56 protein-coding genes and 1 tRNA gene (1 of these 57 only partly in view) are annotated in these 55,824 nt (G+C 69.2%); 31 read left to right on the top strand and 26 right to left on the bottom strand.

The annotated features are described in order from the left end of the window. Positions 1-327 carry the final stretch of a 30S ribosomal protein S1 gene (gene rpsA / locus QZX79_RS00970; RefSeq protein ID WP_294563430.1) on the top strand. It extends 1,146 nt beyond the left edge of the window, so 327 of the gene's 1,473 nt are visible here — the last part of the coding sequence; its start codon lies beyond the left edge, outside the window; it ends in the stop codon at positions 325-327. A gap of 180 nt (positions 328-507) precedes the next feature. Here the strand turns inward: rpsA and QZX79_RS00965 are convergent, their stop codons facing one another. The 5 genes from QZX79_RS00965 to QZX79_RS00945 all read right to left on the bottom strand — a co-directional run bounded on the left by QZX79_RS00965 (position 508) and on the right by QZX79_RS00945 (position 3,898). After that, positions 508-1,635: a class I SAM-dependent methyltransferase gene (locus QZX79_RS00965; RefSeq protein ID WP_294563427.1), complete on the bottom strand. Its 1,128-nt coding sequence runs from the start codon at positions 1,633-1,635 to the stop codon at positions 508-510. Beyond that, the gene (locus tag QZX79_RS00960) at positions 1,628-2,293 is read right to left on the bottom strand and encodes a YigZ family protein (protein WP_294563425.1); all 666 of its coding nucleotides are present in this window, start codon (positions 2,291-2,293) and stop codon (positions 1,628-1,630) included. Before QZX79_RS00960 ends, QZX79_RS00965 begins: the two co-directional genes overlap by 8 nt. A 70-nt stretch (positions 2,294-2,363) precedes the next feature. Then, a complete protein-coding gene (locus tag QZX79_RS18520; RefSeq protein WP_366484645.1) occupies positions 2,364-2,855 on the bottom strand; it encodes a hypothetical protein in 492 nt (163 codons plus the stop codon). A gap of 9 nt (positions 2,856-2,864) precedes the next feature. After that, positions 2,865-3,578 (bottom strand): GAF and ANTAR domain-containing protein, encoded by a 714-nt coding sequence (locus QZX79_RS00950; RefSeq protein ID WP_294563423.1) that lies wholly within the window; start codon positions 3,576-3,578, stop codon positions 2,865-2,867. Between the two features lie 92 nt (positions 3,579-3,670). Continuing rightward, positions 3,671-3,898 (bottom strand): hypothetical protein, encoded by a 228-nt coding sequence (locus QZX79_RS00945; RefSeq protein ID WP_294563419.1) that lies wholly within the window; start codon positions 3,896-3,898, stop codon positions 3,671-3,673. Positions 3,899-4,311: 413 nt separating this feature from the next. Here QZX79_RS00945 and QZX79_RS00940 point away from each other — a divergent pair, with 413 nt between their 5' ends. After that, positions 4,312-4,650: a hypothetical protein gene (locus tag QZX79_RS00940; RefSeq protein WP_294563417.1), complete on the top strand. Its 339-nt coding sequence runs from the start codon at positions 4,312-4,314 to the stop codon at positions 4,648-4,650. Between the two features lie 112 nt (positions 4,651-4,762). Here QZX79_RS00940 and QZX79_RS00935 read toward each other — a convergent pair whose 3' ends face one another. Continuing rightward, a complete protein-coding gene (locus QZX79_RS00935) occupies positions 4,763-6,400 on the bottom strand; it encodes an ATP-dependent DNA helicase RecQ (RefSeq protein WP_294563414.1) in 1,638 nt (545 codons plus the stop codon). 111 nt (positions 6,401-6,511) lie between these two features. On the opposite strand from QZX79_RS00935, the gene coaE reads away from it, so the two are divergent. The 4 genes from coaE to QZX79_RS00915 all read left to right on the top strand — a co-directional run bounded on the left by coaE (position 6,512) and on the right by QZX79_RS00915 (position 12,676). Beyond that, complete coding sequence (coaE, locus tag QZX79_RS00930) at positions 6,512-7,510, top strand: dephospho-CoA kinase (RefSeq protein ID WP_294563411.1); 999 nt, start codon at positions 6,512-6,514, stop codon at positions 7,508-7,510. 91 nt (positions 7,511-7,601) lie between these two features. Continuing rightward, positions 7,602-9,680, top strand: a complete 2,079-nt coding sequence (gene uvrB, locus QZX79_RS00925) for an excinuclease ABC subunit UvrB (protein ID WP_294563410.1) — start codon at positions 7,602-7,604, stop codon at positions 9,678-9,680. A gap of 4 nt (positions 9,681-9,684) precedes the next feature. Further along, positions 9,685-11,508 carry a hypothetical protein gene (locus tag QZX79_RS00920; protein WP_294563409.1) on the top strand — a complete coding sequence of 608 codons (1,824 nt, stop codon included), beginning with the start codon at positions 9,685-9,687 and terminating at the stop codon, positions 11,506-11,508. 130 nt (positions 11,509-11,638) lie between these two features. Beyond that, positions 11,639-12,676, top strand: coding sequence for a TerC family protein (locus QZX79_RS00915; RefSeq protein ID WP_294563406.1), 1,038 nt, complete (start codon positions 11,639-11,641; stop codon positions 12,674-12,676). A gap of 92 nt (positions 12,677-12,768) precedes the next feature. On the opposite strand, the gene QZX79_RS00910 is transcribed toward QZX79_RS00915, so the two are convergent. From QZX79_RS00910 to QZX79_RS00900, 3 genes are all read right to left on the bottom strand, one after another. Then, positions 12,769-13,737, bottom strand: coding sequence for an SDR family NAD(P)-dependent oxidoreductase (locus QZX79_RS00910; RefSeq protein ID WP_294563404.1), 969 nt, complete (start codon positions 13,735-13,737; stop codon positions 12,769-12,771). Between the two features lie 293 nt (positions 13,738-14,030). Further along, positions 14,031-14,279, bottom strand: coding sequence for a DUF2630 family protein (locus QZX79_RS00905; RefSeq protein ID WP_294563442.1), 249 nt, complete (start codon positions 14,277-14,279; stop codon positions 14,031-14,033). Positions 14,280-14,378: 99 nt separating this feature from the next. Beyond that, positions 14,379-14,654, bottom strand: coding sequence for a hypothetical protein (locus QZX79_RS00900; protein ID WP_120168307.1), 276 nt, complete (start codon positions 14,652-14,654; stop codon positions 14,379-14,381). Positions 14,655-15,011: 357 nt separating this feature from the next. On the opposite strand from QZX79_RS00900, the gene QZX79_RS00895 reads away from it, so the two are divergent. Beyond that, positions 15,012-15,551 (top strand): PaaI family thioesterase, encoded by a 540-nt coding sequence (locus tag QZX79_RS00895; protein WP_294563402.1) that lies wholly within the window; start codon positions 15,012-15,014, stop codon positions 15,549-15,551. A 74-nt stretch (positions 15,552-15,625) separates the two neighbouring features. Here the strand turns inward: QZX79_RS00895 and QZX79_RS00890 are convergent, their stop codons facing one another. From QZX79_RS00890 to QZX79_RS00880, 3 genes are read right to left on the bottom strand one after another with little or no spacing between them, the layout of a single operon-like run. Next, on the bottom strand, positions 15,626-16,894 hold the full coding sequence (locus QZX79_RS00890) for an alpha/beta fold hydrolase (protein ID WP_294563440.1): 1,269 nt from the start codon (positions 16,892-16,894) through the stop codon (positions 15,626-15,628). A 44-nt stretch (positions 16,895-16,938) separates the two neighbouring features. Further along, complete coding sequence (locus QZX79_RS00885; protein ID WP_294563399.1) at positions 16,939-17,424, bottom strand: GNAT family N-acetyltransferase; 486 nt, start codon at positions 17,422-17,424, stop codon at positions 16,939-16,941. A 44-nt stretch (positions 17,425-17,468) separates the two neighbouring features. Beyond that, positions 17,469-20,006, bottom strand: a complete 2,538-nt coding sequence (locus tag QZX79_RS00880) for an RNA helicase (protein ID WP_294563397.1) — start codon at positions 20,004-20,006, stop codon at positions 17,469-17,471. Between the two features lie 39 nt (positions 20,007-20,045). On the opposite strand from QZX79_RS00880, the gene QZX79_RS00875 reads away from it, so the two are divergent. Continuing rightward, a complete protein-coding gene (locus QZX79_RS00875; protein WP_294563396.1) occupies positions 20,046-20,852 on the top strand; it encodes a trans-aconitate 2-methyltransferase in 807 nt (268 codons plus the stop codon). Here the strand turns inward: QZX79_RS00875 and QZX79_RS00870 are convergent. From QZX79_RS00870 to QZX79_RS00850, 5 genes are all read right to left on the bottom strand, one after another. Next, complete coding sequence (locus tag QZX79_RS00870; RefSeq protein WP_294563392.1) at positions 20,836-21,231, bottom strand: DUF1801 domain-containing protein; 396 nt, start codon at positions 21,229-21,231, stop codon at positions 20,836-20,838. The genes QZX79_RS00875 and QZX79_RS00870 overlap by 17 nt on opposite strands. Before the next feature lie 71 nt (positions 21,232-21,302). After that, complete coding sequence (locus QZX79_RS00865) at positions 21,303-22,001, bottom strand: SRPBCC domain-containing protein (RefSeq protein ID WP_294563389.1); 699 nt, start codon at positions 21,999-22,001, stop codon at positions 21,303-21,305. Beyond that, the gene (locus QZX79_RS00860; RefSeq protein ID WP_294563387.1) at positions 21,991-22,608 is read right to left on the bottom strand and encodes a helix-turn-helix domain-containing protein; all 618 of its coding nucleotides are present in this window, start codon (positions 22,606-22,608) and stop codon (positions 21,991-21,993) included. The genes QZX79_RS00865 and QZX79_RS00860 overlap by 11 nt, the downstream gene beginning before the upstream one ends. 139 nt (positions 22,609-22,747) lie before the next feature. Then, complete coding sequence (locus QZX79_RS00855) at positions 22,748-23,143, bottom strand: VOC family protein (RefSeq protein ID WP_294563385.1); 396 nt, start codon at positions 23,141-23,143, stop codon at positions 22,748-22,750. Positions 23,144-23,197: 54 nt separating this feature from the next. Next, a complete protein-coding gene (locus tag QZX79_RS00850) occupies positions 23,198-23,413 on the bottom strand; it encodes a hypothetical protein (protein ID WP_294563383.1) in 216 nt (71 codons plus the stop codon). A 242-nt stretch (positions 23,414-23,655) separates the two neighbouring features. On the opposite strand from QZX79_RS00850, the gene QZX79_RS00845 reads away from it, so the two are divergent. Beyond that, the gene (locus QZX79_RS00845) at positions 23,656-24,306 is read left to right on the top strand and encodes an SGNH/GDSL hydrolase family protein (protein WP_294563380.1); all 651 of its coding nucleotides are present in this window, start codon (positions 23,656-23,658) and stop codon (positions 24,304-24,306) included. Between the two features lie 37 nt (positions 24,307-24,343). Here the strand turns inward: QZX79_RS00845 and QZX79_RS00840 are convergent, their stop codons facing one another. From QZX79_RS00840 to QZX79_RS00820, 5 genes are all read right to left on the bottom strand, one after another. Continuing rightward, on the bottom strand, positions 24,344-24,775 hold the full coding sequence (locus tag QZX79_RS00840; protein WP_294563378.1) for a DUF1801 domain-containing protein: 432 nt from the start codon (positions 24,773-24,775) through the stop codon (positions 24,344-24,346). Positions 24,776-24,908: 133 nt separating this feature from the next. Beyond that, a complete protein-coding gene (locus QZX79_RS00835) occupies positions 24,909-25,832 on the bottom strand; it encodes an SRPBCC family protein (protein ID WP_294563375.1) in 924 nt (307 codons plus the stop codon). Positions 25,833-25,974: 142 nt separating this feature from the next. Next, on the bottom strand, positions 25,975-26,562 hold the full coding sequence (locus tag QZX79_RS00830) for a TetR/AcrR family transcriptional regulator (RefSeq protein ID WP_120168281.1): 588 nt from the start codon (positions 26,560-26,562) through the stop codon (positions 25,975-25,977). Between the two features lie 139 nt (positions 26,563-26,701). Then, on the bottom strand, positions 26,702-29,101 hold the full coding sequence (locus QZX79_RS00825; protein ID WP_294563370.1) for a glycoside hydrolase family 65 protein: 2,400 nt from the start codon (positions 29,099-29,101) through the stop codon (positions 26,702-26,704). Between the two features lie 42 nt (positions 29,102-29,143). Continuing rightward, positions 29,144-29,866, bottom strand: a complete 723-nt coding sequence (locus QZX79_RS00820) for an HAD family phosphatase (RefSeq protein ID WP_294563366.1) — start codon at positions 29,864-29,866, stop codon at positions 29,144-29,146. Between the two features lie 357 nt (positions 29,867-30,223). Between QZX79_RS00820 and QZX79_RS00815 the strand changes: the two genes are divergently transcribed. The 7 genes from QZX79_RS00815 (at position 30,224) to QZX79_RS00785 (ending at position 35,255) form a co-directional block, all read left to right on the top strand. Next, positions 30,224-31,024 (top strand): hypothetical protein, encoded by an 801-nt coding sequence (locus QZX79_RS00815; RefSeq protein ID WP_294563363.1) that lies wholly within the window; start codon positions 30,224-30,226, stop codon positions 31,022-31,024. 78 nt (positions 31,025-31,102) lie between these two features. Next, entirely contained in the window at positions 31,103-31,600 is a 498-nt protein-coding gene (locus QZX79_RS00810; RefSeq protein ID WP_294563360.1) for a DUF2975 domain-containing protein, read from the top strand. Beyond that, the gene (locus tag QZX79_RS00805; RefSeq protein ID WP_294563357.1) at positions 31,600-31,878 is read left to right on the top strand and encodes a helix-turn-helix transcriptional regulator; all 279 of its coding nucleotides are present in this window, start codon (positions 31,600-31,602) and stop codon (positions 31,876-31,878) included. Before QZX79_RS00810 ends, QZX79_RS00805 begins: the two co-directional genes overlap by 1 nt. A 54-nt stretch (positions 31,879-31,932) precedes the next feature. Further along, positions 31,933-32,796 (top strand): oxygenase MpaB family protein, encoded by an 864-nt coding sequence (locus QZX79_RS00800; RefSeq protein WP_294563354.1) that lies wholly within the window; start codon positions 31,933-31,935, stop codon positions 32,794-32,796. A gap of 283 nt (positions 32,797-33,079) precedes the next feature. Next, the gene (locus QZX79_RS00795; RefSeq protein WP_294563352.1) at positions 33,080-33,661 is read left to right on the top strand and encodes a protoglobin domain-containing protein; all 582 of its coding nucleotides are present in this window, start codon (positions 33,080-33,082) and stop codon (positions 33,659-33,661) included. Positions 33,662-33,703: 42 nt separating this feature from the next. Continuing rightward, complete coding sequence (locus QZX79_RS00790) at positions 33,704-34,702, top strand: NAD-dependent epimerase/dehydratase family protein (protein ID WP_294563349.1); 999 nt, start codon at positions 33,704-33,706, stop codon at positions 34,700-34,702. Between the two features lie 211 nt (positions 34,703-34,913). Continuing rightward, positions 34,914-35,255, top strand: coding sequence for a hypothetical protein (locus tag QZX79_RS00785; protein WP_294563347.1), 342 nt, complete (start codon positions 34,914-34,916; stop codon positions 35,253-35,255). Between the two features lie 54 nt (positions 35,256-35,309). Here QZX79_RS00785 and QZX79_RS00780 read toward each other — a convergent pair whose 3' ends face one another. Both QZX79_RS00780 and QZX79_RS00775 read right to left on the bottom strand, forming a co-directional pair. Further along, positions 35,310-36,347 carry a YeiH family protein gene (locus tag QZX79_RS00780; RefSeq protein WP_294563345.1) on the bottom strand — a complete coding sequence of 346 codons (1,038 nt, stop codon included), beginning with the start codon at positions 36,345-36,347 and terminating at the stop codon, positions 35,310-35,312. 26 nt (positions 36,348-36,373) lie between these two features. Then, the gene (locus QZX79_RS00775; RefSeq protein WP_294563343.1) at positions 36,374-37,093 is read right to left on the bottom strand and encodes a GAF and ANTAR domain-containing protein; all 720 of its coding nucleotides are present in this window, start codon (positions 37,091-37,093) and stop codon (positions 36,374-36,376) included. A 231-nt stretch (positions 37,094-37,324) separates the two neighbouring features. On the opposite strand from QZX79_RS00775, the gene QZX79_RS00770 reads away from it, so the two are divergent. Beyond that, entirely contained in the window at positions 37,325-38,128 is an 804-nt protein-coding gene (locus QZX79_RS00770) for a GAF domain-containing protein (protein ID WP_294563341.1), read from the top strand. 21 nt (positions 38,129-38,149) lie between these two features. Here QZX79_RS00770 and QZX79_RS00765 read toward each other — a convergent pair whose 3' ends face one another. Beyond that, positions 38,150-38,647, bottom strand: coding sequence for a hypothetical protein (locus tag QZX79_RS00765; RefSeq protein WP_294563339.1), 498 nt, complete (start codon positions 38,645-38,647; stop codon positions 38,150-38,152). A 200-nt stretch (positions 38,648-38,847) separates the two neighbouring features. Here QZX79_RS00765 and QZX79_RS00760 point away from each other — a divergent pair, with 200 nt between their 5' ends. From QZX79_RS00760 to QZX79_RS00745, 4 genes are all read left to right on the top strand, one after another. Then, a complete protein-coding gene (locus QZX79_RS00760; RefSeq protein ID WP_294563337.1) occupies positions 38,848-40,764 on the top strand; it encodes an alpha-amylase family protein in 1,917 nt (638 codons plus the stop codon). 234 nt (positions 40,765-40,998) lie between these two features. Beyond that, positions 40,999-42,042 carry a CapA family protein gene (locus tag QZX79_RS00755; protein ID WP_294563437.1) on the top strand — a complete coding sequence of 348 codons (1,044 nt, stop codon included), beginning with the start codon at positions 40,999-41,001 and terminating at the stop codon, positions 42,040-42,042. Positions 42,043-42,127: 85 nt separating this feature from the next. Beyond that, positions 42,128-42,201 (top strand) — tRNA-Met (locus QZX79_RS00750). A gap of 240 nt (positions 42,202-42,441) precedes the next feature. Then, positions 42,442-43,356 (top strand): NAD(P)-dependent oxidoreductase, encoded by a 915-nt coding sequence (locus QZX79_RS00745; protein ID WP_294563335.1) that lies wholly within the window; start codon positions 42,442-42,444, stop codon positions 43,354-43,356. A 73-nt stretch (positions 43,357-43,429) separates the two neighbouring features. On the opposite strand, the gene QZX79_RS00740 is transcribed toward QZX79_RS00745, so the two are convergent. Then, positions 43,430-44,074, bottom strand: coding sequence for an MBL fold metallo-hydrolase (locus QZX79_RS00740; RefSeq protein ID WP_294563333.1), 645 nt, complete (start codon positions 44,072-44,074; stop codon positions 43,430-43,432). Positions 44,075-44,262: 188 nt separating this feature from the next. Between QZX79_RS00740 and QZX79_RS00735 the strand changes: the two genes are divergently transcribed. From QZX79_RS00735 to QZX79_RS00690, 10 genes are all read left to right on the top strand, one after another. Beyond that, positions 44,263-44,640, top strand: coding sequence for a GntR family transcriptional regulator (locus QZX79_RS00735; RefSeq protein ID WP_294563331.1), 378 nt, complete (start codon positions 44,263-44,265; stop codon positions 44,638-44,640). Positions 44,641-44,726: 86 nt separating this feature from the next. Continuing rightward, positions 44,727-47,636 carry an excinuclease ABC subunit UvrA gene (gene uvrA, locus QZX79_RS00730; RefSeq protein ID WP_294563329.1) on the top strand — a complete coding sequence of 970 codons (2,910 nt, stop codon included), beginning with the start codon at positions 44,727-44,729 and terminating at the stop codon, positions 47,634-47,636. Between the two features lie 59 nt (positions 47,637-47,695). After that, entirely contained in the window at positions 47,696-48,367 is a 672-nt protein-coding gene (locus QZX79_RS00725) for an HAD hydrolase-like protein (RefSeq protein ID WP_294563327.1), read from the top strand. Then, entirely contained in the window at positions 48,354-49,022 is a 669-nt protein-coding gene (locus tag QZX79_RS00720) for a 1-acyl-sn-glycerol-3-phosphate acyltransferase (RefSeq protein ID WP_294563326.1), read from the top strand. The genes QZX79_RS00725 and QZX79_RS00720 overlap by 14 nt, the downstream gene beginning before the upstream one ends. 101 nt (positions 49,023-49,123) lie before the next feature. Next, positions 49,124-51,163 (top strand): excinuclease ABC subunit UvrC, encoded by a 2,040-nt coding sequence (uvrC, locus tag QZX79_RS00715; protein WP_294563324.1) that lies wholly within the window; start codon positions 49,124-49,126, stop codon positions 51,161-51,163. 72 nt (positions 51,164-51,235) lie between these two features. Beyond that, positions 51,236-52,135: an RNase adapter RapZ gene (rapZ, locus tag QZX79_RS00710; RefSeq protein ID WP_294563322.1), complete on the top strand. Its 900-nt coding sequence runs from the start codon at positions 51,236-51,238 to the stop codon at positions 52,133-52,135. Then, a complete protein-coding gene (yvcK, locus tag QZX79_RS00705; RefSeq protein ID WP_294563320.1) occupies positions 52,135-53,166 on the top strand; it encodes a uridine diphosphate-N-acetylglucosamine-binding protein YvcK in 1,032 nt (343 codons plus the stop codon). Before rapZ ends, yvcK begins: the two co-directional genes overlap by 1 nt. A gap of 10 nt (positions 53,167-53,176) precedes the next feature. Continuing rightward, complete coding sequence (gene whiA / locus QZX79_RS00700) at positions 53,177-54,157, top strand: DNA-binding protein WhiA (protein WP_120168237.1); 981 nt, start codon at positions 53,177-53,179, stop codon at positions 54,155-54,157. A 123-nt stretch (positions 54,158-54,280) separates the two neighbouring features. Next, a complete protein-coding gene (locus tag QZX79_RS00695) occupies positions 54,281-54,910 on the top strand; it encodes a superoxide dismutase (RefSeq protein WP_159616354.1) in 630 nt (209 codons plus the stop codon). A 204-nt stretch (positions 54,911-55,114) separates the two neighbouring features. Beyond that, a partial coding sequence (locus QZX79_RS00690) for a type I glyceraldehyde-3-phosphate dehydrogenase (RefSeq protein WP_294563313.1) occupies positions 55,115-55,824 on the top strand: 710 nt, incomplete at its 3' end.

Below are 55,824 nucleotides of genomic sequence, written 5' to 3'. Positions count from 1 at the left end.
CTGTACGGTATGGCTGCCGAGTACGACGAAGAGGGCAACTACAAGTACCCCGAGGGCTTCGACCCCGAGTCGAACGAATGGCTCGAAGGGTACGAGACCCAGCGCGCCGCTTGGGAAGCTCAGTACGCGGAGGCCCAGTCACGCTGGGAGTCCCACAAGAAGCAGGTTGTGCAGCACGCGTCCGACGACGCCGCTGCCGCCAACGAGCCCGTCGAGTCGAACGCAACGAGCTACTCTTCGGAGCCCGTCGCCGCCGAGACCGGTTCAGGCACCCTTGCTTCGGACGAGGCGCTTGCGGCTCTCCGCGAGAAGCTGACCGGAGCCTAAACCCTCCGGCTTACGCCGAACACTGAGAAGGACCCCCGCCGTTCGGCGGGGGTCCTTCTTTTTGCCGCCGGACGGCCGGGCGGTGGTGGAGGCGGTCTTCGTTGAGGGTGCCGGAATAACCGCTCGAGGGGACCTTGGACCTGAGTGCTGCGTCCTCGATGGGCCGCGGTGCCGGGTGAGTCAGCGGCGCACCGAACAGGTGATCGTGAACCGCTGGTTGCGGTCGATCTGGCGGGTCGGGCCGACAATCCGGGACAGGGCAGGCCGGTAGGCGAGGTGGCTGTTCCAGACGGTCCAGAGTTCCCCGCCGGGGGCGAGCACCCGGGCGGCATCGGTGAACAGTTTCACCGCGATGCCTGAATGAACGGTGGCGCCGATGTGGAAGGGTGGGTTCAGGACGATCAGGTCCGCCGACCCCTCCGGCTGGGATGACAGCGCGTCGTCGCGCACCACCTCCACCCGGTCCCCGACGGCGTTCGCGTGCGCGGTCTCCCGGGTGGAGGCAACGGCGGAGGCCGACTGGTCCGATGCGATCACCCGCAGCCCTGGCCGGGTCAGCGCCAGGTAGGCGGCGATGGCACCGTTGCCGCAGCCGAGGTCGATGGCCGAATCCGTCGCCGCCGCGGACGCGAGGTGGGGGAGGAGGAACCGGGTTCCGGGGTCGAGGGCCGCCCCGCCGAATGTCTCGCCGAACGCGCGCAGCACCAGGGGGTGGGGGAGTCCGACGTCGTGCCGCTGCGTGAGAGGGAACGCCGGGTCGCCTGCGGGCAGCGCTCCGGAGGCGGTGAGAACCCGGGATTTCTGCCGGGCCAGCCCCGCCGTGACGGATCCAAAGTATTTCTGGAGCACCGCGGACATGGCTCGACTCATGTGCTTGAGCCGCCCGCCGGCGTAGACGGTGACCGAAGGATCGGCATAGGCGGCGATGTTCCAGGCGGCCTCCTCCAGGGCGTCGAGGGAGCGAGGAAGCTGGAGCAGCACCGTGCGGGCATCCCGGAGGAGCTCGGGGCCCAGCCCGCGGCGCTCATACCGGTCGGACGCGCCCACCGCCCCGGCATTGCGGGCCAGCGCCAGTTCGTGCGAGAGCGGATCCTGATAGACGAGCGGGCGGGGGACCGCGTGCAGCAGGGCCGCCCCGAGGGTGAGGGCGCCGTAACGGTCGCCGAGCAGTACGACGCCGGCGGGCTGCGCGGAGAGCCTGGCGGCCGCCGTGTCCAGCAGCAGCCGGTCGGTGGCGTCGTATGCCTGCAGGTTGGGCGCCTCGATGTCCGGCCTGCGGCTCAGGCGGTCGAAGTCGAACTCAGTCAAGGTCCACCCACGCGGTTCCTGCGGGGTGGGACACCGAGGCCCCGGCGGTTGAGGCGGCAAGCCGCCGCTGGAAATCCTCATAGCTGTCTGCGTCGGCTTCGAGGGCCACCTCAATGAGCGCCTCCTCGGGGGTGTAGGAGGTGCCTCGAACCATCGTGGCGGCAGCGCGCAGCTCGTTTTCGACCCGTCCGGCCTCCGCATGCGCAACCGGCACCGTGTGAAGAGTCAGGAGCCGTCGGCGGAGCAGGGGCGCCCCCTCCAGGGCCCGGGTCACCGACTGGGAGTAGGCGCGGATCAACCCGCCCGCGCCGAGCAGGATGCCTCCGAAGTACCGCACTACGACGGCGGCGGTGTCGCTGAGGTCTGCCGCGCCGTGGCGGCTGAGGGCTTCGAGCATCGGGGCGCCGGCGGTGCCGGCGGGTTCGCCGTCGTCGTGGGCCCGCTGGATGGATCGCCCCGCTCCGATCAGGTAGGCGCTGCAGTGGTGCCGTGCCGTGGGAAATTCGGTGCGCAGCTGTGCCAGGAGAGCGTTCGCCTCGGTTTCGGTTCCGACCCTGCGCAGGACGGTGATGAACCGGGACCGCCGGATCTCGAGCTCGTTCCGGTGTTCACCCCGAACCGTTGAGTACGCGGTTGGGTGCCGGTGCGGAGCGATCATTCCTGTAATCCTAGCCGGTGGGCGCAGCCTCCGCCCGGCAGCGGATGGAAGCCCCAGATCGGGGCGTCCTCTACGGGGATTCGCTTCCGTCGCCGCGGGTGCCTTCGTTCCAGACCGACCCCTGCTCGCCGTCCTGGTCTTCCTCAATCCCGGCAAAGCTGTCGCGGCGGCCTCCGGATCCCGCGCTGCGGCGATCGTCGGAGGTGGAAGGGTTGTCCTTGTCGTTTTCGGCATCGTTAGCAAAGGCGATGGCCGGGCCGTACCCGCCCGACCCGGAATCCGGGCTGAGGGTATGCTCCGACTCCGTCACATCCGTGCTGTAGGGTGCGCGTGGTGGCGGCGGTCGATCATCGATCAGTTCATTCGCCGCATGGGCAAGCAGGTCCCGCTGGAGTGGCGGCAGGGTGAAAGAACCGTGCAGGTAGGCCTCCACCTCGTACTCTCCGGCATCACCGCCGATGGCAAAGTAGTGGAGCCACAGCTCGCCCAGGCTGATCTGCGCATGTCGGATCGCCCGAAGGAGCAGCAGCCGCTGGTGCTCGTGGTCTGAGGGATTCTCCACAGGGACTCCTCAGCGGGGAACGTCGGCGGATCCGTCAATCACGCCGGCGGCAGTGGTAAGCAGGTCGGTGCCGCTGCGGACGGACGCATTGAGCAGGCTCCGCATGGCTTCATCGGGGCCGGCACCCCACCGCTCCATCAGGATCCCGCGTGCGGTTTGGATGCTGTCCCTGCTGTGCAGTGCCTCCTGGAGCGTTCTGCTGAGTTCGGCCGGTGTCTGGTCGGGCTGGGCGTTGCCGAGCAGCACGGCCGCCGCGGCCGCCAGCAGCGCGAGGTGTTTCCGGTCCTGGTCCGAGAAGGCTTTGGGCAGCGGCGAATAAACCTTGAGGGCGCCGATGGGGCTCCCGTCGTGGATCAGCGCCGTGCTGAGGGTCGAGCGCAGCGGGAGTTCGGCGACGGCCGCGCACCACTCAGGCCACCGCGTCTCCTTCGAAACGTCGTCGATCTGCTCGGTCGAACCCGCGGCCCAGGCTGTGAGGCATGGCCCCTGCCCGAGGTCGTACTGGAGTTCATCGGCCCGCGCGACGATCTGGTCGGTGTAACCGGTGCTGCGGGCCCGGCCCTGGGCGTCGATCAGGCTGACGCCCGCGCCCAGGGAGCCGGCCACCGACTTCTTAATCGCTTCGGCGAGCGCCTCGACGGCCGAGCCCGCCTTGCTCTCGGTCAGGAGCAGCCCCTTCAGTCGCGCGAAAACCGATGTCAGGTCATCAAGCGGTAGGTTCATGTCGGCGCTCCACGCGGCTCGGATTCGATGTTCGGCAACGGATTCAGCATACACAGCGGCCACCAGCGCCCTCCGCGTTCGGCGGTTGCGGATCAGATCACCAGGAGTCCTTTTGAGGCACCGTCGGCCTGATCGCACAAGGTGAAGACGGTCTCCGGTGAAAGGGCGGCGGCCTCGGCCACCGCGGTGACGCTCCCACCGCTGCTGATGGCCTCAAGGACCGTCATCTGCAACTGGCTGGCCGCCTGATCCCGCGAGAACTCGGCCGACTCCAGCTGGGCTGCGGCGACGGCCAGTGATTTGAGGTAGTCCATGGTCATGGCATGTTCCTTACGGCGTGCAGCGGTCGTGCCGCTGATTCTGGAGGCAGGGCCGGAGCCGCCTGCGGAAGAGGAAGAGGGCCGTGCCCCGGTAATGGAAATATCCGGCGGGAAACGGCGGACGGCCGGTAAGGCCGGGAGGATGGGTGCTGGCGTGCGCGGGCTCGAAGAGAGGTCTCACTGCGGTTGGCCGGCGGTACGCGGGTGGTTCTTCCACCCGGTGGCTGTCAGGCATTGGTCCATGGCTGCTCCACATGAGGTTCCATGGCTGACTGCTCAACCTCTCTCAGGGTATGGGCCGGAGGCGGCGTTGGCAACAGGTAAACCAGCCGCTCCGCGGGTGCCTCTCTAGCTCCTTGCCTCAGCCGTTCGGGCCTTTGTACGCTGACGGAACGGCGAAACGAGGAGGAGAAATGAGCGAGTCCCCTGCACGCAGCGAGCTTCCGCTGGCTGACTACGACCACATCCCTCTGGGCACCCTTCCTTCACGGATCACATCCCTCGACGAAGGCGCTCTGGAGACGCTCCTCGCCTACGAGCGGGAGCATGGGAACCGGCTGCCGGTGACCCAGGTCCTTGAGCGCCGGCTGGAGGCGGTGCGCGGCGGCGCGGAGCTGGCTGAAGGCTCGGCGCAGAGCATGCCCGAGATGGGGCAGGGGCAGACAGGCTCACGGGTGAGCCCTGCGACGTCTGGCCCGCCGATCAATCCACCGTCGCACGGCGACCCGACCAACCCAGCGCAGCCGCGCTGAGGCAGCCGGGCGGAGGCCGCGCGGCCGGGCCCGGCTCACCTCGTCCTGTCCGGACAGTTCGGTAGGTCTCATCAGCCACGATGAACCCGCCGCACGCCGCGCTCCGGCCGCATCAGCCGGCGGCGCGCAGGAGCCCCTTCTCGGCCACGAGGTCAAGGGACAGCGTCCGGTAACCGGTGGTTTCGAAGAGCACCGTCACTGTGCCGTCCTCGTAGCCCATCACGGTGCCCGGACCCCATTCAGTGTGCTCCACCTTCGACTGGACCGCGTAGGGAACGTCCACTTCGGGCTGCTGGTTCTCCGGGGCGGATCCGTCGGCGCAGTTGTCGCAGTGCCCGCAGGGCCCGTCGAACTCCTCGGCGAAGTAGGCGAGCAGGAACTGCCGCCGGCAGCCCCGCGACTCCGCGTACCGGCGGAGCATCTCCACCCGCGTGGTGTCGATGGTCTCGCGGACCTGCGCCTGCTCCACCGCACGCTCCGCGGCCTCTGCCGGAGGAAGTTCCCCCGCGCTGTACCCGTCCGCCCCGGCTCGGACGGCGCCGGCAGCCTCAAGAAGGTTCATCAGGCCGGCCGCCCTGCGCTGGCTCAGGCCGGTCAGGTCGCGCAGCTCCTTCAGGCTGGTGGGGCCCTCCTGCGCCCGAAGCACGGCGCAGAGCTGCTCCAGCCCCTGCCGGTCCGCGGTCTTGGCGGCGAAGAACCGCCGCAGCGAGAGGTCCTCGGGCCGGTAGTGAAGGGTCGCGGCCGCGGGCCCGCCGGCGCGGCCGCCGCGCCCGATCTCCTGGTAGTAGCTGTCGAGGGAGTCGGCCACGGCCTCGTGCACCACGAACCGGACGTCGGGCTTGTTGATGCCCATGCCGAACGCCGTCGTCGCCACCACCACGTCGAGCCGGCCGTCCAGGAAACCCTCGTGGACCTCCTCCCGGTCGCTGCTGCGCCGGCCGGAGTGGTAGGAAGCGGCGTTCATCCCGAGCGCGGACAGCTCCTCCGCGAGCTTGTCGGCGGCCTTCCGGGTGGCGACATAGACGAGCCCGGGCTTCTCCAGCCCCTCCACCTGCTCCACCACCGCCCGGTGCTTGTCGGCCTCCTGCACATGGGGCACCACCTCGAGGTGCAGGTTGGGCCGGTCGAATCCTTCCACCAGGACCACCGGGTCCGCGAGGTGCAGCTGGCGGGTGATCTCCTCCTGCACGGGTGCGGACGCGGTCGCCGTGAGCGCCAGCACGGGGCATGAGAGCGAGTCCGCCAGGGAGCCCAGCTGCAGGTAGTCGGGCCGGAAGTCGTGCCCCCACGCCGAGACGCAGTGCGCCTCGTCGATGACCAGCAGCGACACCTCGAGGGGGCGGAGTCGTTCGACGGCCTCCTCTTTGGCCACCTGCTCCGGGGCGAGGAACAGGAATTTCGCCCGTCGTTCCTCATCGGCTTCCGCCGCCGCGTCCCAGGCCTCGTCGGTCTCGGCCCGGTTCAGCCCCGAGTTCACGACGTACGCACGGCCCGCCCCGGCACTGGCGTTGATGGTCTCGGCCTGGTCGTGCTGGAGGGCGATGAGCGGTGAAATCACGACGACGACGCCTGGGAGCGCCAGCCCCGGCACCTGGTAGATCGCCGACTTCCCGGAACCGGTCGGCATCACGCACAGGACGTTGCTCCCCTCCAGCAGTGCCTGCATCGCCCGCCGCTGCCCGGAGCGGAGATCCTCCCATCCGAAGACCGAGGAGGCCATCTCCTCGAGGTCCGAAAGTACTGGTGCCATGGCCTCCCCTTGAAATGTAGTAAGCCTACTTAGCGTAATAGGCCGGGTGGCCGGTGAGGTGCCGGGATTGGGATTGACAGGCGGGCCACCGCTCCGCGCTACCCTTGGCGGATGCTGAGAGTTGGTTTGACCGGAGGGATCGCCGCCGGCAAGTCCCTGGCCGCCGGGCGGCTGAGGGCGATGGGCGCCGTCGTCATCGACGCGGACGCCCTCGCCCGCGAGGTGGTGGAGCCCGGCACTGAGGGGCTCGCCGAGGTGCTCGCCGCCTTCGGAGGGCACCTGGCCACCGCCGACGGCTCCCTCGACCGCAGGGCCCTCGGGGACATCATCTTCGGCGACCCCCGGGCGCGGGAACGCCTCAACGGCATCCTCCACCCCCGCATCCGGGCGCTCGCCGAGGCCCGCACCGCCGAGGCGCCCGCGGACGCCGTCGTCGTCGAGGATCTGCCGCTGCTCGTCGAGACGGGCCAGGTGGCCCGCTTCCACCTCGTCGTGGTGATCGACGCCCCCGAGGACCAGCGCATCGACAGGATGGTGCGCCTGCGCGGAATGACCCCGGAGGCGGCGCTCAGCCGCCTGCGGGCCCAGCTCGGCCCGGACGAGCGGAACGCCGCGGCCGACGTCGTCATCGACAACGCCGGCAGTGAGGCCGACACGCTCGCGCACCTCGAGGCCCTCTGGCACAGCCGGATCCTGCCCTTCAACGCCAACCTCCTCGCCGGAGTCCCCGCAGTCCGGGACCCGCTTGACCCCGTGGGATCCGATCCGACGTGGCCGGCGCAGGCGGCACGGCTGAGCGCCCGGCTCCGGCGCGTCGATCCGCGGGTGCTGGACGTCGAACACATTGGGCCCGCCGCGGTTCCCGGGCTCCGGGCTCCGGATGTGCTTGAGTTTCGGCTGATGGTGGCCACTCCGGCCGACGCGGCGGCACTGCAGCCGCTGCTCACCACGGCGGGGTTCCCGCCCGCCCTCGGACAGCCGGGCGCGGAACCGGCCGCGGGCCACGGCCGGCTTGGGTTCCACTCCAGCGCCGATCCGGGACGGGCGGCGGAGGTCCACCTTGAGCTGGCCGGCGCGGGGGTTCCCGCCGGTACCCACGACCCTCGGTAGGGGCGGTGCGTGCGGCGCCGGAGCGATACTGCAGTTCCGCCTCCAGCAAAGCGGAAGCTGATTGTCCGCATAACGCGATAACGTACTAGATATGAGTCTTGCCCAGGATATTAAGCGGGTCGTAGCTCCCTTCGAAGTCATCAGCGAATACCAGCCGGCAGGCGACCAGCCGGCGGCCATCGCCGAACTGAGCACCCGGATCAAGGCAGGGGAGAAGGACGTTGTCCTCCTTGGAGCCACCGGTACCGGAAAGAGCGCGACGACGGCGTGGCTGATCGAGCAGGTCCAGCGGCCGACCCTCGTAATGGTCCAGAACAAAACGCTTGCGGCACAGTTGGCCAACGAGTTCCGCGAACTGCTGCCCAATAACGCCGTCGAGTACTTCGTGTCCTACTACGACTACTACCAGCCCGAGGCCTACGTGCCGCAGACGGACACCTTCATCGAGAAGGACTCCTCGATCAACGAGGAGGTCGAACGGCTCCGGCACTCGGCCACCAACGCCCTGCTCACGCGCCGGGACGTCGTCGTCGTCGCCACGGTCTCCTGCATCTACGGCCTGGGCACCCCCGAGGAGTACATCGATAAGATGGTCACCCTCCGCAAGGGCCAGGAGATGAACCGGGACGCCCTGCTGCGCCAGTTCGTGGGCATGCAGTACACGCGCAACGACATGGACTTCCACCGCGGCACCTTCCGGGTGCGCGGGGACACCGTGGAGATCATCCCCATGTACGAGGAGCACGCCCTGCGGATCGAGTTCTTCGGCGACGAGGTGGAAAACATCTACACCCTCAACCCGCTCACCGGCGACGTCATCCGCGAGGAGGAGGAGATGTACGTCTTCCCCGCCTCGCACTATGTCGCCGGGCCGGAACGCATGAACCGTGCGATCAAGGCCATCGAGGACGAGCTGCAGGTGCGCCTTGCCGAGCTCGAGTCGCAGAACAAGCTGGTCGAGGCGCAGCGCCTGCGGATGCGCGTCACCTACGACCTGGAGATGATGCAGCAGATGGGGTTCTGCAACGGCATCGAGAACTACTCCCGGCACATCGACGGCCGGGGGCAGGGCAGCGCCCCGCACTGCCTGCTCGACTACTTCCCCGACGACTTCCTCCTCGTCGTCGACGAATCGCATGTGACCATCCCGCAGATCGGTGCGATGTACGAAGGGGACATGTCGCGCAAGCGCACCCTCGTCGACCATGGGTTCCGCCTACCCTCGGCGATGGACAACCGGCCGCTGAAGTGGGACGAGTTCCTTGAGCGCATCGGCCAGACGGTGTACCTCTCGGCGACGCCGGGCAAGTACGAGCTCGGGAAGTCCGACGGGTTCGTCCAGCAGATCATCCGGCCGACCGGGCTGGTGGACCCGGAAATCGTGGTGAAGCCGAGCAAGGGGCAGATTGACGACCTGCTTCACGAAATCCGGACCCGCGTGGAGCGCGACGAGCGCGTGCTGGTGACGACCCTGACGAAACGGATGTCGGAGGACCTCACGGGATACCTCCTGGAGCACGGGGTGAAGGTGGAGTACCTTCACTCCGACGTCGACACCCTGCGCCGCGTTGAGCTGCTGCGTGAGCTCCGGCTGGGGACCTTCGACGTCCTGGTGGGCATCAACCTGCTGCGCGAGGGCCTCGACCTTCCGGAGGTGTCCCTCGTCAGCATCCTCGACGCCGACAAGGAGGGGTTCCTCCGCAGCTCCACCTCCCTGATCCAGACGATCGGGCGGGCCGCGCGGAACGTGTCCGGGCAGGTGCACATGTACGCCGACCGGATCACCGATTCGATGGAGCGGGCCATCGACGAAACCAACCGGCGCCGGGCCATCCAGGTGGCGCACAACCTCGAGCACGGGATCGACCCGACGCCGCTGCGCAAGCGCATCGCCGACATCACCGACACCATCAACCGCGAGGACGCCGACACCCGGGAGCTCCTGGAGGCCGCCGCGAAGGGGCGGAAGAAGAAGCCCGGCCAGGGCGTGCACCGTGAGGGTCTGGCCGCCGTGCCGGCCGAGGACCTCACCGACCTCATCCAGCAGCTCACCGACCAGATGCACACCGCGGCCGCGGAACTGCAGTTCGAGCTCGCGGCCCGGCTCCGCGATGAGGTGGGGGACCTGAAGAAGGAACTCCGGCAGATGCAGACCGCCGGGCACGCCTAGCACCATGCCGGAGCGGGGGGACGGCTTCGCGGAGATCCGCGTGCACGGAGTGGGGGAGCAGGAGTACCTGAGCAGCATCACCAGTGCCCGGGTGACCCGGCTCAACCCCTGGGCCGAGGCCGTCGACCCTCCGCTGCTTCCGCGGCACCGCCTGAGCCTGATTAACTGGTCGCGGTCTAACCGCAGGAGGACCGGCTTCCTGTGGTACCTGGCCTTCCCGTTCACGCTGGCCAACGTTGCCGGCCGCATGCTCGAGCGCCCCGGGCACTCCACCGCCGCGCCGTCGGCGGTGCTGCTCCAGTCCGGCTCGGTGCTGCTCACCCTCAGCCAGCTGGCCTGGCTGGTGGTCCTCGGCGAGACGGTCCTCGAACACCTGGCCGGTCCCCTCGGCCTGCAGGGCTCAGCCGAGGGTCCCGCCCGGGGAATCCCCGCCGCCGCGGCAGCAGCCCTGGCCGCCTTCATCGCGTACCGCTGGCTCCGGGTCATCCGGGTGCAGCGGGAGGTTCCCCGGCGCAGCCGCGCCGCGGTCCTGCTCCACGCCGGCGCCCTCCTCGCGGCCGGAGCGCTGCTGGCGCTGACGCTCCCGGCGGAGACCGTCTCCCCGGCGTGGCCCTCGACTCCCGGCCCCGACGCCGTCCCGCGCATCGACGCCATGGCGCTGTGGATCGCCCTGAGCCTCGGCGCGCTGATGCTGCCCACCATCGTCAGTTCGCTGCGCCGGCCCGGTGGGGCGGGAGCAACCGGCCGCTTCCCGGCGCCGGAGGGCGCCGCGGCCGGACTGCTGCTGCTCGCCCTGTTCCTCATGCACTCGGTCAACGCCCTGGTCCGGATGCTCCTCGACGGCCTCCTCGGATACGTCGTGCGGCTGTTCGGCGGCCAGGAGTACGACGCGCGCACCGCACGCGTGCTGCTGGCCTGGGACGACCCGCTGGATGCCGGCGACAGCCGGCTCGACCTGTTCCCGCTGCTCGCCCTGATCGCCCTGGCCGGGCCCGTGCTCACCGCCGCCGTGTCGCTGCTGCTCGACCGGCGGCTCGGGCTGCGGCCACTCTTTAGCGCCCGGGAGCAGCGCCTGCGGTGGTGGCACCGCGTCGTCGCCGCGTCCCCAACACTCCTTCCGCGGGTCCTGCCCGCCGGCACGGCACTGGGTGCGGTGGGCATGGGCGCCGCGATGATCCTCGGGGAGGGCCGGCTGGGCGGGCCGTGGCTCGCCCTCGCCGTGCTGCTGCTCCAGCTCGCCGGCGCCGCCGCCGTTCTCACCCTCCTGCTCGGGCAGCTTCGGACGGTACAGGAGGTGCTCGGCAGGGCCGCCGACGCTGCCGGCTTCTGGCCGGTCCGCGACCACCCGCTGGCCGGTGCCTCCTACCGGGAGGCGGTCATCGCCGGCATCGAGCAGGAGGCGGCCCGGCTCGGACCCACCCGGGTGGCACTCGTCGGGTACAGCCAGGGAAGCGTGATCTGCGCCTGGCTGGTCGCGGAGACCCGGGCGCTTTCAGGCTGCCGGGAGCTGCACCTGGTCACCACCGGCTCGCCGCTGGTGTCCCTCTACGCCGCGTTCTTCCCGGCCTACTTCACCCCCGGGTGGTTCGGGCGCGTGGCCGAACGTTCCACCACGTGGGCGAACTTCTGGCGCGCCACCGACCCCGTCGGAAGCCCCGTGCCCGGCGCGGTGAACGTCGAGCTCTCCGACCCCGACGACGCCGGCACCGTCCAGGGCCACGGAGGGTACTGGAACGCCCCCGAGGTCATCAAGCATGTGGTGGCGGTCGCCGCGGGCGGACGCAATTCCCCATATCAGCACCCCGCCGGTAGGATTGACCCCACGTAGGGGAGTATCCCAAGCGCTACGAACGTCAACACGCAGGGCAGTGACGCCCCGCCGGGCGTAGCGGTCGGCTGGCAGAGTGCCACGGCGGAGAGACTTACGGACCTCCGTCGCGATCCCCGAAAGGCGCTCCATGCCCGAATTGCCCCTCGCTTTCCAGATCGGCACGTTTGTCGTTCTCGGACTTGTGCTCCTGTTCGACCTGCTGCTCGTCGTCAAGCGGCCCCACATTCCCTCGATGCGGGAGGCCGGCCTGTGGGTGGGTTTCTATGTGTCCCTGGCGCTGGTCTTCGCGGCGATCATGTTCATCTTCACCGGCCCCGAGTACGGCGGACAGTTCGTCGCCGGCTGGGTGACCGAATACAGCCTGAGCATCGACAACCTGTTTGTCTTCATCATCATCATGGCCCGCTTCTCGGTGCCGCGGAAGTACCAGCAGGAGGTGCTGATGGTGGGTATCATCATCGCGCTGATCCTGCGCGGCATCTTCATCGCCCTGGGCGCCGCCGTGATCGAGAACTTCAGCTGGGTGTTCTACATCTTCGGCGCGTTCCTGCTCTACACCGCCTACAAGCAGGCCAAGGATACGGGCGAGGATGAGGAGGACGCAGGGGACAACAAGCTCGTCGCGAAACTGCGTTCCGTGCTGCCGATGTCCGACCACTACGACGGCGGCAAGGTCCGCACCGTCGTGGACGGCAAGAAGGTGTTCACGCCGATGCTCATCGTCTTCGTCACGATCGGCCTGACCGATCTGCTCTTCGCCGTGGACTCCATTCCTGCGATCTTCGGCCTCACCCAGAGCGCGTTCATCGTCTTCACCGCCAACATCTTCGCGCTGATGGGCCTGCGGCAGCTGTACTTCCTGCTGGGCGGGCTGATGACCCGGCTGGTGTACCTCAAGCACGCGCTGTCGGTCATCCTCGCGTTCATCGGCGTCAAGCTCGTGCTGCACGCCATGCACGTCAACGAGCTCCCGTTCATCAACAACGGAGAGCACATCGAGTGGGCTCCGGAGATTCCGACGTTCGTCTCACTCGGCGTCATTGTGGCGACCATCGTCGTGGCCGTCGTCGCGAGCCTGCTCAGCTCGCGCGGGCGCAGCGAGAAGGTTGACGAGGACCTCGCCGCCGCCGACGCCAAGGCGCGGAACTCCGACCTCGAGAGCTGACCCACAGGACAGGATCGGGCCCGGCACCAGCGCACAGCGCGGGTGCCGGGCCCGTTCGTTTAAGCCCTTCCGGCAGGGAAGCCGGGAGCAGATCAGATGGTGAAGGGACGCCCGAGCAGGCGCTCGCTCAGCTCCCACAGCCGGTCGGCGGCCTGCGGATCGACTGCCCACGCATGGACGCCGGAGGGGCCCTGGTGGTCGTCGGGAACCACGACGGCGATGTCGGCGTCCTCCGTGTACACCCCGCCGTGTCCGTCGAGCTGCGGACTGACAGCAGCCCAGACCATGGTCGCCGCTCCCTGCGGGACGCTCTTGTACGCGGGGTTGTCCACGGGCTGGCCGTGCTCGTCGACCGCGCCCAGGCCCTGGAGGTCCTCGAGGCTCAGGTGCCGCCCGATCCCGGTGGGGATGGTGCCGGGATGGACGGCGAAGGAGCGGACCCGGAAGTTCCTGCCGCGCGCGTCAAGCGCGACGGCGAACAGGGACTTCGCGCTCACCGACTGGGCGTAGGCGGACCACTTCTCGTAGGGGCGGTCTGTGAAGCTGGGGTCCTCGAAGTCGACGCCGGAGAAGCGGTGGGCAAGCGAGGTGAGGCTGATGACGCGGGCGCCGCCCGCCCGCGTCAGGGCGGGCCACAGGCGCTGGGTGAGCTGGAAATGGCCGAGGTGGTTGGTGGCGAAATGGGATTCGATGCCGCGGCCGTCCCGGGCGAAGGGTGCCGCCATGAAGCCGGCGTTGTTGATCAGGACGTGGAGCGGGCGGCCCGTGGCCAGGAAGCGGTCGGCGAAGGCGTCGATGGATGCGGGGTCCGCGAGATCCAGCTGTTCCGTTTCGACGCCGGCGAGCGGTGCGAGGGTTTCGGCTGCCCTCGCCGGGTCCCGGACGGCGGCAACCACGGTCGCGCCGGCGTCGGCGAGGACACGGACCGCCTCGAGGCCCAGCCCGGCGGACCCGCCGGTCACGAGGATGGTGCGGCCGGTGAGGTCCTGTCCCTCGACGATGTCGGCGGCCGTTGTTTCGAAGCCGAAGCCCGAGGGAAGTGGTTCTTGAGGGGTGGTCATGCGGATCCTTCGTTCTGGGCGTTCCCGCTCGAGGGGTCAGTGCCCGTGATATTGGCCTGCCGCAGCAGCGGATGGACACCGGGTGCTCGACAGACGTCGAACTGAAGCTTACGGGGGAACCCTGCCGGGAGAACCCGATTATGACGCTTCGGTGGTCGACATCACCCCCAAAGACTCCGGCGAAAGCTTCCCTGCCGCCGCCGGTGGCATCGGGCAGCGTGGACGCGCAAAAGGCCCCCACCGCCGGAGCGGTAAGGGCCTCTGCGTCTGTCGCCTGGATCCCGGCGCCTCAACTACTTCCGCGGCAGGTATCCCTCAACCTGGGAAATAGGCCGCGCGGCCGCCTTGTCCGGATCGTCGCCGAACTCGCTTCGAGCCCGGCGCTGCCGGAGCAGATCCCAGCACTGGTCAAGGTTCTCCTCAAGCCGCTGCAGCCGGGCCGCGTTCTGCCCGCCGCGGGCGCTGTCGTCCCCTGCGCTGCGGAGGTCGTGTTCCTCCTCCACGAGAGACTTGATGCGTCCGAGAATGTCCTGATCATCCAACATGGTTTCCTCCTCATTAGGCCTGGTTCACAGGGTACTGAGGCCGGGGCGCATTGAACAGAATCCGCGGCTGCGTGACGTGGACGGCCGGGCCGCACCCTAGCTTTCGCCGGTGCGGGTGGTGCCGAACATGAGCGTGCGGCGGCGCACGTCGTAGTAGACCGTCTTGGCGGTGGACAGCAGGTCCTGAAGGTTGTCCGCGTCGTCCGGGTCGAGGGTCAGGACCTCCTCCCAGGCGCCCTGGTCGAGGACAAGCTGGAGGGTGTAGGTGCCGGGCTGCCCGGCTTCTCCGGCGATCCACGAGAACTGGTAGTGGCTGAGCTGGCGTACCTGGATGCTGTCGTCCGTCATCGGCTGTTCTGCGTTTGAAGTCATCGCTTTCGCTCCTTAGCGGCCCGGATGCTGCCCGGGCACTGGTGTCGGGCTGGACGGAGGCCGGCGGTGGCGTCCGATCGGCGGCGGTGCCACCGATCGCACCAACCTAACTTCGGGGCTGTACCAAGTAAACGTGCGGGAAAAGCAATGAAACCCTTGACGAACGAAGCGGGCACTGCCAGAAGGCCGGCCCTGACCTTGCCGGTTCGACGTATCCTTCCTACGGTGGCTTTCACGGTGGCTTTCACGGTGAATCAGCTCGGTGCAACCAGCTCGGGCGGCCCTCCGACGCCGGCTGGAGCATTCCGCGGCTGCTGTACCTCCGCTTTGCTCTCTTTGCTCCACTGAAAGGCGCCCATGGACGACATCCGCACGGTTACCACCTCCTGGACCGATCCCCGCACCGCCCTGCCGAGCCTCACCGCGCTGGGCGGCCTCGAGTACCTGACGCGGGTGATGGAGGGTTCCCTTCCGGCTCCACCGATGGCGGCCGTGCTTGGGTTCGAGATCGCTGAGGTCCAGCCGGGGCTTGCGGTGTTCACCTACCGCCCGCAGGAGGCCCACCTGAATCCGCTGGGGGTGATCCATGGCGGCCTGGCCTGCACCCTGCTGGACACCGCCCTGGGCTGTGCTGCCCACACGACGCTGCCGGCCGGCACCTCGTACACCTCGATCGAGATCGACGTGAAGTACTTCCGTTCGATGGCACCGGGGGATGCTCCGGTCACGGCGACGGCCCGGGTGATGAAGGCCGGTCGGCGCGTGATTTTCGCCCAGGGGGAGATCACGAACAGTGCCGGTGACGCCCTCGCGGCAGCTACAAGCAGTTTCCTTGTCAGCGCCCCCGGGCGGCCGGGCGGGCCGGCAGCCCCGGAGCGCTCAGGCACCACCGGTTGACGGGCGGCGGCCCGGCGTCGGAAGGACCGCCCGGCCGCCAGCCTGCCCGGAGGCGGCCTCCGGACGGCGCGCCCCTAGTGTTCTCCGGTCAGTTCCAGCAGCCGGTTGAAGATCGCCTCGCCGTCATCGGAGATGCCGTCGTGGTGGAAGTCCGCCGTCTCCCAGACCCGCAGGCCCTTGACCGCCGCGGCGGTCCGGAGGGAGAGGCTGCGGTCGACATAGATGTCGTTGCGGTAGACGGCCGCCGCGGCGGGCACCGTGTTGCGCCGCAGCGCCGCGGGGTCGTAGAGCGCCCCCCAGTCCTCCTTCCGGGCGAGCAGCTCGGCGGTCTCCCGCAGGGGAGCGAGGGACGGATCCTCCTCGAAGTACCAGGGGTAGATCATCTCGCCGGTGAGCAGGGGGTCGGCGGCATCGGGCCGGAACTGCGGATAACGCCCGAGCACCCTCTCTGCCGACCACGCCGAGGCACCGCCCTGGCAGTAGATCGACTCGTGCATCACGGCGTAGAGCGGGTTGGAGCTGCGGGAGACGAGGGCGCCCACCTGATCGAGGAAGACCTGCGAGAGCCGCGGCCCGCCGGGGGTCGTAACGAACGCGTCCTCGAGCAGGTAGTGGAGGACATCGACGCGTGTATTGCCGCCGAGGAAGGAGCCGATCATCTGGAGCCGGCGGACGGTCAGCCGCTCCCCGGTCGGCAGGTGCTCCTCGACCTCCTCGAGGTGCCGGGCGATCCGCGTCAGCAGGCCGCGGTCGCCGGGGTACCAGCCGAAGTATTCCCGGTTGCGTTCCTCCACCCGTGCGTAGGTCGCCGTGTACACCTCGTCGGGCGAGCCCGAAAGGGGCGGCAGGCCGCCGGTGATGAGCGCCCGCTCGACGCCCTCCGGGGCGAAGGAGAGGTAGCTCAGCGCGCAGAACCCGCCGTAGCTCTGCCCGAAGATGGTCCAGGGGGCTCCCACCAGGCGCCGGCGGATGAGTTCGGCATCCGCGACGATCGAGTCGGCCCGGAAGTGGGTGAGGTACGCGGCCTGCTCCGCCGGGCCGCCGCGGGCGGCCAGGGTCAGGGCGTCGGCGGGGGTCGACAGGCCGGTGCCGCGCTGGTCGAGCATCAGGATGCGGAAGCGTTCGGCGGCGGCCTTCATCCAGCCGGCCAGCTGCGTCGTGCGGTTCCCGCGCCCGCCCGGGCCGCCCTGCAGGAACAAGAGCCAGGGCAGGGCGCCGACGGCGGCGTCGTCGTGGTCGGTGGAGGTGTATTCCCGGGCGAAGACCGAGATGGACTCGCCGTCGGGCCGGCTGTGGTCGAGCGGAACGGTGAAGGTGTGGCCGGTGGCACGCAGGCCCCGCATCACGAAGGCGGGCCCGCTGGAGAAGCCGCTGCCGGCTGGGGCCCTCACTGTGCCGCCGTTCCGGCGAAGCCGCTGAGGGCGGCACCGGTCAGGCGGAAGGTGGACCAGCCGGACTGCGGGCGGGCACCCAGGCTCTCGTAGAACCGGATGGAGGGCTCGTTCCAGTCGAGCACGGACCACTCGACCCGGGCGTAGCCGCGTTCCGTGGCGATCTGCGCGAGCCGGCGCAGCAGGGCCTTGCCGTGTCCGGCGCCGCGTGCGTCGGGGCGTACGTAGAGGTCCTCGAGGTAGATGCCGTTCACGCCCTCCCAGGTCGAGTAGTTCAGGAACCACAGGGCGAAGCCCTGGATCTCTCCGTGGGCCTCGGCCACGTGGGCGTACACGGAGGGGGTGTCGCCGAAGAGGGCCTCCTGGAGCCGGGGGACCGTGTTCTTCACGGCATCCGGTTCCTTCTCGTAGATGGCCAGGTCGTGGATGAGCTGGAGGATGGTGGGGACGTCGCCGGGACGGGCTTCGCGGACGGTGTTCATCCTCCAAGCCTATCGAGGGCCTGTGCCGCGGCGGGGACCGTACCCTACGGCGCGCCCACCCCGGTGACCTCCACCACGGGCGTGCCGGCCGCGTCGGAGGCGGCGAGGTCGATGACGGCGTTGATGCCCCAGTCATTGTTGCCGGCGGGATCCTTAAAGATCTGCCGGACCTTCCATACCCCCGGCAGCTTCTCGATGATGAGCAGGTTCGGCCCGCGCGCCTCCGGACCGTCGTCGATGTCCTCGTACTCCTCGAAGTACCCGTCCAGAGCCTCGGCCCACCGGTCTGCGGTCCAGCCGGAGTCGGCATCGAGTGCCCCCAGCGCCTCGTCGCGCTCGTCGGCGAACAGCTGCACGCGCTGGAACATCTCGTTGCGCACCATCACCCGGAAGGCGCGCTCGTTCGAGGTCAGCGACGGCGGCTCCTCGGGCAGGTCCACCTCGGGGCCGGTGTCGACTCCCGTCGGTTCGCCGGCGCTCAGCCGCGCCCATTCGTCGAGCAGGCTCGAGTCGACCTGCCGGACGAGTTCGCCCAGCCATTCGATGATGTCGCTGAGGTCCTCCCGCAGCGCGTCCGTCGGCACTGTCTGGCGCAGCGCCTTGTAGCAGTCGGCGAGGTAGCGCAGGAGGATTCCCTCGGAACGGGTGAGGGCGTAGAACGCCACGTACTCCCCGAAGCTCATCGCCCGCTCGTACATGTCCCGCACCACGGACTTCGGGGCGAGCTCGAAGTCCCCAAGCCACGGCGCCGCGGCCCGGTAGACATCGAAGGCCTGCTGCAGCAGCTCGGCGAGGGGCTGCGGGTAGCTGATCTCCTCAAGCCGCGCCATCCGGGCGTCGTAGTCGACGCCGTCGGCCTTCATCGCGGCGACCGCCTCGCCCCGGGCCTTCTTTTCCTGGGCGGAGAGCACCTGCCGGGGCTTCTCCAGCGTCGCCTCGATGACCGAGACGACGTCGAGGGCGTAGGCCGGCGCCTCGGGGTCGAGCAGTTCCAGGCTGGCGAGCGCGAACGGGGACAACGGCTGGTTCAGGGCGAAGTTCGCCTGCAGGTGCACCTTCAGCCGGACCTGGCGCCCGTCGGCGTCCGGCTCGGGCAGCTTCTCCACGATGCCCGCGGCCACCAGTTCCCGGTAGATGCCGATGGCCCGGCGCATCAGCCGCAGCTGCGAGGAGCGGGATTCGTGGTTCTCCCCGAGCAGCCGCTGCGCGGCCTTGAAGGGGTTGCCAGGGCGCTCGAGCAGGTTCAGCAGCATCGAGTGGCTGACCGTGAAGGAGGAGGTCAGCGGCTCCGGCACGCCGTCGACGAGGCGCTCATAGGTCGGCTTGCCCCAGGACACGAAGCCCTGGGGCGGCTTCTTCCGCACCACCTGGCGCAGCTTCTTCTGGTCGTCGCCGAACTTGGAGACGGCCTTGGCCATCGCCTTGGTGTTCTCCACGACGTGTTCCGGGGCCTGGACCACGACGGTGCCCGCGGTGTCGTAGCCGGCCCGGCCGGCCCGGCCGGCGATCTGGTGGAACTCCCGGGCGTTGAGCAGGCGGGTCCGGACGCCGTCGTACTTGCTGAGCGCCGTGAGGAGCACCGTCCGGATGGGGACGTTGATGCCCACGCCGAGGGTGTCCGTGCCGCAGATGACCTTCAGCAGGCCCGCCTGGGCCAGCTGCTCCACGAGCCGCCGGTACTTGGGGAGCATCCCCGCGTGGTGCACGCCGATTCCGTGGCGGACGAACCGGTTGAGGGTCTTGCCGAAGCCCGAGGAGAACCGGAAGGTGCTGATCAGTTCGGCGATGCGGTCCTTTTCCGCCCGGCTGCACACGTTCACGCTCATCAGGCTCTGCGCCCGCTCGATGGCCTCGGCCTGGCTGAAATGCACGACGTAGACCGGGGCCTGGTTGGTCGAGAGCAGTTCCTCGATCGACTCCTGCACCGGGGTTTCGACGTAGTAGAAGTGAAGCGGGATGGGCCGCTCCACCGAGGTCACGGTGGCGGTGGGCCGCCCGGTCCGGGTGGTGAGCTCCTTCTCGAACAGGCTCACGTCGCCGAGGGTGGCGGACATGAGCAGGAACTGGGCCTGCGGCAGTTCGAGCAGCGGCACCTGCCAGGCCCAGCCGCGCTGGGGGTCGGAGTAGAAGTGGAACTCGTCCATGACGACGGTTCCCAGTTCCGCGGCGGCGCCTTCCCGCAGCGCGAGGTTCGCAAGGATTTCCGCGGTGCAGCAGATGATCGGGGCGTCCGAATTGACGCTTGAGTCGCCGGTGACCATGCCGACGTTCTCGGCACCGAAGATTTCGGTCAGGGCGAAGAACTTCTCCGAGACAAGGGCCTTGATCGGCGCGGTGTAGTAGCTGGTCCGGCCTTCGGAGAAGGAGAGCAGGTGCGCGGCGATGGCCACGAGGGACTTCCCGGAGCCGGTGGGGGTGGCCAGGATGACGTTGCTTCCCGAGGCCAGCTCGAGCACCGCCTCGTCCTGCGCGGGGTACAGCGACAGCCCGCGGGAGCCAGCCCAGGCGGTGAAGGCCTCGTACACGGCGTCCGCCTGGAGCTGGCCGGACGGGTGGGCAGGGAGATGCTCTTGGATCCTCATGGTGGTTTCAGCCTACCCGTGGTGCGGTTAGGGTGAGCTATGCGATGGGACCCCCGGAAGTACGCCGAGTTCGCCGACCAGCGCGGACGGCCGTTCTTCGACCTGGTCTCCCGCATCGGCCACCCCGCCCCGCGGCGCGTCGTCGACCTGGGCTGCGGACCGGGCGAGCTTACCGCGGCGCTGGCCCGCCGGTGGCCGGCGGCCGAGGTGGTCGGCCTCGATTCCTCGCCGGAGATGATCGCCCGGGCACGGGACGGCGCGGAGCGGCCCGCCAACCTGACCTTTTCCACCGGCGACGCCGGCACCTGGCTGCCCGGGCCGGAGGACGACGTGATCGTCTCCAATGCGCTGCTGCAGTGGGTGCCCGGGCACCGGGAGCTGCTGCGGAAGTGGGCGGCCGCGATGGGCGGGGGCGCCTGGCTGGCCCTCCAGGTGCCGGGAAACTTCGAGGCGCCCTCGCACGCGCTGATGCGCCGGCATGCGGCCTCCCCGCGCTGGGACTCCGCGCTGCGGGGAGTGCTTCGCCACGCCGACGCGGTGGACCAACCCGGCGGGTACCTGCGCCTGCTCGCCGGCGAAGGGCTGCAGGTCGATGCCTGGGAGACGGTGTACCACCAGGTGCTCCAGGGGGAGGACCCGGTGCTCGAGTGGGTGCGCGGCACGGGGCTGCGCCCGGTCCTGGCGGCCCTGACGGCGGCCGAGGCGGCCGAATTCGAGGAGGGCTACGCCCGGCTGCTGCGGCAGGCCTACCCCGCCGAGCCCTTCGGCACGGTGTTCCCCTTCCGGCGGATCTTCGCCGTGGCCGTGAAACCTCCGGCCGCGGCGGCAGCTATCGGGAGCCCTTGATCCGGCGCCAGCCGCCGGCCCGGTTGTTGGCGATGATCTGGCGGATCATGGCGGTCAGGGCCGGTGCGTTGACCGGTTCGCCCTCCCGGTAGGCCACGGTGCGGGCCGTGGCATTGCCGTGTCCGGCGGTGATGATTCCCTCGGGGTCCGGCACGATCGCCCCGTCGTAGAGGAAGACGTTGACGTGGTCCTTCGCCGCCAGGAAGGCGCAGACATTGCCCTGCAGGACGAAGTACGGCTGGACCCGCCGCTTGATGGTCTCGGTGACCTCCGGGTCGGCCTCATGGATGAGCGCGCGGACCTCGGTGAGGATGTCCCGCTGCCACTGCGGCAGCGCGGCAAGGTAGGCATCGACGCGCGGATCGGTGGGGGAGTCCATGAGGGAACCCTGCCACCGGCGCGGGCGCCGGGCAAGCAGGTGGCAGGGCTTCCGTCGGTGGTTCGGCAGGCTCAGACGTAGGCCTTCTCGAAGAAGGCCTCCCACTCCCGGGGCTGGACCTCGGCCGGCGCGGCCCCGCCGGTGGTGAAGCGGTGGACCGTCAGACCGACCGGTGCGCCCCAGGCGTTGCGCCCGAAGAACCGGTACAGGGTGTCGGCGGAGCGCAGCCCAAGGAAGTGCTCGTTCCGGTAGTCGACCTCGACGTCGGTCGGCCCTTCACCGGGCAGGTTCACCACGGGCCGGTCGCCCTGGGCCGCACCGTCGAGTCCGAGGGCGTCGAGAAGGCGGGTGAAGCCATCCGGGGCCTGCGACCCCGCGGGGGCCTGGATGTCGGTGAACGCGACCTCGAGCCCGTCGAAGTGGCGCAGGTACTGGTCGAGGGTGTGGAGGTAGAAAGCGGTGTGGGCGGAGGCGCCGTCGTACTGCTCATCCCAGTTGTCGACGAAGATCCCGCTGTGCACGTAGTGGAGCCGGGAGCCGTTGTCGCCGAGGGGCGTCAGGACGTGTTCGAGCTGGTTGAACCAGCCGTCCGGGCCCTCCATGCGGCTGATGTGGTGCCGCGGAAACTCGTTGACGATCCGCTCCGCCTCCCAGTCGTCGGTGGGGAACATCCACGCCGGCTCGGCCTCCGTCACGGCCTTCCAGACCCGTTCCGGCGGGGCGCCCAGCGTGATGTCGACGGTGATCTCGAAGGACCGGTCAGTGCTCATTGTGCTTCTCCTTTGAAGGTGTGCTTTCTTTCGGAGTGGGGTGGAGGGCAACGATCAGCCGGTGGCGGCGCCCTCCGGGGGTGTCTGCGGGGGAGCTGTAGGTCTCGACGAGGCGGGCCACGGCGCTGCCGAGCTCCTCGACGAAGGCGGCCCGGTCCGCGGCGGAGCGAAAGGACAGATCGCCGTCGATGCCGAACGTGGGAAGCTTCCGGTCCGCCTTTGCGGCACCGGCAATGAGCTGGCCCAGCTCACCGACCATGCGCGAGGCGAGGGCGAGGAGCCAGAAGGCCGAGAACCGGTCGGAGAACCGGGCGGGGTCCGGAGCCACAGGGTCGAGCACCGAGGGGGAGATCACGTAGGAGGCGGCCGTCGCCTGCACCAGGCGCTCGGTCATATTCCCGCGCCGGCGCTCCTCGACGAGGGAGACGAGCCCGACGGCTTCGAGCGCTCGCAGGTGGTAATTGATTTTCTGCCGGGGAAGCCGCACCTTTGCGGCCAGGGAGGACGCCGAGCCGGGTTCGGCAAGTTCCTCAAGCAGCCGCGACTTGATCGGGTCGAGCGAGGCGACGGCAGCGCCCCGGTTGTCGATGGCGTGGATGGAAAGCATGGCATCAGCCTCCCACCGACAAAATAAATCGTCAAGGAAAAATCTGTTGTCGGTTTGGATCTGCAAAGGGCGAGGGATCCGTCCGCCTTCTAGATGTCATCCGCCCTGCGCCCGCCGGCCGGGCGAGCAGCATGCCGTCCTACCCCTCGCCGGCCTCCGGTCGGCCAAGATCGGCTCCCGCCGGCTGCCAGAGTTGTATTGGGTTCCCCTCGGGGTCATGGAGACCGGCGAAGGTTCCGTTGGGGTATACCTCGGGGTCGCGTTCAACCTGGATGCCGGCCGCTTCAAGCTGGGCGACCATGGCATCGAGGTTCCGCACCCGGAAGTTCACGGCCCAGGCCCGGCCGGGGGCGAGTGCCGGAGAATCGGAATCCATGCCGGCAAACACGGTCGGCCCCTGCTCCTGCCGCCAGGGTGGGGTGTCGTAGGTTTGCGGCGGCGGGGTGACACCGAGGTGCTCCTCGTACCACTGTCCCAACCCCGAAGGATCGGACGATGCGAAAAAGAATCCACCGATACCACTCACTCGTTCCATGGGGGGAACCTATGCCGCTTTGATCGGCGCGGCAAGGGGGGCGGCAGAGCGGCCTCAGGCTTCGGGTGCCCGGTTCACCAGGTAGGTGGACCCATCGGAGTTGCGCACGACCTCCCACTGCTGGAGCTGGCGCTGGCGCTGCTGCTGGGCCGCGTCGTCGCGGTAGACGACGGGTCCGGCCACCGAGCCCTGCTGCGCCGGCCCGAAGAACATCCGCAGTTTCCCCGTGAGCCCCATGAACCGAACGGCAAAACCGTCATTGCGCGCCATCTTCGAATCCTTCCGATCAGCCATCCCGCGGCGGAGCCGCAGCGTCCTGGTTTACTTAGTGTGCTAACTATTCGCGCGAACGCAAAATTCCCGGGCCTTTCGGCCCCCTGGTGACGCAGTCGGACAACGGCTGCCCGGGTACCGCCCGCAGGAGTTCCCGCCGCGCAGTCAAGCGTTGGGGTGCCACCCCGCCCCGCCCGGTTCCCACCGCCTCGGCCTGCACTTCTTGGTAGATTGGCGCCATGCCGGCAAGGAATACGGGTGGTGCGGCGGGTCATGCCGTACTGCTCGGTGACTCGATCTTCGACAACGCCGCCTATGTCCCGGGCGGACCGGATGTGGTGCGGCAGCTGCGCGGCGCCCTCCCGGCGGACTGGCGGGCTTCGCTGCTGGCGGTCGATGGAGACGTGATCGCCGGCGTCGAACGCCAGCTCCGGTCCCTGCCTTCCGATGCCACGCACCTGGTGGTCAGTGTTGGAGGCAACGACGCCCTTCAATCCGCGTACCTGCTCGACGAGAAGGTGGCCACCGTTGCCGCCGCGCTGGTGCGGCTGAGCGCTGCCCAGCGGCAGTTCGCCGCGGCCTACGACGCGATGCTGGAGGCAGTGACGGCGGTGGGCCTTCCCGTGGCGGTGTGCACGATCTATGACACGCCTCCGGGTGAGCCCAACCAGCCGGTCATCCGGACCGCGATTGCGGTGTTCAACGACTGCATCACGCGGGCGGCCTTCTCGCGCGGGGTGCCCCTGATCGATCTGCGCCTGATCTGCGACGAGGACGCTGATTACGCCAATCCGATCGAGCCGTCGGTCCAGGGCGGGGCAAAGATCGCGCGCGCCGTGGCGTCCCTCCTCACGGACCCGGAGCTGCCGCGGTCCACCGTGGTGGTCTGAGGGTCCGGGCGGCCGCCGCTGTGCGTTCCGGGTTGGCTCAGGCCGGCGGGACGGTGAAATCGGTGGTGGTCATGTGTGTGTATCCAACCCGGATCAGTTCCTCAAGGACGCCCATGTCGACCTTGGCCAGCGAGGAGACGTAGAGGCACGCGACGCTGGTGCGGTGCGGGCCGAGCCGCTCCAGGAGCCCGGCCGCTTCCGGTGCAACGGTCAGCCCGTAGAGGACCAGGGCCGAGCTGCGCGGTGAAAACCCGACGGCGAGCGCGTTCCCCTCGCGTCCCGAGGCATAGCGGTAGGAGTACCTGCCGAAGCCGACCATCGAGGGCCCCCACACGACGGGAGGGGCGCCGGTCACCTCCTGCATGAGGGCCAGCAGTGCCTGTCCGTCGCGCCGGCGGGAGGCGTTCGGGACGCCCTCAAGGAACGCGGCCGGATCCGTGCGGGCCGGCTGGGTCTTGTTCTCTGCCATGGCGTGTGCGTCCGCGCTTTCTCAGGGGTCGACGTGGCGCCAGCCTAGGCGGTGCGGGGCCGCGGACACAAGAAGCCCGCGGCCGGACGGCCGCGGGCTTCTTGTGTCTCCTTTCGGAGGGCGGGAGCTCCGGTCAGCGGACCGGCCCGTTGCCACGGAGCGGGTCGTCGCCGCGGAGCGGGTCGTCGCCGCGGAGCGGGTCGTCGCCGCGGAGCGGATCGGTGCCGCGGTCCGTAAGGCGGTCCGCCGCACTCGTGGTGTCGCTCTGCGCGGTCCCGTCGGATTCGCCGCCGACATCGGCCAGGCCGTTGGTCTGGTCGAAGGGCGTTGAGACGTCCCGGTCGGCGACCTCGTCGGAGGTCACGCCGGTCGGAGCGGCCACGGTCTCGGTAACGGGAGTGGTAGTGACCGGGGTGACCGGGGTGATCGTCTCGTCCACCTCCGTTTCGGTGTCCTTGCTGCGCCCGGCGGCGGCAGCACCGACCGCGGCAGCGGCGGCCAGGCCGACGGCTCCGGCCACCACCTTGCCCGAAACACCGGCCTTGCCGGAGTCGCCGCGGGATTCGGCCGCGTGCTCGACGCCGGGGGTGCCGACGGCACCGCCTTCATTGACCGAACCGCGCCAGGCGCCGCTGGCATAGCCTTCGGACTCGATGAAGGCCTTGAACCGCTCGAGGTCGCCTTCGGCCTGCTTCTCGACGACGTTCAGCTTGTCGCCGACCTTCTCCACGACTCCCTCGGGCTCGTACTCGAGGAACAGGGTGACGGAGGTCTGGCTGCCTCCGAGGTCCTCAAAGGTGACCGAACCGGCGTTGGTGGCGCCCTCGGTAGCCGCCCAGGAGACCTTGCGGTCCGGCACCTGCTCCAGGATCCTCGCCTCCCACTGGCGGCGGATTCCGCCGATCTCGGCCACCCATTCGAGGCGGTCGTCGCTCAGCTGCGTCACACTCTTGATGCCGCCCATGAACTGGGGGAAGTCCTCAAACTGGGTCCACTGGTTGTAGGCGGTGCTCACCGGCACGTTCACCAGGATGCGCTTTTCGACCTTCGTGCTCATCGTGTCTCCTTCGATTGGAACGGGCGGTGACGAACCGGTAACGATTCGTCAGTATGCTTACTATACATTCGCCCGGGTGCCGTCGCTAGGGCACCGTGCGTCGTCACGGCGCCCGTTCGGGCCGCCGGAGGTGCGTTTCCGCTCAGACGCGGACGGCCAGCTGGTGCTGGTCGATCAGCCACCGGGCCAGCGGCATGGCCCGTTGGGCGGCGCGGGGGTCGGACTCGGCGGCCGCCACGATGGCGCCCTTCATCAGCAGCACCCAGGCATGGGCGAAGCCCTCGGGGTCGGTCAGTCCGGCCTCTCCCGCGAGGGTCTGGACGCCCACCCGCATCTTCGTCAGGTACTCGGCGCTGGCGCGGCCCAGCGGGTGGCTGTAACCCAGCTCGAACAGGACCTTGATGTAGGAACAGGATTCATAATCCGGCCGGTGGAACCACTCGTCGAGGACGTCGAAGATGGCGAGCAGGCGCTCCTCGGGGGTGTTCCCCCGCCTGGTGGATTCCGCAACGAGATAACCGTCGGTGAAGACCTCCTCCCGGCGGGCGAGGAAGGCGAGGACCAGGTCGTCCTTCGACTGAAAGTGGTAGTAGAAGGTCGCCTTGGCGATGCCCGCCTCACGGATCAGCTCGTTGACGCCCACGTCCCGGATGCCGCGCTGCATAAAGAGCCGGTACGCCGCCGAAAGGATCCGTTCGCGGGGCTCCTCGAGCTCCGCCTGCATTGCCATGGCATTTCCTAACCCGTGGAGGGGGAGCGGCGGCGGCTGGCGGGCTTCACGGACGGTCCGGTCCGCGGCCGGGCGGGCCGCTTTCGCTCCTATCTGCGATTGTACGTGCCCCGGCGCCCGGGAGCCCCTGATTTCTGCCTCAGTGGGCCGCCCGCTGATCGGCAGACGGGGCCTGCTGACCGGTCGGCACCGCCCGCTGACCGGTGGGGCGTGCCTGCACGATGGGCATGCCTGCGGTCGCGAAGCTGCTGCGGAACACCGACGGCACCGGCGCCTCCCGGGCCGGCAGCATCACCGTGACCTCCCGGGCGCCCACGGAGACCAGTTCGTCCCGCACCTGGACGTCGAGGGGGCCGTCGCCGTCGAAGCTCAGGGTGATCGATCCCCGGGCCAGTGCGACCTGCAGCGTGCCGCCGCGGAGCTTCAGATGGAACTCCAGGGAGGTCCACGCCGCTGGCAGCCGCGGGTCGAAGTAGGGCACCGGCCCCTGGTCGCGGAAACCGGCAAAGCCATTGACCAGCGACAGCCACACCCCGCCGGCGGCGGCGATGTGGACGCCGTCGATGGTGTTCGCATGGGAGTCGTCAAGGTCGATGAAGGCGGCGTCGGTGAAGTGGGCCAGTGCGACGTCGCCGTAGCCGACCTCCGCGGCCATAATGCCCTGGACACAGGGCGAAAGCGTGGAGTCCCCGGTGGTGAGCGGATCGTAGAAGTCGAACGCGCGCTGCTTTTCCGCGGCGGTGAAGTCCTGCCACTGGAGGAACATGGCCAGCACGGTGTCCGCCTGCTTGAGCACCTGGTGCCGGTAGATCACCAGCGGGTGGAAGTGGAGCAGCAGCGGGTACTGCGAGCGGGGCGTGGACCAGTCCCACGGTTCGAGGGTCATGAAGTCGGCGTCCTGGGAGTACACCTCGAGGGTGTCGTCGTAAGGCATCTGCATGCGCGCAGCGGCCTGCAGCCACAGGTCCCGTTCGCCTTCGTCGACGCCCGGGTGCTGAAGGGCCGCGGCGGCGCGGAGGTTGAACCGGGCCATGACGTTCGTATACAGGTTGTCGTTGACCACTGCCGTGTACTCGTCCGGACCGGTGACGCCGTGGATGTGGAAGGCTCCGCGCTTGCCGAAGAAGCCAAGGGACATCCACATCCGCGCCGTCTCGATGATCAGGTCGGCGCCCTCGGACTGACGGAAGGCGGTATCGCCGCTCGCCCAGCTGTACCGGTTCGCAGCAAAGGCGATCGCGGCGCCGATGTGGAACTGGGCCGTGCCGGACGCGTAGTAGGCGCTGGCCTCCAGTCCGTTGATGGTGCGCCAGGGGAACAGCGCTCCGTCGACGTTCAGCTCGTCGGCGCGCATCCGGGCTTCGGGAAGGAGTGCGTGGCGGAACTCAAGCACCCGCCGCGCGCCCCGGGGGTTCGAATAGGTGAGGAAGGGAAGGAGGTAGATCTCCTGGTCCCAGAAATAGTGGCCCTGGTAGCCCGAGCCGCTGACTCCCTTGGCCGGGATTCCCGCGACTCCCGCCTGCGCCGTGCCCTGCTCCAGCTGGAACAGGTTCCACCGCACGGCCTGCTGGAGTTCTTCCTGGCCTCCGATGCGGATATCGGCGGTCGACCAGTAACGCCGGTAGTGCTCCGCGCTCTCGGCGAAGATCGCCGCGGTGGGTTTCAGGGCCGCTTCGGCCGCCTCCTGGATGTCGGACCCTTCACCGGCGGTGGTGAAGGCGTAGGCGACGCTCTTTTCGAGCAGCAGGGGAGCGCCTTCATCGACCGCCAGCACGTACCGGACGACGCTTTCGTCCTGGTCGGCCTGGGTGGTGAAGGGCTGCTGGGGGCCGGAGATCCGGTGATCGACGGCGACGCCGATTTTCTGCTTGGACTCGGAGGTCTCCCAGGCGAGCCGGAGCGAGCCGTTGCTTCCCTCAAGCCGCAGGGGCAGCAGCACCCGTTCGGCGTGCCGGCCCGAGCGGCGTGGATCGTGGCTGGAATGATCCTCAGCCGGCTGGTCCTGCCGGTTCACGATGGAGGAGGTGATATCGACCGAGACCTGCCTGTCCGTCATCAGCTCGAGGGTGATGGCCAGGCCGCCGCGCGTCTGCTGCCCCACGGCCCGGCGCTCCACCGTGGTGACCGTGGCCCCGGACCGGCACGCCCAGGTCACCCGGCACTCGTACAGGCCGGTGGTGAAGTCGATGGTGCGCCGGTAATCGACGACGGCCGAGCCGGCGAGGGTGAGCGTTTCGCCGTCGATGACGACCGTGAAGTTGTTGGCGTCCGGTACGTACAGGATGCGTTGCCCGGTGCGGGCGAAACCGAAGGCATTCTCCGCGTGCTGGATGTCCCAGGTCTCATGGAAACCGTTGATGAAGCTGCCGGGCAGCTCCGCGTCCGCAGGTGACCAGTGGGCTCCCCGGACACCGAGGAAACCGTTGCCGATGGCGAAAATCGTCTCGACCGCGCCGGTATTACCCGGCGTGAAGCAGGTCTCCACCAACTGCCAGGGGTGGCAGGGAAAACGGTCGCGGTCGGCGTTGATCAGTGCCATGATCGGCAGCCCTTCGTGAGGGGTGGGCGGAGGAGCGGGGTGCTAGAGGAGTTGGTCAAGGTCATCAACCACCAGGGTGGCGCCGGCGTCGAGCAGGTTCTGCCTGCCGGCTCCGCGTTCGACGCCGATTACCGAATGGAAGCGGCCTGCGCTTCCGGCGCGGACGCCGGAGACGGCGTCCTCGACCACAATGCAGGACGCCGCGGGCAGCCCCAGAAGTGAGGCGGCGTATTCGAAGGTGGCAGGATCGGGCTTGCCCGGGAGCCCTGCCCCTGCCGCGACCGTACCGTCGACGACGACCGGGAAATATTCCTCGAGTCCGGCGGCCCGGAGCACTGCGGCGGCGTTCCGCGAGGAGGAAACCACCGCGAGCCGCAGGCCGCGCTGCTGGGCTGCTCGGACGAAACGCACCGATCCGCTGAAGGGGCGCACCCCACGCGAGGCGACGATGTCGTTGAACAGCCGGTTCTTGCGGTTGCCGAGCCAGGAGACGGTGTTGCTCGCCGGGTCGTCGTCGGGCGGGCCCTCTGGGAGGACGATGCTGCGGGAGGCGAGGAAGTCGCGCACCCCGTCGAAGCGTGGCTTTCCGTCGATATGGTCGAAGTAGTCGCTGCCGCTGTAGGGCCGGCGTTCGGGCCAGTGGGCCAGGTACCCCTCGAACAACTCACGCCAGGCGGTCTCGTGAACCTCGGCCGTAGGGGTGAGGACGCCATCGAGGTCGAACAGCACCGCGGACGCGTCCACCCAGGAATAGAGGGCTTTCATGGTCGTGCCGTGCCCGTCCGGACGGCCGTAGTGCGGGGGAGCGGGCCGGGCCCGCAGCGCTCTGGAAGCTGCGGTGCTCTGTGGAAGCCGGTGGCACCCATGGGAAATCCTTCAGCAGTGAGACCCTCAGTAAACGGCAGGGAAATTCTGAGCTGCGTTCTGGTGTCCACTATACAGACAGGTCGTTCTACTTCGATAGACGTGTTACGTGATTGGCGTGGAGAAAACCCGGCCCGTGCCCGCAGCGGGCAGTATGCATCGGTATGGCACCATCTCCCTATGCGGTGGTCGGGGGAAACGGGGCGCGGGGGCTGGATCGGTCCCCGGCTGACAGGACGCGCCGGCTCGGTCGGCAGTGTGGTGCCCACCGGTTTCGAGGCATACGCGCGGGTGCTCCACCCGCCCCGGGCCACACCGCCGGGGCTCGGGGTGGACACGGGCCCCGGTGCGGGACTTCCTGGCGGGCCCACCCGATGGTCCTGGGCACGGGCCGCGGCGCACACGGGGGCGGTCATCCACCCGCAGGTGCAGTGGGCCGGGATCGCAGGTGCCACCGATATCACCCTTCGGCTGTCGAGCGGGTGGGACCTCGACGCGCCCGCCCCCGGGCACCTTGAGCCGGAGCTCCTGGCGGTCCTGCTGACAGTGGCACGCGGGGCGACCACCACTGCTGCGCCGCTCACCCTCGGGCTGTGGTCCGGCTGGGACGTGGCCGGTGCGGAGCTGATGCCCTTCACCCCGGCAGGCGCTTCACACGGGGAGCGGAGGGCTGCCCGCGACGAGGCGGGGTCCGCCTACGCCGCGGCGGTCGACCCCGCGGTCGCCCTTGCCCTGGCAGGGGGTCCGTACCTGGAGCTGCCCGGCCGGCGCTACATCCTGCTCGACGCCACCGCTGACGAACTGGCCGACCCCACCTGGCCGCTGCGGGCAGGCATTGGCTGGTTCGGTGGCATCCCAGGTCCCATGCCCCAGCTGATCTGGCCCGGCGACCGGGCCTGGTTCGTCGGTTCGGAGATCGACTTCGACTCCACGATCGTCTGCGGGACGCGCGCCTTCATCGACGAGGTGCTGGCCGAGCCCGTCCTCGAGGCCCTGAACGTAGAGCCGGGCACCGACCTGACCTCCGAGGGGGACTGGATCAACCGGCATCACTTCTAGTTAGCCAACTATCGTATCTCTTGCAGTTTCTATTGAAAGTCGATAACTTTAGAGTGTTGAACGGCTAAGGGAGAGAAAATGGGAAATCTAACGGTCATTGCATTGCGCGTCGTGCTTGGAATGATGTTCGCAGGCTCGTTGTTCGTTCAGATTGTGATGGTTCCCCTGCTCGGGGTGGACCTGCGCGAGGCCGACCCCGACGTGGCAGCGATCCGCACTCCACTTGTCGTCCTCACGGTGCTGATCATCCTCGCCCTTCAGACGGCGATGGTCTGTGTGTGGGGGCTGCTGACGATGGTGAGGCGGGGGACCGTGTTCTCCTCAAGCGCCTTCCGGCTCGTCGACATCGTCATCGGCGCCTTCACGGCGGCATCGTTGCTCACCTTCGGGCTGGGCGTCGCCCTCGCTCCCGGCGAGGCGGTCGCACCCGGAGTGGTCCTGCTGATCGGGGGAGTGGCGGTCATGATCGCCGCCGTGGCCCTCATCGTGCTGGTGCTGCGGGCACTGCTTGCCCAGGCCGTGGACCGGGACGTTGAAGCGCGGAAGCTTCGCACCGAGCTGGACGAGGTGATTTGATGGCCATTGTGGTGCGGATCGATGTGGAACTGGCGAAGCGGAAGATGAGCGTGGGCGAGTTTGCCGAAAGGATCGGCCTGACGCCGGCGAATGTGGCGGTGCTGAAGAACGGGCGGGCCAAGGCGGTTCGCTTCACCACCCTGGAGGCCATGTGCAGGGTGCTCGGCTGCCAGCCCGGTGACCTGCTGGAGTGGGTCGACGACGACGCCGGGGTTCCGGGAGTACCGGACACCTCCGCGCCCGTGGATGCCGCCACCAAGCAGGCAGAAGGTCAGTGACCGGGGCCGGGACGCCCGCCCCGCGCCGCGGTGTCTCCTGCCCAGGGGGACTCGATGCCGAGGCTTGACGCGTTCTTCCCGCCGGCCCCGCCGCCGGGGCACCCCGGGGACCCGGGCCTCTTCGGCCCGGCGTCGGCGGCGTGGCGGATCGGCAGGGAACGGATCCTGCTCGCCGCGGGCCCGGCCGCGCTCCTGCTGCAGCTGGCACACCCGCTGGTCGCGGAAGGGGTTCGGGCCCACAGCAGTTTTTCCTCCGACCCGCTGCGCCGGCTGCGGGGCACCCTGGATGCCGTCCTGACCATTACCTTCGGCGACCAGGACCAGGTACGCGCCGCTGCCCGGCACGTCCAGCGCCGGCACCGCCCGGTGCACGGAACCTTGCCCCGGTCGGACGGGTCACTGCCGGCAGGAACGCCCTACCGCGCGGACGATCCGGAGCTGGCACTCTGGGTGTTCGCGACGCTCGTCTGGACGGCGGTCACCGTCACGGACGGCTTCGCCCGCCCGGTCCCGGACGCCGAACGCGACGCGTACTACCGCGACATGACCGGACTGGCGCACCAGTTCGGCATCCCCGCCCGGCTGCTCCCGGAGGACTATCCCGGGTTGGCGCGCTACGTCGACGGCCAGGTCCGCGATGTCCTGCGCGTTGGGCCGACGGCCTCGGCCCTCGCACGGCAGATCCTTGCGCCCGACCCGCCGATCCTGGCACCACCGGCTCGGGCGGCAGCCTCGGTGCTTGCGGCCGGAGTGCTCCCGCCTGCCCTGCGGGACGCCTACGGCCTTCCATGGCGGCGCCGCGACCGGACCGCGCTGCGCGCCCTCCAGTGGGCAAGCCGGCGCACACTTCCGCTGCTGCCCGCCGGTCCCCGGTACTGGGCCCACTACCGCGTCGCGCTGGACCGGTTCGGCACCTGAGCGGCTGCGGGCCGGCTCCGACGCCCTGTCATTCTTTGATTTCCACCCAGCGCGAATTTAGACTACGAGGGCCGTCAGCGCCGACGCGCAGACCACTGCATACGCGCCCCTCCACCTGTGCGAAGTTCAGCCCGGCCGGAGACGTAGGTTGCATCCCCAGCGGGAGGCCCCCGCGGAGGTGCACGACCCGCCCGGCCGCGTCGGGCACGCACCCCCGGCCGGTCCCCATTCCACGCAGGCCACCGCCGCTGACCGGCCTCCCCGCTACTCAGGAAGGGCCGCCATGAACGGACCCCGCGGTTACACCTATGGCAATGCGGATCTGGAAACCAGCCCCGTTTCGCTCGACGACCTCCGGAAGATCGAAGAAACCATCCTGTGGACGGACGCCGACCGGCAGGCACTGCTTCGGGCCCGGCCGATCCTTGAGCCGCGCACCGACAAGATCCTCGACGTCTGGTACGGCTACGTCGGCGACCACCCGTTCCTCATTGAGAGCTTTGCCGGCGCCGACGGGAACCCCGATGCGGACTACCTTTCAGCGGTGCGCGAGCGCTTCAAGGTCTGGGTCGTCGACCTTTGTTCACGCGAGCACGATCAGGACTGGCTGAACTACCAGCACGAAGTGGGCCTGCGCCACACCTCGGCGAAGAAGAACCTCACCGATGCGGTGGAGTCTCCGGCAGCCGAGATCAGGATGCGGTACCTGATCGGGTTCATCGTCCCCCTGACCGCGACGATGCGCCCGTTCCTCGCCGAAGGGACGTCGGATCCCGAGGAACTTGACGCGATGTACACCGCCTGGTTCAAGGGCGTCACCCTGACGGCGATTCTCTGGTCGGAGCCCTACAGCACGTCCTGGTGAGCCGGCCTTCCGCCGGAGCGGTGAAGCTGATTTGATGGCCTAATGAAACTACTTGTCCTTGGGGGTACCGCCTGGCTCGGCCATGAGATTGCACGGCACGCGGTGGAGCGCGGCCATGAGGTGACCTGTGCCGCGAGGGGACGCTCGGGAGCGGTTCCCGGCGGGGCGTCCTTCGTGGAGGTCGACCGCGACGACGATGAAGGGCTCCGCCGGGTCGCCGAAGGCCGCTGGGATGCCGTCGTGGACGTCTCCCGGCAGCCCGGCCAGGTCCGGCGTGCGGTCCGGGATCTCCGGGACGCCGGCTACTACCTCTTCATCTCCTCGGGCAGCGCCTATGCGGATCAGGGTCCGCCCGGTCAGGACGAGGACGCGCCCCTCCTGCCGCCCCTTGGCTCCGACGTTATGGACACTCTGGAGACCTATGGGCCGGCCAAGGTGGCTTGTGAGCAGGCCGTGGTGGAGGCCTTCGGCCCCGCACGCAGCATGATCGCCCGCGCCGGACTCATTGGGGGACCCGGCGACGGGTCCGGCCGCACCGGGTACTGGCCGCTGCGGTTTGCGCACCCCTCCGGTCCCGGCGGGTCGGTGCTGGTCCCGGAAGCGCCGGATCTGCCCACGCAGGTCATCGACGTCCGGGACCTCGCGGCGTGGGTGGTGACCTGCTGCCAGGAGCAGCGCGGCGGGGTGTACAACGCCATGGGGCATAGCAGGTCCTTGGCCGACCATCTCGCCGCGGCCCGCCGGGTCGCCGGGCACGACGGACCGGTGGTGACGGCGGACGCGCAGTGGCTGCACGCCCGGGGCGTGGGCGAATGGGCAGGCCCCCGTTCGCTGCCCCTGTGGCTCAGCGATCCGGACTGGCAGGGGATGAACGCCCGGTCCAACCAGCGCGCGCTGGACGCGGGCCTCGTGCTGCGCCCCCTCGAGGAAACACTGAAGGCGGCCCTGGAGTGGGAGGAGGCCCAGGGGCCCGACAGCCCCCGGCGGGCGGGACTCACCCGTGACGAGGAGCGGGAGCTCCTTGCGGCGCTGTCAGGTTAGGGACGCGGGAGCGCCCGTAAGGGGATCACCCGCGTGGCGCCCACGAGTGCGAGCCTCCAGCGCGGTCGGGCCGGGCACGGCCCGGGGGGCCGAAGTTCCACGTGGCTGTGCCACGGGAGGGGGACTGCCGGGCCGCCCTGTCCGGGCCGCCCTTTCGGAGGTACATTGGGCGCAGGCAGGGTCTCAACGGCCCGCCGCGAGGGGGGAACCGATGACCAGCAGCAGACGGGCGGCTCAACCCGGGCAGAGGCTCACCGGAGCGGGGGCCGCCCTCCTCGTCCTTGCGGCGGCCCTGCTGGTGCCGGGCATCGATGCCTTCAACCGGGCCACGTACGGCGGAGACGGCGGTGGGGCGGAAGCCCTGACCCTTCTCGGCCTCGGAGCCGCCGCCCTGCTGGCAGGGGCAGCGGCCCTGATCGCCGGCCGCCGGCGTGCCGCCGTGAGAAGGCCCCGCACCTATTCCGACCGGCACGACGACCACACGCTCCCGGCCGAGGACCGGCCCGTCAACCCGAACGACACCAGTCTGCGGGGCTACCAGACAGGCTTCTGACGCCCGGAGGGCGGCCCGCCGGCCCCCGGGGCCGATCCCGGCAGCGCGGGGCTCCTACGCGGTAACCAGGACGGCGCCGGCGAGGGTGACCGACCCAAGGAAAACCGTTGAGATGCCACCGAGGATCAGACTGCGCCCGCCGGTGCGCGCAAGTTGGGGAATGTGGATCCCGGCGCCGAGGCCGAACATCGCAGCCGCCAGCAGGAGCGTCGCCGTGACCGAGGCGCCCTGCAGCACCGGGGCCGGGACGAGGCCGGTGGAACGGACGAGGACCAGCACCAGGAACCCGACGACGAAGAGGGGTACGGCCGGCGTCGAGCCGGTGCCGGCCGCGCGTGAATGTTCCTTCGAGCGGCTGATCCCGAAGGAGACCAGCGCGGCCACCGGCGCCAGGAGGACAACCCGGCCGAGCTTCACGACCGTGGCCACCGCCAGGGCCGCAGCGCCGGCGGTGCTGGCGGTTGCCACCACCTGGGCCACCTCGTGCACGGCCAGGCCGGACCACAGGCCAAAGGTCTCCTGGGACAGCCCCAGGAGACCACCCACCACCGGAAGTCCAAGGATCACCGCGGAACCATACAGCGTCACCATGGCCACGGCACTGGCCACCTCGTCGTCGTCAGCGTCCACGATGCTCTGCATGCCGGCGATCGCAGATGCGCCGCAGATGGAGAACCCGGCGGCCATCAGGGTGGACGCGGCGCGGCTCAGGCCCAGGCGCTCGCCGATGTACCGGGTGAGGAAGAAGCTGACGAACACAGAGGCGACGATGAGCCCGAGCACCGGCAGGCCAAGGCCCACGATCTCCGGGAGGGAAAGCTGTAGGCCCAGCACCACCACCCCCAGGCGGAGGAAGCGCTTGGTGGCCGCGCGGATGCCCGGCTTCAGTCGCGGGTGGAAGAGTCCGCTGTTCCGTACGAGCAGGCCCAGGCCGAGGGCGATGACCAGCGCGCCGGCGAATCCCTGGAGGTTCGCCAGAAGGACGGCGAGGGCAACCGCGGCCGCCATGACGAGGAGCCCCGGGGCGTGGCCGAGCGCGGCGGTGACGGGACGCGGCAGGGGCACGGGGTCGCTTTCGGAAGGCGCAGGCATGGCATCAGCGCCAGACCGGCGCGGGCCTAGTTGGTGAAGTGGGTGGTGGCAGGTGCCGTGGCGACCGACTGCACCAGCTGTTCGGCGAGGACGCGGAGCTTGACGTTCTGGTGGCTTGAGGCCCGTCGGAGGATCTGGATGGCCTCCTCCTGGGTGCAGCGGTTTTGGGCAATGATGATGCCGACCGCGATGTCGATGTTCGTGCGTGACTCCATTGCCGCCTGCAGGTTGGCGGCCGCGTCCTTGTGTGCGGCCAGCTGCAGGGCGAGTTCAAGGGTGCTTGCCGCTTCGGCCGCGTACTCCTCCACCCGGCCCACGATGTCGGGAGTGAACACACCGGGCTCCTCGGCGTACAGGTTCACCGCGGCGCCGCCGTCACCACCGGTCATCAGGGGTACCCCGAGGACCGAATAGAAGCCGCGGTCCTCGATCGCGTCGAGGTATTCGGGCCACCTGGGATCGGTCCGCGCATCCTGCACGACGGCGGTCTCGCCGGTCCGGATCGCGGTCAGGCAAGGCCCGTCCCCGTAGCCATACTGGACCTCGTCGAGCTCGGTTGCTGCGACGCTGCTGCTGGCCACAGTGGTGGCACGGTCGTTGCGTTTCAGCGTGATGCCGCAGTGGGTTTTGACCCCGGGCTCGAGGATGGTCGAGGTGTGGGAGGCGAACGCCTCAAGGAACAATTCGACATTCCCGGACTCAAGAATGAGCTGCTGGAGCTGGCGCGCCACCGAATCACTTCCCACATCTTTCCGCATTGGATCAGCTTAGGGCTAGGAGTCCCCATTTAGCTCATCGGGACCGGTGCCTGAAGCATTTTTTCCGGCTCCCGACCGGTGGAACTTTGGCTTTTCTGCAACCCGCCCGTGGCATAGCCTCGGTCGTGGGCCGTCGACCGGTCCTCGGTCCTGAATGCGGGGACCGGTTTCCAGGGGCCGGCACCGCGGCCGGGCCCGCACACACATTCGAGGTTCCCGGTGGATGAGCAGAGGCAGCGAGAGCTGGCGTCGCGTGCGGCCTCCGAGTCGGGACTCGACGCCGAGGAGGTGTGGATCCGCTATTTCGCCGTCGGAGGCTCACTCGCCCAGATCGAGATCGACGCGTATCTGCAGGGGCTCCAGATGATTCCGTCACTCGAACGGGACATCCTCTCCCAGACACTGCGAGAGGCATTGGCGGAGGCCGGCCGTGAAGCGCCCGGTCTCGGCCCGGGTGGGTGGGCGGACCCCTCCAGCGGGACGGGCAGCGCAGCAGGGGCAGGTACCGGCGACCCCGTCGACTCGCTCGGCGCGGCGGGGGCCGTCTTCCTCTCGGCCGAGCAGGCCGAAGCCCAGCGGATGCGGGCCCTGCGGGAGACGGGCCTGCTCGATTCACCCCCGGAGGAGCGCTTTGACCGGATCACCCGGCGCGCACGTGAATATTTTGGAGTCTCCTCGTCGATCGTGGCACTGATCGCCGAGCACCGGCAGTTCCTCAAGTCGGTCATCGGCGCGCTCGGCCAGAACCTTGAGCGGGAGAGCACATTCTGCAACCAGACGATCCGCAGTGCCGGGCCCATGGTGGTGTGCGACACGCTGACCGACGACCGGTTTCGATCGAGCCCGCTCGTCGTCGGCGAACCGCACATCCGCTTCTACGCAGGGCACCCGCTGCTGGGCCCGGGCGGGTGGACCATCGGCACGCTCTGCGTCATCGACCAGAATCCGAGGGAGTTCACCGATGAGGACCGGCGCGTGCTCCGGTCACTGGCCGAGGCCGCGCAACAGGAGGTAATGCCGTAGGGAGGTTCCATCCCGGAGCGGTCAGCGCGGTGAAAGGCCGTCGCTGTCGAGCGTGAGAGCGAGCTGGTGCGCCTCTCCGGGGCACCGCGGGCCGTTGGGGCGGACCACCTCCGCTGTGGCGCGGACCGAGTCGGGCTCCCCGGCGTGACCGTCCGGGCCCGTCACGGCCGCCCTCACCTCGACCTCACCTTCTGGAAGATCGAGCGGAGCGAACCCGACAAGCGTGCCGTCCGGGCTGGCCGAGCCGCTGCACGTCCCATCGGGGCTGCAGCCCAGATCCACAGTCGTTGATCCTGCCTCCAACCTCAGTTCCGGTTCCCTGCACCGGCCCTCCCAGCAGACCTCGAGCGCAAGCCCGCTCACCCCGCGGGCGCGTTCGGCGGCCACGATCACCGCTACACCATCCTCGGCTCCGATTTCGGTGCAGGCGATGGGAGCCCCGGGCGTACCGCAGCCGACGGCGAGCAGGAGCGCTCCACCGAGGACGGCGGAACGCAGCAAGGGCGGTCGAAATTGCATGCTTCACCCTAGCGCCGCCCGGCGGACGGAGGGGTCCTTTCCCGGTGTGCCGTGGAGATCGGCGGGAACGGGGTCCCGGCACCCGCACGGGGTGCAGGACGGCGCCCGCGCAGGCACGCCCCCGGGTGCCCGTCAAGGCGGCGCCAGGTGTGCCTCGGCCTCCGGCCCTGCGGTCGGTGCGCCTGCAATAGGCTGTGCCCATGGTTTTCCAGAAGCACCTCGGAGAAGAGTCCATCCCCGCGGAGGTCCTGGCGGCCCGGCGTGCGGGGACCCTGGACGCCGACTGGGACTCCTTCGAGGCGCGGTTCCGCAGCGAATTCCCCCGCCTGCGGTCCCTCTTCCGCCGGATCTACGGCGGCGGTGCTGACGACGAGCTGGTGCTGCTGGCGGTGGAGGCGGCCGGGTCGTGGCAGCAGCGGCCCGCCGGGCTCAAGGCGCTCGACGCCGCCCGGGCCACGGCACCGGACTGGTTCCAGTCCAACGGGATGCTGGGCGGGGTCTGCTACGTGGATCTGTACGCCACGGACCTCTCCGGGCTGCGGGCGCGCATCCCGTACCTCCGTGAACTTGGCCTGACGTATCTTCACCTCATGCCGCTGTTCCTCGCGCCGGAGTCGAATTCCGACGGCGGCTACGCGGTGTCCAGCTACCGGGAGCTGAACCCGGCTCTCGGGACCATTGAGGAACTCGCCTCGATCGCCGCCGAACTGCGGGCGAACGGCATTTCGCTCGTCGTGGACTTCATCTTCAACCACACCTCGAACGAACACGAGTGGGCCCGGAAGGCGCTCGCCGGCGACCCGGAATTCGAGAAGTACTACTGGATCTTCCCGGACCGGGAGATGCCGGATGCGTATGAACGCACTGTGCGCGAAATCTTCCCGGACGACCACCCCGGGTCCTTCGTGCCGCTGCCCGACGGGCGCTGGGTCTGGGCCACCTTCCATTCGTTCCAGTGGGACCTCAACTACCGCAACCCCGCGGTCTTCCGCGCGATGGCGCGGGAAATGCTCTTCCTCGCGAACCAGGGCGTGGAGGTCCTGCGGATGGATGCCGTGGCGTTCGTGTGGAAGCAGCTGGGCACGGCCTGCGAGAGCCTGCCCGAAGCGCACCTCCTCCTCCAGGCCTTCAACGCGGTCTGCCGGCTCGCCGCGCCGTCCCTGCTGTTCAAGTCCGAGGCGATCGTGCACCCCGACGAGGTGGTGCAGTACATCAGCCCGGGGGAGTGCCAGCTGAGCTACAACCCCCTGCAGATGGCACTGATCTGGAACAGCCTGGCCACCCGGGAGGTCTCCCTCCTGGCCCAGGCCCTCGAGCGCCGCCACGCCGTTCCGCCCGGCGCCGCCTGGGTGAACTACGTGCGCAGCCACGACGACATCGGCTGGACCTTCTCCGATGAGGATGCGGCAGAGTTCGGCATCGGCGGGTACGACCACCGGCGCTTCCTCAATGCGTTCTTCGTCAACCGTTTCCCGGGCAGCTTCGCCCGCGGTGTGCCGTTCCAGGAGAACCCGCGCACCGGGGACTGCCGCATCTCGGGCACGACGGCGTCGCTGGCCGGACTGGAGGCGGGCGACGCCGGCGCCGTGGGCAGGATCCTGCTCGCCCACGCCATCGTGCTCAGCACCGGGGGCATCCCGCTGATCTACCTGGGGGACGAGGTGGGCCAGCTCAACGACTACGGGTACACGCAGGACCCGGGCAAGGCCGGGGACAGCCGCTGGGTTGGGCGGCCCGCCTACCCGGCGGCCCGGTACGCGCTGAAGGACGATCCGGCCACCGCGCCGGGGGCGGTCTTTTCGGGCCTGCAGCGCCTGATTCGGGTCCGGGCCGCCGCCCCGGAATTCGCGGGCGGCCGGCTGGTGCCCTTCGGCACCAACAATCCCTCCGTCCTGGGGTACCAGCGGCCAAGTGCGCCCGGCCCGAAGCCCTCACTGGTCCTGGTCCTGGCGAACTTCGCCGACTCCCGACAGGAGGTCACCGCGGAGACCCTCTCCGGCCTGCCCGGTTCCGCCGTCGATCTCATTTCGGGCCGGGAGCTGACGGTGTCCGCCGGGCTCGGCCTCGAACCCCATCAGGTGCTGTGGCTCCGATACTCGCTGGAGGCGTCCAGCTGAGTCCTCGGGGAGGCCTATCATGGGCGTACCACCCGAGGAGACCGCATTCCACGCAGCCAGCCACCGCGCGCCCGAGGGAGAGCGCGCTACGGCCCCGCCGCCCTGACCATCCTGGCGCTGCTCTGTGCCGGCTGCCTGCCCGGCGCCTCCGGAGGCCGGGAAGCGCCGGCCGTTCCCGCCGCCCCTGCACCGCCGGCCGCATCCGCCCCGTCGCCGGGGGCCTGCGGCGACTGCCTGGACGTCGTCGTCACGGGGGACATGCTGGTCCACCCCCAGCTGTGGGACCAGGCGGCAGCGGACGCCGCGGTGACCGGCAGGACGCCCCTCGACTTCGAACCACTCCTCGCCGGCCAGCGTCCGTACCTCGCGTCGGGCGACCTTGCGGTGTGCCACCTGGAGACCCCGGTGTCCGACCCGGAGGGCCCCTACGCCGGCTACCCGACGTTCAACGTGCCGCCCCAGATCCTCACCGCGGCCAAGGAGGTCGGGTACGACGCCTGCACCTCGGCGAGCAACCACACCCTCGACGCCGGACCCGCCGGGGTGCTGCGTACCCTCGCCGCCCTCGATGCGGCCGGGCTCGAGCACACCGGCTCGTATGCCAGCGCCGCGGACGCGCAACAGCCCCTGATCCTCGATACGCCGGACGCGAAGGTCGCCCTCATCGAGGCCACCTACGCCCTCAACGGCCGAACACCCGACCAGCCGTGGCGGGTCGACCTGCTCGACGTCCCGGCGATGGTCGCCAAGGCCCGCACGGCACGGGAGCAGGGCGCCGACGTCGTCCTTGCCGCCCTCCACGCCGGGGACGAGTACGCCTCAGTGCCCAACGCGCAGCAGACCGAGGCGGCTCATGCGCTCGCCGACAGCGGGCTGATCGACTTCATCTACGGGCACCACACGCATTCGGTCCTTCCGGTCGAGAAGTACAACGGCACCTGGATCGCCTATGGGCTCGGCAACGCGGTGACCGAGCTGTCCCCGGTCTACGACGTGAACAACGAGGGTCTTGCGGTCCGCGCTCGATTCAGCCGGAACGAGGCCGGGCACTGGGCGGTCAGCGACCTCGCCTGGCTCCCCTCGGTCATCGTGTCCAACCCCTACCGATGGTGCGCGCTGGGCCCGGACCGCCCGGCCGGATCCTGTTCCACGCCCGGCCACGAGCAGGCGGTGAAGGAGCGCACCCGGTCGGTGGTCGAGTCGCTCGGCGCGGCCGCCGCGGGAGCGCACCCCTGGGACCTCGCGGCCGATCTGAAGCGTGCACCAGCAGGGCCCTGAACCAGCAGGGCGCGGACGGGCGGACCGCCCGGACCCCCGGCGGATTCGCTTATTCGACCGCCGGGCTGTAGCGTTCTTACTACGCCGCGGGGTGGAGCAGTTCGGTAGCTCGCTGGGCTCATAACCCAGAGGTCACAGGTTCAAATCCTGTCCCCGCAACGAAGACAGTAGTCCCGGTCCCGGGTAGGGGCCGGGACTACTGCGTTAACCGGCCGCTTTGGCTTCCCCACCCTGGACAGCTCGGGCGCCCCCGGCGCCTCCCTCGGCCGGTGCTTCCTGGTGGCGGTGAAACGAAACGGGTGGGAACGTCCCATCTCATTGGCACCCTCCTGCCGCTGGACCGACACTGAATCCCGGAACGCCCACTCGGGCGCCAATCAGTCCAACTGGAGGAAAAAAATGCGTGTACTAGTGGCCGGTGCCGGCGGCGCCATCGGACGTCCCATCGTCCGTCACCTCGTCTCCTGGGGCCATGAGGTGTGGGGAATTGCGCGGGGAAACGAGGGTGCCGCGCGCATCGCGGCGGACGGCGCGACGCCGATCATCGCGGATGTGCTCGATCTTGAGGATGTGACGCGGGCGGTCGCAGGCGTGCGGCCCGAGGTCGTCATCGACCAACTCACGGCACTGCCGCGCCACTACTCGCCGCAGGCGATGCGCGACACCCTCGCCAGTTCGAACGAGGTAAGGGTGCGCGGGGGAGCGAATGTGCAGGCGGCCGCCCTTGCCGCGGGAGCGACACGTTTCATCGCGCAGTCCGGCTCCTACTTCTACCGGCCCGGCGAGGGGCTCGCCGAGGAATCAGAGCCCTTCGTCGCCGACGGGCCGCCCCTGGTGGACGGAAGCGCCGGGGCCTTCGTGCAGGTCGAGGACCGGATCCGGTCCCTTCCCGAGGGCACCACCGGACTGGTCCTCCGCTACGGGTTCTACTACGGCCCGGGAACCTGGTACTCGCCGGACGGCGACATGGGTGAGCAGGCGCGGGCCGGGCAGCTGGGCGTGCTCGGCTCCGGTTCCGGGGTCTGGTCCTTCGTCCACGTCGACGACGCGGCGGAGTTTACGGCGCGGATCGCCGTCGAGTCCCAGGCGACCGGGGCCGTGAACGTCACCGACAGCGACCCCCTTCCCATGCGGGACGTGATGCGGGCCTTCAGCGCCTTCGCCGGAGGTGCCGAACCGGCCGAGTATCCGATCACCGAGGAGACCGATGCGGACGGAGTGTTCTACGCGACGAAGATGAGGGGTGCAAGCAACCGCCGCGCGCGGGAGGAGTTCGGGTTCAGCCCGCGCCGGCTGGAATGGCTCAAGCCCTGATTCCGGCCCGGAGCGCGTACAGCCGTCACCGATTCAGTGCGCTGTTCCGCAGCCCGTGCGGCAGGCCGCTCCGCTACCAGCCGCGCTCGAACCACTCCGCGAGGTGCGGCCGTTCGGCGCCCAGTGTCGTTCCCTTCCCATGGCCGGGATGGACGAGCGTGTCATCGGGGAGATAGTCGAACACCCGCTCCAACACATCGGCGAACAGCGAAGCGAACCGGACGGGATCGCCCTGGGTGTTGCCCAGCCCGCCGGGGAAGAGCGAATCGCCGGTGAAAAGGTGCGCCGGGCCCTGCGGGTCGCGGAACAGCAGGGCCACGGAGCCCGGCGTGTGTCCGCGGAGGTGGATGGCTTCAAGGTCGAATCCGTCGAAGGAACCGACGTCGCCGTGCTCGAGGGGCACGTCGGTCGGCACCTCGATTGCGGGGGCGTCGGCCGCGCCGGCGGCCGTGCGTGCCCCGGTCGCCTCCACGACGGCGGCCAGCGCCCGCACGTGGTCCCAGTGCGAATGCGTCGTCGCCACGAGGACAAGCCGTGCCGCGGCGGGGGTGTCCCGGGCACCCTCCGCCAGCAGGCCGGCGATGGCGGGCGCATCGTCGGCCGCATCGATCAGCACCTGCTGGCCGGAACCGCGGGCGGTGAACAGGTACACGTTGTTGTCCATTCCGCCCACCGCGAGCCGGCGGATCACCACTGAGGAAAGTTCGGCAAGAATCATGGACCCACCCTAGGACAGGAGCCCGCCGGACCGCTTGGAGGCGGGCGGGCTTCACCTTGGGGCGCATAGCGGCCGAGCACCTCAGCCAACGCCCCGTTCGCGGTATTGTGCACGTAACAGGGCCCCGGCGGGGCAGTTCGGCATGCGCGGCGCATTCGAGGCCGCCGCGCCCGGCGGAAGGGGCAGCAGTGGAGAGTGAAATACCCGAGTGGCTGGAACTCGATCCCTCGAGCCCGTATCCGCCCTATGAGCAGCTGCGTCAGCAGATCGTCGAGGCCGCGAACAGCGGGCGCATCGCCGTCGGCGTCCGCCTGCCCCCGGTGCGGACCCTCGCGGCGCATCTGGGGGTGGCGGCCAACACCGTCGCCCGCGCCTACCGCGAGCTGGAGCGGGCGCAGATCGTGGTGACCCGATCCCGCGCCGGAACGGTGATCGCCGCGGCCGGGGACGAGGCCCGGCGGCGGGCCGCCGAAGGGGCAGCGGATTACGCCCGCATCGTCAAGGCGAGCGGGCTCAAGGAGGAAGAGGCAGTGGCCTATCTGCGGGCGGCATTGCGCCGAGCGTGAACCGGTCCGGCGCGTCGCACCGGTGTGGCGCGAATTAAACCCTATTCGAATATGTCTTCGAAGCGGGATTGAATTACAGTGGAACGGTGTCTATAGCCAACTCCCTGGAACAGCACTCTTCCGACCCCTTGATTCCGCACCCGGACCTGTCGCGCCTCGTCGTAAAGGGTGCGCGCGAGCACAACCTCAAGAACGTCGACCTCGACATGCCCCGGGACGCCATCATCGTGTTCACCGGGCTCTCCGGGTCGGGGAAGTCATCCCTCGCGTTCGACACGATCTTCGCCGAGGGCCAGCGCCGGTACGTCGAGTCGCTCTCGGCCTACGCACGCCAGTTCCTGGGTCAGGTGGACAAGCCCGACGTCGACTTCATCGAGGGCCTCTCGCCGGCCGTGTCGATCGACCAGAAGTCCACGAGCAAGAATCCGCGGTCGACCGTGGGCACGATCACCGAGATCTATGACTACATGCGCCTGCTGTGGGCGCGCGTGGGCCGCCCGCACTGCCCCATCTGCGGCGAGCCGGTGGCCAAGCAGACACCCCAGCAGATCGTCGACCAGCTTCTCGAACTCGACGAGGGAACGCGCTTCCAGATCCTCGCGCCCGTGGTCCGCGGCCGGAAGGGCGAGTTCGTCGACCTCTTCCAGGAGCTTTCGGCCAAGGGCTACTCCCGCGCCCGCGTCGACGGCGAACTCGTCCAGCTGACGGACCCGCCGAAGCTGGGCAAGCAGTTCAAGCACACCATCGAGGTGGTGATCGACCGCCTCGTCGTCAAGGAGGGCATCTCCCAGCGGCTCACCGATTCGGTCGAGACCGCCTTGAAGCTCGCCGAGGGGCGCGTCCTGGCCGACTTCGTCGACCTGCCCGACGACGACGCCAAGCGGGTCCGGGCGTTCTCGGAGCACCTCGCCTGCCCCAACGAGCACCCGCTGGCCATCGACGAGATCGAGCCTCGGTCCTTCTCCTTCAACAACCCGTTCGGCGCCTGCCCCGTCTGCACCGGCATCGGAACGAAGCTCGAGGTGGACGAGGAACTCGTCGTCCCGAACCCCGACCTCAGCCTCGCCGAAGGCGCCATCGCCCCCTGGTCGCTGGGCACCGCAACCCTCGAATACTGGACCCGGCTCCTCGAAGGACTGGCGAAGGAACTGAACTTCAGCATGGACGTTCCATGGCGCAAGCTTCCGGACCGTGCCCGCGAGGCGGCCCTGTACGGCAAGGACCACAAGGTGGTCGTGCAGTACCGCAACCGCTTCGGTCGGGAGCGCAAGTACAGCACCGGTTTCGAGGGGGCCGTGCAGTACATCCACCGCAAGCACCTCGAAACCGAGTCGGACCACGCCCGTGACCGGTATGAGGAATACATGCGGCAGATCCCGTGCCCCGAATGCGGCGGCGCGCGGCTGAACCCGGCGTCCCTGTCGGTGCTCATCAACGGCAAGTCCATCGCCCAGGTGGCGGCCATGCCGATGCGCGACTGCAGCGACTTCCTGAACAACCTCGTCCTGACCGGGCGCGAGGCGCAGATCGCGAACCAGGTCCTCAAGGAGATCCAGGCCCGCCTGACCTTCCTGCTCGACGTCGGCCTCGAGTACCTCAACCTCGAGCGCGCCGCCGGAACCCTCTCCGGTGGAGAGGCCCAGCGGATCCGCCTTGCCACCCAGATCGGCTCGGGCCTCGTCGGCGTGCTCTACGTCCTCGACGAGCCCTCGATCGGCCTGCACCAGCGCGACAACCGCCGCCTGATCGAGACCCTGACCCGCCTGCGCAACCTTGGCAACACCCTGATCGTCGTGGAGCACGACGAGGACACCATCCACGAGGCGGACTGGGTCGTCGACATCGGCCCCGGTGCCGGTGAACACGGCGGCGAGGTGGTCCACTCCGGCCTGCTCAAGGACCTGCTCACCAATGAGAAGTCCATCACCGGCGACTACCTCTCGGGCCGCCGGAAGATCGAGATCCCGGCCAAGCGCCGGAAGATCGACAAGTCGCGCCAGCTGAAGGTCGTCGGCGCCCGTGAGAACAACCTCAAGAAGCTCGACGTCTCCTTCCCGCTCGGCGTCCTGACCGCGGTCACCGGGGTCAGCGGCTCCGGCAAGTCGACGCTTGTGAACGACATCCTGTACAAGGTCCTTGCGAACAAGCTCAATGGCGCCAAGCAGGTCGCAGGGCGGCATAAGCGCATCGATGGCCTCGACCACCTCGACAAGGTGATCCACGTCGACCAGAGCCCGATCGGACGCACGCCCCGGTCCAACCCCGCAACCTACACCGGGGTGTTCGACCACATCCGCAAGCTCTTCGCCGAGACCACCGAGGCGAAGGTCCGCGGCTACCTGCCCGGGCGGTTCTCCTTCAACGTCAAGGGCGGGCGCTGCGAGGCCTGCTCCGGTGACGGCACCCTGAAGATCGAGATGAACTTCCTGCCCGACGTCTACGTGCCCTGCGAGGTCTGCCACGGCGCCCGCTACAACCGGGAAACCCTCGAGGTGCACTACAAGGGCAAGACCATCGCCGACGTGCTCGACATGCCGATCGAGGAGGGCGCCGAGTTCTTCGCCGCGTTCAGCCCGATCGCCCGGCACCTGAACACGCTCGTCGAGGTCGGCCTCGGCTACGTCCGGCTGGGCCAGCCCGCCACCACCCTCTCGGGAGGCGAGGCGCAGCGCGTCAAGCTCGCCAGCGAACTGCAGAAGCGTTCCAACGGCCGCAGCGTGTACGTGCTCGACGAGCCGACCACCGGGCTCCACTTCGAGGACATCCGCAAGCTCCTCCTGGTGCTGCAGGGCCTGGTCGACAAGGGGAACACCGTGATCACGATCGAGCACAACCTCGATGTGATCAAGAGCGCCGACTGGGTGGTCGACCTCGGGCCGGACGGTGGCTCCGGCGGCGGCGAGGTCATCGCGACCGGCACCCCGGAACAGGTCGCGCGCAGCGAGAGGAGCCACACCGGCACCTTCCTCGCGGAGATCCTCCCGGCGTCCCCTTGAACATTCCCCGCGGGGAATAGGAGTGCGGCGGGCGGGGTGCCTTATGGCAAACTTGCCCGGTGACTAATTCGCAGGCGCTCGTCCTCTTCGACCTCGACGGAACCCTGATCGACCCCGCCGGGTCGATCACCGGAGGCATCGAAGCGGCCCTGCGGGAACACGGGCTGCCGGTGCCGGACCCCCGGGTGGTCTCGAGCATGGTGGGGCCCGCACTGGTCACCTCGCTGCGGAACATCGCCGGCGTGCCCGAACACCTTATCGACCGGGTGATGGGCGCCTACCGCGCCGGCTACCGCTCCGTCGGCATGGCCCAGAGCCGCCCCTACCCGGGGATCGCCGACTGCGTGCGTGAGCTCCGCGCGGACGGGGCCCGGGTGGCCGTGGCCACCCAGAAACCGGAGTGGCTCGCCGAGGAACTGCTGACGGCCCAGGGCATGATCGGCCTGTTCGACTCGGTCCACGGGGCACCGCGGGACGAACGTGCCGCCGCGGCACTGCCGGGAAAGAAACCCATCATCGCCGCGGCGCTGGCGGAACACTTCGGCCGCTGCGACAGCGCAATCATGGTCGGAGACCGCTCGCACGACGTGCTGGGGGCGGCCGATAATGGGCTTGACTGCGTGGGGGTGTCCTGGGGCTTCGCCGCGCCGGGCGAGCTCGAGGAGGCCGGCGCGACCGCGGTCGTCGACAGCGCGGAGAAGCTCCTGGAGGTGCTGCGTGGGAATCTATGACCTCACCCGCAGCACCACGCGCGGCCTCATCGCCGGCCTCTGCCGGCCCACCGTCGAAGGGCTCGGGCATGTCCCCACCGAGGGTCCGTTCATCGTCGCGGCCAACCACCTCTCCTTCCTCGACAGCGTCCTCATCCAGGCCCTGATGCCGCGCCGGGTGGCGTTCTTCGCGAAGGCCGAGTACTTCACCGGCACCGGCGTCAAGGGGGCGATGATGCGCTCCTTCTTCGAGGGTGTCGGGTCCATTCCCGTGCAGCGCGGCGAACAGGCGGCCAGCGTGCAGGCCCTGAAGACCCTGCTCGACCTGCTCGAGGAGGGCAGCGGCGTCGGCATCTATCCGGAGGGCACCCGGTCCCGCGACGGGCTGCTCTACCGCGGACGGACCGGCGTGGGCTGGCTGGCGCTGACCACCGGAGCCCCGGTGGTGCCGGTGGGCCTGATCGGGACCGAGGCGCTGCAGCCTGCGGGCAGCAACGGCATCCGGCCGCAGCACTTCACCATGAGGATCGGCGCGCCCCTGTCCTTCGAGAAGACCGGACCAGGCCATCCGCTGCCTGCCCGGCGCAGCGCCACCGACACCATCATGGACTCCATCGCCGCGCTCAGCGGGCAGGAGCGCTCGGCCAGCTACAACAAGGGCGCACCCGCCGAATAGCGGGCCCCCGGGGGTGCCGTCCGGTGCGCCCGCGCTGCAGGACCGGTGCGCGCAGGGCTGAAACGTCAGGGCCGCCCGGACAAAGAACATAGGATTGAACTGTGGCAAACCCAGCAAGCTACCGCCCCAAGACGGGGGAAATACCGCAGGACCCCGGCGTGTACCGGTTCCGCGACGAGCATGGCCGGGTCATCTACGTCGGCAAGGCCAAGAACCTGCGCTCCCGCCTCAATTCCTACTTCGCGAACCCGCAGGGCCTGATGCCCCGCACCCGGGCCATGGTCCACACCGCAGCCGGCGTGGAGTGGACGGTGGTGGGAAGCGAACTCGAGGCCCTCCAGCTCGAATACACCTGGATCAAGGAATTCAATCCTCGCTTCAACGTGATGTTCCGGGACGACAAGTCCTACCCCTACCTCGCGGTGACGATGGGGGAGAAGTTCCCCCGCGTGCAGGTGATGCGCGGCGACAAGAAGAAGGACACCCGGTACTTCGGGCCCTTCTACCCCGCCAAGGCCATCCGGGAGACCGTCGATACGCTCCTGCGGGTCTTCCCCGTGCGCACCTGCAGTTCCGGCGTCTTCCAGCGTGCCGAACGCTCCGGCCGGCCCTGCCTGATGGGCTACATCGACAAGTGCTCGGCGCCCTGCGTCGGGCGGATCTCCCCGGAGGACCACAAGGCCCTCGCCGGGGAATTCGTGGCGTTCATGTCGGGCGAGGCCAGGCGCTTCATCACCGGACTCGAAGCGAAGATGGCCGCCTCGGTCGCCGAGCTCGACTACGAGGCCGCGGCACGGACCCGCGACGACATCGCCGCGCTCCGGAGGGTCTTCGAACGCAACACGGTCGTCCTCAGCGAGGACACCGACGCCGACATCTTCGCCCTGACCGAGGACGAGCTCGAGGCTGCGGCGCAGGTCTTCCACGTGCGCGGCGGGCGCATCCGCGGCCAGCGCGGCTGGGTCGTGGAAAAGGTTGAGGACATGGACACCCCAGACCTGGTGGAGCACCTCCTGCAGCAGGTGTACGGCGAGGGCGGGGCCGGCAACGACCGGATTCCGCGCGAGGTCCTCGTGCCCGTGATGCCCAGCAACGCCGAGCAGGTCCTTGAGTGGCTGCGCGGGCTCCGCGGGGCCCGCGTCGACGTGCGGGTACCGGTGCGCGGAGACAAGGCCACCCTGATGGGCACCGTCCAGCAGAACGCCGCTGACTCCCTGCGCCTGCACAAGAGCCGGCGCGCCGGGGACCTCACGACGCGGTCGGCGGCGCTGACCGAACTGCAGGAGGCACTTGAGCTGCCGCAGCCGCTGATGCGCATCGAATGCTTCGACATCTCCCACGTCTCCGGCACGAACGTCGTCGCCTCCATGGTGGTGGTCGAGGACGGACTGCCGCGCAAGTCGGAGTACCGCCGCTTCTCCATCACCGGCGACGCCGCCCGCGACGACACTGCCTCGATGTACGACGTGATCTACCGCCGGTTCCGGAACTACCTCGCCGGCCGTGTGCATGAGGACACCGGCACCGGCACCGGCTCCCCGGCGGACGGGGAAGGCGCCGGTTCCCCGGCGGACAACGGCGCGGCTGCCGGGGCGGAGGCTGTTCCGCTGGCGGACACCACGACGGCGACGACGAAGAACCGGTTCGCCTACCCGCCGAACCTGGTCGTCGTCGACGGCGGCCCGCCCCAGGTCGCCGCGGCCTCCCGCGCGCTGGCGGACCTCGGCATTGACGACGTCTTCGTCGTCGGCCTCGCCAAGCGGCTCGAAGAGGTGTGGGTGCCCGGCAGCGACTTCCCCGTCATCCTGCCGCGGGCATCGGAGGGACTGTTCCTCCTGCAGCGCATCCGTGACGAGGCCCACCGCTTCGCCATCAGCTTCCACCGCCAGAAGCGCGGGAAGTCGATGACCGAATCGGCCCTCGATGGAATCCAGGGCCTTGGCCCGTCGAAACGCAAGGCCCTGCTGAAGCACTTCGGTTCGGTGAAGAAGCTGAAGGCCGCCTCGGTGGAGGACCTGCTGGAGGTCCCGGGCATCGGTCCGGCTCTGGCCGAAGCCATCCGGAACGGGCTGGCCGGCGGGGCGGGGCAGGAGGCTGCTCCCGCTGTGAACCTGACCACGGGCGAGATCCTCGATTCTTAGCTAGGCTGAGGACGGCGCCCGCTGCCTGCGGCGCAGCACATCCGCACCACCTACGCCGGAACGGACGCATCCATGACTGAGGCTGACAGCCTGACCCCGGTCAAACCCACCGAATCGGAGCTGCTGGTCGTCACCGGCATGTCGGGTGCCGGACGCAGCACGGCCGCCCACGCGCTTGAGGACCACGGCTGGTACGTGGTCGAGAACCTCCCGCCGCAGATGCTCGGGACGCTGACCGAACTGGTGGCCCGCATGCCCCAGTCCATCCCGAAGCTCGCCGTGGTGATCGACGTGCGGAGCAAGAAGCTGTTCAACGACATCAAGGCCGCCCTCGCCGCGCTGCGCGCTGCCGGGGTGAACTACCGCGTGCTCTTCCTTGACGCCGACGACGCGGAGCTGGTCCGCCGGTTCGAACAGGGCAGGCGCCCCCACCCGCTCCAGGGTGACGGCCGGATCCTCGACGGCATCGCGGCCGAACGGGACGTGCTCAAGGAGGTGAAGTACGCCTCCGACATCGTCGTGGACACCACCGACTTCAATGTCCACGCCCTGGCCACCGCCGTCACTGAACTCTTCTCGGAGTCCGGGCCGATCGTGCTGCGGCTCAACGTGCTGAGCTTCGGCTTCAAATACGGCCTCCCCGTCGACGCGAACTTCGTGGCCGACGTCCGGTTCATCCCCAATCCGCACTGGGTGCCGCAGCTGCGCCCGCAGACCGGGCTCGATGAGCCCGTGCGGGAGTACGTGCTGGGCGCCGCCGGCGCCTCGGACTTCGTCACCCGCTACGTCAACGCCCTGATCCCGGTCCTCGACGGCTACCGCCGCGAGAACAAGCACTACGCGACCATCGCGGTCGGCTGCACCGGAGGCAAGCACCGCTCCGTCGCGGTGACCGAGGAGATCGCCCAGCGGCTCGCCCAGCTGCCCGGGGTGCAGGTGGCCGCCCACCACCGGGACCTGGGGCGGGAGTAGTGGCACTCTTTTCGGGGCCGCTGCCCCTGATCCCGGTTCCGACGGCGAACCGGCGCGACGGCGAGCCGGCAGAGAAGACGCCCTCGGTGGTGGCCCTCGGCGGCGGCCACGGGCTGTCCGCCTCGCTGTCAGCGCTGCGCCTGCTGACCCAGGACCTCACCGCCGTGGTCACCGTCGCCGACGACGGCGGGTCCTCCGGCCGGCTGCGCAGGGAACTTGGGGTGCTTCCGCCCGGGGACCTGCGGATGGCGCTTGCCGCCCTGTGCGACGACACGGACTGGGGCCGCACCTGGCGCGACGTCATGCAGCACCGCTTCACCTCGACCGACGGCGTCGATGGCTCGCTCGATAACCACGCGCTGGGAAACCTGCTCATCGTGACCCTCTGGGAACTGCTTGGCGACCCCGTGGCGGGCCTGCAGTGGGCCGGTGCGCTGCTGGGCGCCCGCGGCAAGGTCGTGCCGATGGCCAGCGTGCCGCTGACCATCGAGGGGGACATCCTCACCGAGTCCGGGGGAGGGCTGCGGCTCAAGACCATCGTGGGGCAGGCCCAGCTTGCGGTCGCGGCCGAGGGCGGGAACGTCAGCAACGTCCGGCTGCTCCCGGAGGCAGCGCCGGCCTGCAAGGACGCCCTTGAGGCGATCGAACTGGCCGACTGGGTGATCCTCGGCCCGGGCTCCTGGTACACCTCGGTGCTGCCGCACCTGCTGCTTCCCGAGCTCCGTGACGCGCTCTGCCGCACCTCCGCCAAGCGCTGCCTGACGATGAATATGACCAATGACACCAAGGAGACCCAGGGCATGACCGCCGTGGACCACCTTGCCGTGATCAAGCGCTACGCGCCGGAGTTCACCGTGGACGTCGTGCTGGCCGATCCGGCGGTCGTGGGGGACCGTGCGCAGTTCGAGGCGGCGGTCGCCGGAATGGGCGGCCGGGCCGTTCTGGGTAAAGTGGGTTCTTCAACCGGAAAACCCGTCCATGATCCGCTTCGCCTCGCAACGGCGTACAAAGACATGTTTGGGGAGAACTAGGAGTGAACTGGTGGCGCTGACTGCGGACGTCAAAGAGGAGCTCTCGCACCTCGAAGTTAAAAAGTCCTCGGTACGCAAGGCCGAGGTGTCCGCCCTGCTGCGGTTCGCCGGCGGGCTGCACATCATCTCGGGCCGGATCGTGATTGAAGCGGAGGTCGACCTCGCGTCGACCGCGCGCCGGGTCCGCTCGGCCATCGCCGAGGTCTACGGGCACAACAGCGAAATCATCGTTGTATCCGGCGGCGGCCTGCGCCGCGGCAACCGGTACGTGGTCCGGGTGGTGCGCGACGGCGAGTCCCTCGCCCGCCAGACCGGGCTGCTCGACACCCGGGGCAGGCCCGTGCGCGGGCTGCCCTCCGCCGTCGTCAACGGCTCCGCGGCTGACGCCGAGGCCGTCTGGCGCGGCGCGTTCCTGGCCCACGGGTCCCTGACCGAGCCGGGCCGCTCGTCCTCCCTCGAGGTGACCTGCCCCGGCCCGGAATCCGCGCTGGCCCTCGTGGGTGCCGCCCGCCGCCTCGGCATCGCCGCCAAGGCGCGGGAGGTGCGGGGCGTGGACCGCGTGGTGATCCGCGACGGTGACACCATTGCGGCCCTGCTCACGCGCATGGGCGCCCACGACGCCCTCATGGTGTGGGAGGAACGGCGGATGCGCAAGGAGGTCCGTGCCACGGCAAACCGGCTGGCGAACTTCGACGACGCCAACCTGCGCCGGTCCGCGCAGGCAGCGGTTGCCGCCGGCGCCCGCGTGGAGCGGGCACTGGAGATCCTCGGTGAGTCCGTCCCGGAACACCTCCGGTACGCGGGGGAGCTGCGGGTCGGCCACAAGCAGGCAAGCCTCGACGAACTCGGCCGGCTCGCCGACCCTCCGATGACCAAGGACGCCATCGCGGGCAGGATCCGCCGGCTGCTGGCCATGGCCGACAAGCGGGCCCAGGAGATCGGGATTCCGGGAACCGACGCCAATGTCACCGCCGACATGCTGGACGAGTGAATCCTTGCATAGGATGGGAGGGCAAGCCTGCCTCTTCGGCGGCGGGACCCCGGCGGTCAGTCTCCGGCCCTCACCGGCCCGGAAGCGGCCCCGGAAAGGTACACCATTAGATGGAGGAAATTCGTGAGCCAGTACATGCTGCCCGACCTTGATTACGATTATGCGGCCCTTGAACCGCATATCTCCGCGCGGATTATGGAGCTGCACCACAGCAAACACCACGCCACCTATGTCAAGGGTGCCAACGACGCGCTGGCACAGCTGGCGGAGGCCCGCGAGAAGGGCGAGTTTGGGAACATTCCCAAGCTGTCGAAGGACCTGGCCTTCCACCTCGGCGGCCACACCAACCACTCGATCTTCTGGAAGAACCTCTCACCGGACGGAGGGGACCTCCCCACCGGTGAACTGGCCGCCGCACTCGACGACGCGTTCGGTTCCTTCGAGGCCTTCCGCAGCCACTTCAACGCCGCAGCCATCAGCCTTCAGGGCTCCGGCTGGGCGGTCCTCGCCTACGAGCCGCTCGGCGGCAACATCGTGATCGAGCAGCTCTACGATCAGCAGGGCAACGTTCCGGTCGGAACCATCCCGCTGCTCATGCTCGACATGTGGGAGCACGCTTTCTACCTCGATTACGTCAATGTCAAGGCCGATTACGTCAAGGCCTTCTGGAATATCGTGAACTGGACCGACGTCGCGGCACGGTTTGACCGTGCCCGGTCCGGCGCATCGAGCCTGGTCGTCCCCGGCGTCTGACGCCCGGTTGCGTTCCGCCTGTGCCCGCCTCCGCGGGACGGGCACGCGCTTCGGGGCGGAGGCGCAGGCCTCCGCCCCGAAGCACCGCAGAACCTGATGGACCGAAAGGGATCATCGGACCCGCACAACGGCGTGCAGCGCAAGCAGCTGCCGGACCGGCCGAAAAGGCCCTGGCAGCATCACTTAATAAGGAGATGGAAACCAGTGACTACCCGTATTGGAATCAATGGCTTTGGCCGGATCGGCCGTAACTACTTCAGGGCGGTGCTCGATCAGGGCGCGGATCTGGAGATCGTGGCGGTCAACGACCTCACCAGCCCCGAGGCCCTGGCCCACCTGCTCAAGTACGACTCCGTAGCGGGACGCCTGGGCGTCAGCGTCGAGGCCGACGGCGGGGACCTCCTGGTCGACGGCAAGCGCATCAAGGTCCTGGCCGAGCGCGACCCCGCGAACCTGCCCTGGGCAGACCTGGGCGTCGACATCGTGATCGAATCCACAGGGTTCTTCACCAAGGCCTCCGACGCGCAGAAGCACATCGACGCCGGTGCGAAGAAGGTCCTGATCTCGGCCCCGGCCTCCGACGAGGACATCACCGTGGTCCTGGGCGTCAACGACGGCGACTACGACCCGGCCAACCACCACATCATCTCCAACGCCTCCTGCACCACCAACTGCCTGGGCCCGCTGGCGAAGGTCCTCCAGGACTCCTTCGGCATCGAACGCGGACTGATGACCACCGTCCACGCCTACACGGCGGACCAGAACCTCCAGGACGGCCCGCACAAGGACCTGCGCCGTGCGCGCGCGGCCGGCATCAACATGGTGCCGACCTCCACCGGGGCCGCCAAGGCCATCGGCCTGGTCCTGCCCGAGCTCAAGGGCAAGCTCGACGGGTATGCCATCCGCGTTCCCGT

The sequence above is a fragment of the uncultured Arthrobacter sp. genome (assembly GCF_902805515.1).
Lineage (GTDB): Bacteria > Actinomycetota > Actinomycetes > Actinomycetales > Micrococcaceae > Arthrobacter_D.
The sequence above is the reverse complement of the archived record's forward strand: the minus strand, read 5'-3'. Positions and strand labels throughout refer to the sequence as shown.

Excerpts from the sequence above, each read along its gene's own strand:
- QZX79_RS00960 (WP_294563425.1), bottom strand. The coding sequence starts at position 2,293 with ATGATCGCTCCGCACCGGCACCCAACCGCGTACTCAACGGTTCGGGGT.
- QZX79_RS00950 (WP_294563423.1), bottom strand. The coding sequence starts at position 3,578 with ATGAACCTACCGCTTGATGACCTGACATCGGTTTTCGCGCGACTGAAG.
- QZX79_RS00945 (WP_294563419.1), bottom strand. The coding sequence starts at position 3,898 with ATGACCATGGACTACCTCAAATCACTGGCCGTCGCCGCAGCCCAGCTG.
- QZX79_RS00940 (WP_294563417.1), top strand. The coding sequence starts at position 4,312 with ATGAGCGAGTCCCCTGCACGCAGCGAGCTTCCGCTGGCTGACTACGAC.
- QZX79_RS00935 (WP_294563414.1), bottom strand. The coding sequence starts at position 6,400 with ATGGCACCAGTACTTTCGGACCTCGAGGAGATGGCCTCCTCGGTCTTC.
- coaE (WP_294563411.1), top strand. The coding sequence starts at position 6,512 with ATGCTGAGAGTTGGTTTGACCGGAGGGATCGCCGCCGGCAAGTCCCTG.
- uvrB (WP_294563410.1), top strand. The coding sequence starts at position 7,602 with ATGAGTCTTGCCCAGGATATTAAGCGGGTCGTAGCTCCCTTCGAAGTC.
- QZX79_RS00920 (WP_294563409.1), top strand. The coding sequence starts at position 9,685 with ATGCCGGAGCGGGGGGACGGCTTCGCGGAGATCCGCGTGCACGGAGTG.
- QZX79_RS00915 (WP_294563406.1), top strand. The coding sequence starts at position 11,639 with ATGCCCGAATTGCCCCTCGCTTTCCAGATCGGCACGTTTGTCGTTCTC.
- QZX79_RS00910 (WP_294563404.1), bottom strand. The coding sequence starts at position 13,737 with ATGACCACCCCTCAAGAACCACTTCCCTCGGGCTTCGGCTTCGAAACA.
- QZX79_RS00900 (WP_120168307.1), bottom strand. The coding sequence starts at position 14,654 with ATGACTTCAAACGCAGAACAGCCGATGACGGACGACAGCATCCAGGTA.
- QZX79_RS00895 (WP_294563402.1), top strand. The coding sequence starts at position 15,012 with ATGGACGACATCCGCACGGTTACCACCTCCTGGACCGATCCCCGCACC.
- QZX79_RS00890 (WP_294563440.1), bottom strand. The coding sequence starts at position 16,894 with ATGCGGGGCCTGCGTGCCACCGGCCACACCTTCACCGTTCCGCTCGAC.
- QZX79_RS00885 (WP_294563399.1), bottom strand. The coding sequence starts at position 17,424 with ATGAACACCGTCCGCGAAGCCCGTCCCGGCGACGTCCCCACCATCCTC.
- QZX79_RS00880 (WP_294563397.1), bottom strand. The coding sequence starts at position 20,006 with ATGAGGATCCAAGAGCATCTCCCTGCCCACCCGTCCGGCCAGCTCCAG.
- QZX79_RS00875 (WP_294563396.1), top strand. The coding sequence starts at position 20,046 with ATGCGATGGGACCCCCGGAAGTACGCCGAGTTCGCCGACCAGCGCGGA.
- QZX79_RS00870 (WP_294563392.1), bottom strand. The coding sequence starts at position 21,231 with ATGGACTCCCCCACCGATCCGCGCGTCGATGCCTACCTTGCCGCGCTG.
- QZX79_RS00865 (WP_294563389.1), bottom strand. The coding sequence starts at position 22,001 with ATGAGCACTGACCGGTCCTTCGAGATCACCGTCGACATCACGCTGGGC.
- QZX79_RS00860 (WP_294563387.1), bottom strand. The coding sequence starts at position 22,608 with ATGCTTTCCATCCACGCCATCGACAACCGGGGCGCTGCCGTCGCCTCG.
- QZX79_RS00855 (WP_294563385.1), bottom strand. The coding sequence starts at position 23,143 with ATGGAACGAGTGAGTGGTATCGGTGGATTCTTTTTCGCATCGTCCGAT.
- QZX79_RS00850 (WP_294563383.1), bottom strand. The coding sequence starts at position 23,413 with ATGGCGCGCAATGACGGTTTTGCCGTTCGGTTCATGGGGCTCACGGGG.
- QZX79_RS00845 (WP_294563380.1), top strand. The coding sequence starts at position 23,656 with ATGCCGGCAAGGAATACGGGTGGTGCGGCGGGTCATGCCGTACTGCTC.
- QZX79_RS00840 (WP_294563378.1), bottom strand. The coding sequence starts at position 24,775 with ATGGCAGAGAACAAGACCCAGCCGGCCCGCACGGATCCGGCCGCGTTC.
- QZX79_RS00835 (WP_294563375.1), bottom strand. The coding sequence starts at position 25,832 with ATGAGCACGAAGGTCGAAAAGCGCATCCTGGTGAACGTGCCGGTGAGC.
- QZX79_RS00830 (WP_120168281.1), bottom strand. The coding sequence starts at position 26,562 with ATGGCAATGCAGGCGGAGCTCGAGGAGCCCCGCGAACGGATCCTTTCG.
- QZX79_RS00825 (WP_294563370.1), bottom strand. The coding sequence starts at position 29,101 with ATGGCACTGATCAACGCCGACCGCGACCGTTTTCCCTGCCACCCCTGG.
- QZX79_RS00820 (WP_294563366.1), bottom strand. The coding sequence starts at position 29,866 with ATGAAAGCCCTCTATTCCTGGGTGGACGCGTCCGCGGTGCTGTTCGAC.
- QZX79_RS00810 (WP_294563360.1), top strand. The coding sequence starts at position 31,103 with ATGGGAAATCTAACGGTCATTGCATTGCGCGTCGTGCTTGGAATGATG.
- QZX79_RS00805 (WP_294563357.1), top strand. The coding sequence starts at position 31,600 with ATGGCCATTGTGGTGCGGATCGATGTGGAACTGGCGAAGCGGAAGATG.
- QZX79_RS00800 (WP_294563354.1), top strand. The coding sequence starts at position 31,933 with ATGCCGAGGCTTGACGCGTTCTTCCCGCCGGCCCCGCCGCCGGGGCAC.
- QZX79_RS00795 (WP_294563352.1), top strand. The coding sequence starts at position 33,080 with ATGAACGGACCCCGCGGTTACACCTATGGCAATGCGGATCTGGAAACC.
- QZX79_RS00790 (WP_294563349.1), top strand. The coding sequence starts at position 33,704 with ATGAAACTACTTGTCCTTGGGGGTACCGCCTGGCTCGGCCATGAGATT.
- QZX79_RS00785 (WP_294563347.1), top strand. The coding sequence starts at position 34,914 with ATGACCAGCAGCAGACGGGCGGCTCAACCCGGGCAGAGGCTCACCGGA.
- QZX79_RS00780 (WP_294563345.1), bottom strand. The coding sequence starts at position 36,347 with ATGCCTGCGCCTTCCGAAAGCGACCCCGTGCCCCTGCCGCGTCCCGTC.
- QZX79_RS00765 (WP_294563339.1), bottom strand. The coding sequence starts at position 38,647 with ATGCAATTTCGACCGCCCTTGCTGCGTTCCGCCGTCCTCGGTGGAGCG.
- QZX79_RS00760 (WP_294563337.1), top strand. The coding sequence starts at position 38,848 with ATGGTTTTCCAGAAGCACCTCGGAGAAGAGTCCATCCCCGCGGAGGTC.
- QZX79_RS00745 (WP_294563335.1), top strand. The coding sequence starts at position 42,442 with ATGCGTGTACTAGTGGCCGGTGCCGGCGGCGCCATCGGACGTCCCATC.
- QZX79_RS00740 (WP_294563333.1), bottom strand. The coding sequence starts at position 44,074 with ATGATTCTTGCCGAACTTTCCTCAGTGGTGATCCGCCGGCTCGCGGTG.
- rapZ (WP_294563322.1), top strand. The coding sequence starts at position 51,236 with ATGACTGAGGCTGACAGCCTGACCCCGGTCAAACCCACCGAATCGGAG.